The sequence below is a fragment of the Variovorax sp. IB41 genome (assembly GCF_016405905.1).
Classification (GTDB): domain Bacteria; phylum Pseudomonadota; class Gammaproteobacteria; order Burkholderiales; family Burkholderiaceae_C; genus Variovorax.
In genome coordinates this window covers 56,388-112,054 of record NZ_JAEFCB010000018.1, presented here as the reverse complement: position 1 = coordinate 112,054, position 55,667 = coordinate 56,388, and the positions used below count along the sequence as shown (strand labels likewise).

55 protein-coding genes (2 of these 55 cut by a window edge) are annotated in these 55,667 nt (G+C 68.3%); 24 read left to right on the top strand and 31 right to left on the bottom strand.

The genetic code is table 11. The features are described 5' to 3' along the window. The 3 genes in view from JC881_RS25675 to JC881_RS25665 are tightly spaced (at most 17 nt apart) and all read left to right on the top strand, a layout consistent with a single transcriptional unit that may run on beyond the window. Positions 1-196: the 3' end of an HAD family hydrolase gene (locus JC881_RS25675; RefSeq protein WP_198788535.1), read on the top strand. Its footprint begins 488 nt before the window's first position; the window shows 196 of its 684 coding nt (coding positions 489-684); its start codon lies beyond the left edge, outside the window; the stop codon is at positions 194-196. Then, the gene (gene pgm / locus JC881_RS25670) at positions 193-1,845 is read left to right on the top strand and encodes a phosphoglucomutase (alpha-D-glucose-1,6-bisphosphate-dependent) (protein ID WP_198788534.1); all 1,653 of its coding nucleotides are present in this window, start codon (positions 193-195) and stop codon (positions 1,843-1,845) included. Before JC881_RS25675 ends, pgm begins: the two co-directional genes overlap by 4 nt. Before the next feature lie 17 nt (positions 1,846-1,862). Continuing rightward, positions 1,863-2,261 (top strand): PPC domain-containing DNA-binding protein, encoded by a 399-nt coding sequence (locus JC881_RS25665; RefSeq protein ID WP_198788533.1) that lies wholly within the window; start codon positions 1,863-1,865, stop codon positions 2,259-2,261. Between the two features lie 17 nt (positions 2,262-2,278). On the opposite strand, the gene JC881_RS25660 is transcribed toward JC881_RS25665, so the two are convergent. Genes JC881_RS25660 through JC881_RS25650 form a run of 3 tightly spaced genes read right to left on the bottom strand, consistent with a single transcriptional unit; the run spans position 2,279 to position 5,372 of the window. Beyond that, on the bottom strand, positions 2,279-3,337 hold the full coding sequence (locus JC881_RS25660; protein ID WP_198788532.1) for an amino acid ABC transporter permease: 1,059 nt from the start codon (positions 3,335-3,337) through the stop codon (positions 2,279-2,281). Beyond that, positions 3,334-4,335 carry an amino acid ABC transporter permease gene (locus tag JC881_RS25655; RefSeq protein WP_198788531.1) on the bottom strand — a complete coding sequence of 334 codons (1,002 nt, stop codon included), beginning with the start codon at positions 4,333-4,335 and terminating at the stop codon, positions 3,334-3,336. The genes JC881_RS25660 and JC881_RS25655 overlap by 4 nt, the downstream gene beginning before the upstream one ends. Continuing rightward, positions 4,332-5,372, bottom strand: coding sequence for an amino acid ABC transporter substrate-binding protein (locus JC881_RS25650; RefSeq protein ID WP_198788530.1), 1,041 nt, complete (start codon positions 5,370-5,372; stop codon positions 4,332-4,334). The genes JC881_RS25655 and JC881_RS25650 overlap by 4 nt, the downstream gene beginning before the upstream one ends. Before the next feature lie 155 nt (positions 5,373-5,527). On the opposite strand from JC881_RS25650, the gene JC881_RS25645 reads away from it, so the two are divergent. Beyond that, positions 5,528-5,917 carry a DoxX family protein gene (locus JC881_RS25645; RefSeq protein ID WP_198788529.1) on the top strand — a complete coding sequence of 130 codons (390 nt, stop codon included), beginning with the start codon at positions 5,528-5,530 and terminating at the stop codon, positions 5,915-5,917. Between the two features lie 15 nt (positions 5,918-5,932). Here the strand turns inward: JC881_RS25645 and def are convergent, their stop codons facing one another. The 5 genes from def to smc form a co-directional block, all read right to left on the bottom strand. Further along, positions 5,933-6,472, bottom strand: a complete 540-nt coding sequence (gene def / locus JC881_RS25640; protein ID WP_198788528.1) for a peptide deformylase — start codon at positions 6,470-6,472, stop codon at positions 5,933-5,935. A gap of 32 nt (positions 6,473-6,504) precedes the next feature. Continuing rightward, positions 6,505-6,945 (bottom strand): hypothetical protein, encoded by a 441-nt coding sequence (locus JC881_RS25635; protein WP_198788527.1) that lies wholly within the window; start codon positions 6,943-6,945, stop codon positions 6,505-6,507. Positions 6,946-7,058: 113 nt separating this feature from the next. Then, on the bottom strand, positions 7,059-9,143 hold the full coding sequence (gene ligA, locus JC881_RS25630) for an NAD-dependent DNA ligase LigA (RefSeq protein ID WP_198788526.1): 2,085 nt from the start codon (positions 9,141-9,143) through the stop codon (positions 7,059-7,061). A gap of 25 nt (positions 9,144-9,168) precedes the next feature. Further along, positions 9,169-10,269 carry a cell division protein ZipA C-terminal FtsZ-binding domain-containing protein gene (locus JC881_RS25625; protein WP_198788525.1) on the bottom strand — a complete coding sequence of 367 codons (1,101 nt, stop codon included), beginning with the start codon at positions 10,267-10,269 and terminating at the stop codon, positions 9,169-9,171. Positions 10,270-10,282: 13 nt separating this feature from the next. Then, positions 10,283-13,798: a chromosome segregation protein SMC gene (gene smc, locus JC881_RS25620; RefSeq protein WP_198788524.1), complete on the bottom strand. Its 3,516-nt coding sequence runs from the start codon at positions 13,796-13,798 to the stop codon at positions 10,283-10,285. A gap of 114 nt (positions 13,799-13,912) precedes the next feature. On the opposite strand from smc, the gene JC881_RS25615 reads away from it, so the two are divergent. The 4 genes from JC881_RS25615 to JC881_RS25600 all read left to right on the top strand — a co-directional run bounded on the left by JC881_RS25615 (position 13,913) and on the right by JC881_RS25600 (position 17,113). Beyond that, positions 13,913-14,671 (top strand): hypothetical protein, encoded by a 759-nt coding sequence (locus JC881_RS25615; RefSeq protein ID WP_198788523.1) that lies wholly within the window; start codon positions 13,913-13,915, stop codon positions 14,669-14,671. A 67-nt stretch (positions 14,672-14,738) separates the two neighbouring features. Beyond that, positions 14,739-15,059, top strand: coding sequence for a helix-turn-helix domain-containing protein (locus JC881_RS25610; protein WP_198788522.1), 321 nt, complete (start codon positions 14,739-14,741; stop codon positions 15,057-15,059). Next, a complete protein-coding gene (locus tag JC881_RS25605; RefSeq protein ID WP_198788521.1) occupies positions 15,056-16,348 on the top strand; it encodes a type II toxin-antitoxin system HipA family toxin in 1,293 nt (430 codons plus the stop codon). Before JC881_RS25610 ends, JC881_RS25605 begins: the two co-directional genes overlap by 4 nt. Positions 16,349-16,420: 72 nt before the next feature. After that, positions 16,421-17,113, top strand: coding sequence for a mobilization protein (locus JC881_RS25600; RefSeq protein ID WP_093432960.1), 693 nt, complete (start codon positions 16,421-16,423; stop codon positions 17,111-17,113). Positions 17,114-17,129: 16 nt separating this feature from the next. Here JC881_RS25600 and fabG read toward each other — a convergent pair whose 3' ends face one another. The 10 genes from fabG to JC881_RS25550 are packed head-to-tail and all read right to left on the bottom strand — an operon-like array spanning position 17,130 to position 26,736. Continuing rightward, positions 17,130-17,861 (bottom strand): 3-oxoacyl-ACP reductase FabG, encoded by a 732-nt coding sequence (fabG, locus tag JC881_RS25595; protein ID WP_198788520.1) that lies wholly within the window; start codon positions 17,859-17,861, stop codon positions 17,130-17,132. Next, positions 17,858-18,328, bottom strand: a complete 471-nt coding sequence (locus JC881_RS25590) for a hydroxymyristoyl-ACP dehydratase (protein WP_198788519.1) — start codon at positions 18,326-18,328, stop codon at positions 17,858-17,860. The genes fabG and JC881_RS25590 overlap by 4 nt, the downstream gene beginning before the upstream one ends. Further along, positions 18,325-19,092, bottom strand: a complete 768-nt coding sequence (locus JC881_RS25585; protein WP_198788518.1) for a class I SAM-dependent methyltransferase — start codon at positions 19,090-19,092, stop codon at positions 18,325-18,327. The genes JC881_RS25590 and JC881_RS25585 overlap by 4 nt, the downstream gene beginning before the upstream one ends. 55 nt (positions 19,093-19,147) lie before the next feature. Further along, complete coding sequence (locus JC881_RS25580) at positions 19,148-19,987, bottom strand: polysaccharide deacetylase family protein (RefSeq protein WP_198788517.1); 840 nt, start codon at positions 19,985-19,987, stop codon at positions 19,148-19,150. After that, positions 19,987-22,398, bottom strand: a complete 2,412-nt coding sequence (locus JC881_RS25575) for an MMPL family transporter (RefSeq protein WP_198788516.1) — start codon at positions 22,396-22,398, stop codon at positions 19,987-19,989. Before JC881_RS25575 ends, JC881_RS25580 begins: the two co-directional genes overlap by 1 nt. Continuing rightward, a complete protein-coding gene (locus tag JC881_RS25570; RefSeq protein ID WP_198788553.1) occupies positions 22,395-23,036 on the bottom strand; it encodes a LolA-related protein in 642 nt (213 codons plus the stop codon). The genes JC881_RS25575 and JC881_RS25570 overlap by 4 nt, the downstream gene beginning before the upstream one ends. After that, a complete protein-coding gene (locus JC881_RS25565) occupies positions 23,026-24,048 on the bottom strand; it encodes an acyl-CoA synthetase (RefSeq protein WP_198788515.1) in 1,023 nt (340 codons plus the stop codon). Before JC881_RS25565 ends, JC881_RS25570 begins: the two co-directional genes overlap by 11 nt. After that, positions 24,045-25,760, bottom strand: a complete 1,716-nt coding sequence (locus JC881_RS25560; protein WP_198788514.1) for an AMP-binding protein — start codon at positions 25,758-25,760, stop codon at positions 24,045-24,047. Before JC881_RS25560 ends, JC881_RS25565 begins: the two co-directional genes overlap by 4 nt. Positions 25,761-25,776: 16 nt before the next feature. Further along, entirely contained in the window at positions 25,777-26,421 is a 645-nt protein-coding gene (locus tag JC881_RS25555) for a hypothetical protein (protein ID WP_198788513.1), read from the bottom strand. Between the two features lie 3 nt (positions 26,422-26,424). After that, the gene (locus JC881_RS25550; RefSeq protein ID WP_042578247.1) at positions 26,425-26,736 is read right to left on the bottom strand and encodes a phosphopantetheine-binding protein; all 312 of its coding nucleotides are present in this window, start codon (positions 26,734-26,736) and stop codon (positions 26,425-26,427) included. A gap of 364 nt (positions 26,737-27,100) precedes the next feature. Between JC881_RS25550 and JC881_RS25545 the strand changes: the two genes are divergently transcribed. Then, complete coding sequence (locus JC881_RS25545; protein ID WP_198788512.1) at positions 27,101-28,615, top strand: helicase HerA-like C-terminal domain-containing protein; 1,515 nt, start codon at positions 27,101-27,103, stop codon at positions 28,613-28,615. Positions 28,616-28,673: 58 nt separating this feature from the next. Further along, the gene (locus tag JC881_RS25540; RefSeq protein ID WP_198788511.1) at positions 28,674-29,381 is read left to right on the top strand and encodes a Crp/Fnr family transcriptional regulator; all 708 of its coding nucleotides are present in this window, start codon (positions 28,674-28,676) and stop codon (positions 29,379-29,381) included. 22 nt (positions 29,382-29,403) lie between these two features. On the opposite strand, the gene JC881_RS25535 is transcribed toward JC881_RS25540, so the two are convergent. The 3 genes from JC881_RS25535 to JC881_RS25525 form a co-directional block, all read right to left on the bottom strand. Further along, a complete protein-coding gene (locus JC881_RS25535) occupies positions 29,404-31,773 on the bottom strand; it encodes a DUF6351 family protein (RefSeq protein ID WP_198788510.1) in 2,370 nt (789 codons plus the stop codon). A gap of 124 nt (positions 31,774-31,897) precedes the next feature. Further along, a complete protein-coding gene (locus JC881_RS25530; protein ID WP_198788509.1) occupies positions 31,898-32,539 on the bottom strand; it encodes a DUF1109 domain-containing protein in 642 nt (213 codons plus the stop codon). Next, positions 32,536-33,126 (bottom strand): sigma-70 family RNA polymerase sigma factor, encoded by a 591-nt coding sequence (locus tag JC881_RS25525; protein WP_198788508.1) that lies wholly within the window; start codon positions 33,124-33,126, stop codon positions 32,536-32,538. Before JC881_RS25525 ends, JC881_RS25530 begins: the two co-directional genes overlap by 4 nt. A gap of 113 nt (positions 33,127-33,239) precedes the next feature. Between JC881_RS25525 and JC881_RS25520 the strand changes: the two genes are divergently transcribed. The 14 genes from JC881_RS25520 (at position 33,240) to JC881_RS25455 (ending at position 46,208) form a co-directional block, all read left to right on the top strand. Next, a complete protein-coding gene (locus tag JC881_RS25520) occupies positions 33,240-33,659 on the top strand; it encodes a hypothetical protein (RefSeq protein WP_198788507.1) in 420 nt (139 codons plus the stop codon). 25 nt (positions 33,660-33,684) lie between these two features. Continuing rightward, on the top strand, positions 33,685-34,152 hold the full coding sequence (locus JC881_RS25515; protein ID WP_198788506.1) for a DUF6152 family protein: 468 nt from the start codon (positions 33,685-33,687) through the stop codon (positions 34,150-34,152). Between the two features lie 94 nt (positions 34,153-34,246). Further along, positions 34,247-35,596 (top strand): GTP cyclohydrolase II, encoded by a 1,350-nt coding sequence (locus JC881_RS25510; RefSeq protein WP_198788505.1) that lies wholly within the window; start codon positions 34,247-34,249, stop codon positions 35,594-35,596. Further along, a complete protein-coding gene (locus JC881_RS25505; RefSeq protein WP_198788504.1) occupies positions 35,593-37,002 on the top strand; it encodes a URC4/urg3 family protein in 1,410 nt (469 codons plus the stop codon). Before JC881_RS25510 ends, JC881_RS25505 begins: the two co-directional genes overlap by 4 nt. A gap of 39 nt (positions 37,003-37,041) precedes the next feature. Continuing rightward, the gene (upp, locus tag JC881_RS25500) at positions 37,042-37,671 is read left to right on the top strand and encodes a uracil phosphoribosyltransferase (RefSeq protein ID WP_198788503.1); all 630 of its coding nucleotides are present in this window, start codon (positions 37,042-37,044) and stop codon (positions 37,669-37,671) included. Positions 37,672-37,853: 182 nt separating this feature from the next. After that, a complete protein-coding gene (locus JC881_RS25495) occupies positions 37,854-38,855 on the top strand; it encodes a BMP family protein (protein ID WP_198788502.1) in 1,002 nt (333 codons plus the stop codon). Between the two features lie 8 nt (positions 38,856-38,863). Then, on the top strand, positions 38,864-39,811 hold the full coding sequence (locus tag JC881_RS25490) for a 5'-methylthioadenosine/S-adenosylhomocysteine nucleosidase (RefSeq protein ID WP_198788552.1): 948 nt from the start codon (positions 38,864-38,866) through the stop codon (positions 39,809-39,811). A gap of 136 nt (positions 39,812-39,947) precedes the next feature. Next, positions 39,948-41,531 (top strand): ABC transporter ATP-binding protein, encoded by a 1,584-nt coding sequence (locus tag JC881_RS25485; protein ID WP_198788501.1) that lies wholly within the window; start codon positions 39,948-39,950, stop codon positions 41,529-41,531. After that, positions 41,531-42,595, top strand: a complete 1,065-nt coding sequence (locus tag JC881_RS25480; protein WP_198788500.1) for an ABC transporter permease — start codon at positions 41,531-41,533, stop codon at positions 42,593-42,595. Before JC881_RS25485 ends, JC881_RS25480 begins: the two co-directional genes overlap by 1 nt. Continuing rightward, positions 42,592-43,515, top strand: coding sequence for an ABC transporter permease (locus JC881_RS25475; RefSeq protein ID WP_198788499.1), 924 nt, complete (start codon positions 42,592-42,594; stop codon positions 43,513-43,515). The genes JC881_RS25480 and JC881_RS25475 overlap by 4 nt, the downstream gene beginning before the upstream one ends. 1 nt (position 43,516) lies before the next feature. Continuing rightward, positions 43,517-43,969, top strand: a complete 453-nt coding sequence (locus JC881_RS25470) for a hypothetical protein (protein ID WP_198788498.1) — start codon at positions 43,517-43,519, stop codon at positions 43,967-43,969. A gap of 23 nt (positions 43,970-43,992) precedes the next feature. Then, a complete protein-coding gene (locus JC881_RS25465) occupies positions 43,993-45,273 on the top strand; it encodes an amidohydrolase family protein (protein WP_198788497.1) in 1,281 nt (426 codons plus the stop codon). 4 nt (positions 45,274-45,277) lie between these two features. Then, positions 45,278-45,781 carry a GNAT family N-acetyltransferase gene (locus tag JC881_RS25460; protein WP_198788496.1) on the top strand — a complete coding sequence of 168 codons (504 nt, stop codon included), beginning with the start codon at positions 45,278-45,280 and terminating at the stop codon, positions 45,779-45,781. Between the two features lie 22 nt (positions 45,782-45,803). Beyond that, positions 45,804-46,208 carry a GFA family protein gene (locus JC881_RS25455; RefSeq protein ID WP_198788495.1) on the top strand — a complete coding sequence of 135 codons (405 nt, stop codon included), beginning with the start codon at positions 45,804-45,806 and terminating at the stop codon, positions 46,206-46,208. Here the strand turns inward: JC881_RS25455 and JC881_RS25450 are convergent. The 10 genes from JC881_RS25450 to tssG all read right to left on the bottom strand — a co-directional run. Further along, on the bottom strand, positions 46,177-46,749 hold the full coding sequence (locus JC881_RS25450) for a GNAT family N-acetyltransferase (RefSeq protein ID WP_198788494.1): 573 nt from the start codon (positions 46,747-46,749) through the stop codon (positions 46,177-46,179). The genes JC881_RS25455 and JC881_RS25450 overlap by 32 nt on opposite strands. A gap of 19 nt (positions 46,750-46,768) precedes the next feature. Continuing rightward, positions 46,769-47,206: a DUF3574 domain-containing protein gene (locus JC881_RS25445; protein ID WP_198788493.1), complete on the bottom strand. Its 438-nt coding sequence runs from the start codon at positions 47,204-47,206 to the stop codon at positions 46,769-46,771. A gap of 18 nt (positions 47,207-47,224) precedes the next feature. Further along, positions 47,225-47,962 (bottom strand): CatB-related O-acetyltransferase, encoded by a 738-nt coding sequence (locus JC881_RS25440; protein WP_198788492.1) that lies wholly within the window; start codon positions 47,960-47,962, stop codon positions 47,225-47,227. A gap of 24 nt (positions 47,963-47,986) precedes the next feature. Further along, a complete protein-coding gene (gene sbcB / locus JC881_RS25435) occupies positions 47,987-49,426 on the bottom strand; it encodes an exodeoxyribonuclease I (protein WP_198788491.1) in 1,440 nt (479 codons plus the stop codon). Next, positions 49,427-50,872 carry a cardiolipin synthase gene (gene cls / locus JC881_RS25430; RefSeq protein WP_198788490.1) on the bottom strand — a complete coding sequence of 482 codons (1,446 nt, stop codon included), beginning with the start codon at positions 50,870-50,872 and terminating at the stop codon, positions 49,427-49,429. 121 nt (positions 50,873-50,993) lie between these two features. Next, the gene (gene clpA, locus JC881_RS25425; RefSeq protein ID WP_198788489.1) at positions 50,994-53,315 is read right to left on the bottom strand and encodes an ATP-dependent Clp protease ATP-binding subunit ClpA; all 2,322 of its coding nucleotides are present in this window, start codon (positions 53,313-53,315) and stop codon (positions 50,994-50,996) included. Between the two features lie 67 nt (positions 53,316-53,382). After that, a complete protein-coding gene (gene clpS, locus JC881_RS25420; RefSeq protein WP_013541678.1) occupies positions 53,383-53,742 on the bottom strand; it encodes an ATP-dependent Clp protease adapter ClpS in 360 nt (119 codons plus the stop codon). 135 nt (positions 53,743-53,877) lie between these two features. Then, complete coding sequence (locus JC881_RS25415; protein ID WP_233102032.1) at positions 53,878-54,504, bottom strand: hypothetical protein; 627 nt, start codon at positions 54,502-54,504, stop codon at positions 53,878-53,880. Beyond that, entirely contained in the window at positions 54,504-55,493 is a 990-nt protein-coding gene (locus JC881_RS25410; RefSeq protein WP_198788487.1) for a type VI secretion system protein TssA, read from the bottom strand. The genes JC881_RS25415 and JC881_RS25410 overlap by 1 nt, the downstream gene beginning before the upstream one ends. Positions 55,494-55,511: 18 nt before the next feature. After that, positions 55,512-55,667 carry the 3' end of a type VI secretion system baseplate subunit TssG gene (gene tssG / locus JC881_RS25405; RefSeq protein ID WP_198788551.1) on the bottom strand. Its footprint extends 984 nt past the window's final position, so only the last 156 of its 1,140 coding nucleotides appear in the window; its start codon lies off the right edge, out of view; the stop codon is at positions 55,512-55,514.

Here is a 55,667-nt window from a genome sequence, read left to right as displayed (position 1 = left end):
CGTGATGGTCGACGACAAGCTGCGCCTGCTCTCCGCCATGAAGGCGATCTGGGGGCCGCGGCTCACCACCGTCTTCGTGCGGCAAGGCCACTACGCGCTCGATGCGCAGGCCATTGCCGCCTACGCGCCCGCCGACATCACCATCGAACGCATCGGCGACCTCATTCAACTCGACGACTGGCCACCCAAGAAATGAGTCAAAAAACCAATCCCCTCGCGGGCCAACCCGCGCCCCTCGAATTGCTGGTGAACGTGCCGCGCCTGATCTCGGCGTACTACACGGGCCGGCCCGATCCGTCGGTGCCCGCGCAGCGCGTGGCCTTCGGCACCTCGGGCCACCGCGGCTCGTCGTTCGACGACGCGTTCAACGAATGGCATGTGCTGGCGATCAGCCAGGCGATCTGCGACTACCGCAAGCAGAAGGGCATCGACGGCCCGCTGTTCCTCGGCATCGACACGCATGCCCTTTCCACGCCGGCCTTCAGCAGCGCGGTCGAAGTGCTGGCCGCCAACGGCGTCGAGCTGATGCTCTCGAAGGACGACGAGTACACGCCGACGCCGGCCGTCTCGCACGCGATCCTGGTCTACAACCGCGGCCGCACGACGGGCCTGGCCGACGGCATCGTCATCACGCCCTCGCACAACCCGCCCGAGAGCGGCGGCTTCAAGTACAACCCGCCCAACGGCGGCCCGGCAGGCACCGACATCACCTCCGCCGTCGAAGCGGCCGCCAACAAGATGCTGGCGAACCAGCTCCAAGGCGTGAAGCGCATGCCGCTCGCGCAGGCGCTGAAGGCCTCCACCACGCACCGGCACGACTACCTCAATACCTACGTCGAAGACCTCGCGCAGGTGCTCGACATGGACGCGATCCGCGGCGTGCAGATCGACCTGGGCGTCGACCCGCTCGGCGGCGCCGGCGTGCACTACTGGCCGGCCATTGCCGAGCGCTACAAGCTGCAGCGCCTCACGGTGCTGAACCAGGAGGTCGACCCGACCTTCCGCTTCATGTCGCTCGACTGGGACGGCCGCATCCGCATGGACCCGTCGTCGCCCGACGCGATGCACAAGCTGATCGCGCTGAAGGACCGCTTCGGCATCGCCTTCGCCTGCGACACCGACCACGACCGCCACGGCGTGGTCACGCGCAGCGCGGGCCTGATGCAGCCGAACAGCTACCTCGCGGTGATGATCGACTACCTCTACACGCACCGCCCGCAGTGGCCGGCGGCTGCGGCCGTCGGCAAGACGGTGGTGAGCAGCCAGATGATCGACCGCGTCACGGCGCGGCTCGGGCGCAAGCTCTACGAAGTGCCGGTGGGCTTCAAGTGGTTCGTCGACGGCCTGGTCGAAGGGTCGCTCGGCTTCGGCGGCGAGGAAAGCGCGGGCGCGACCTTTCTGCGCCATGACGGCTCGGCGTGGACCACCGACAAGGACGGCATGGTGCCCGCCCTGCTCTCGGCGGAGATCGCCGCGCGCACCGGGCGCGACCCGGGCGAGCGCTATGCAGAGCTGACGCAGGCGCTCGGACAGCCGGTGTCCGACCGCGTGGATGCGGCGGCCACGGTCGAGCAGAAGAAGAAGCTGTCGAACCTGTCGCCGCAGCAGGTCAGTTCGACCGAGCTGGCGGGCGACAAGATCGAGGCCGTGCTGAGCCATGCGCCCGGCAATGGCGCGGCCATCGGCGGCGTGAAGGTCGTCACCGCCAACGGCTGGTTCGCGGCACGCCCCTCGGGCACGGAGAACATCTACAAGGTGTACGGCGAGAGCTTCAAGGGTGCCGAGCACCTCGCGCGCATCCTCGAAGAGGCGCAGCAGCTGGTGGACAAGGCGCTGTCGAGCTGAAGGCAAAACAGCCGGCCATGGAAGCCCACGCTCTGCGATTGAATCCGGGTGATGACCTGCGCGGCGCGCTCGACGCGGCGCTGAAGCAGCGTGGCGCCGAAGCGGCTTTCGTGGTCTCTGGCATCGGCAGCCTCCTCGGCGCGCGCATCCGGTATGCCGGCGTGGAAAGCGCTGCAGTGCTCGAAGGCGATCTCGAAATCCTCACGCTGTCCGGCACGCTGTCGCCGGACGGCGCGCACCTGCACATCAGCGTGTCGGATGCGCAGGGACATGTGCGCGGCGGCCATGTCGCGCCGGGCTGCACGGTGCGCACCACCGCCGAAATCCTGATCGCCTGGCTGCCCGAATGGCGCTTCACCCGGGAGCACGATCCGGCGACCGGCTACCCCGAACTGGTGCCGCGCGCCAAGCCTTGACGCCGCGCCGGCGCCGCTCAGGTCGGCGCGCTCGCGAGCCTGCGCTCCAGCCACACGCTGTAGCGCGAGAGCCCGAAGCACAGCACCCAGTACACGGCCGCGATGAAGAGATAGCCCTCCAGGTAGAACGGCCGCCAGACCGGGTCGCCGCCGAGCGCGAGGCCCAGCGCGCCGGTCAGCTCGAAGAGGCCCACGACGGTGACGAGCGAGGTGTCCTTCAGCGTGCCGACCACGCTGTTGGTGAGCGCCGGCACGACCAGCCGCAGGGCCTGCGGCAGCACGATGTCGCGCTGCACCGGCCAGCGCCCGAAGCCCAGCGCCATCGCCACTTCGGTCTGCCCGCGCGGCACGGCCTGCAGGCCGCCGCGGATGATTTCGGCCAGATAGGCCGCCACGAACAGCGTGAGACCCGCGAGCACGCGCACCAGCACGTCGGGCTGCCAGCCCGCCGGCCACAGCAGCGGCAGCAGGAACGACGCCATGAACAGCACCGAGATCAGCGGCACGCCGCGCACCAGCTCGATGTAGCTCGCGCTCAGCGTGCGGACCACCGGCCAGCCCGAACGGCGGCCCAGCGCGAGCAGCAATGCGAGCGGAAAAGCCAGCGCCAGCCCCACGACCGCCAATCCGATGGTCAGTGGCAGGCCGCCCCAGCGGCTCGTCGGCACAGGGTTCAGGCCCAGGACGCCGCCGCGCATCAGCAGCACGAACAGCAGCAGCGCGACGACCCAGAGCGGCACCAGCCACCAGCGCCAGCTGCGCGGCCAGGCGCTCAGCACGGTGACGGCGGACAGCACGACCACCGCGATGGCAGGGCGCCATTGCTCTTCATAAGGAAAGCGCCCGAACAGCATCGGCCGCCACTTCTCGGCCACCACGCCCCAGCAGGCGCCGTGCTGCACCGCGCGGCAAGCCTCGGCGTCGGCGCGGAACACCGCGTGCACCACGGCCCAGTCGACGATGTGAAAGCCGATCCACGCGAGCACCGCGATCAGCAGCAGCGTCGCCAGCGCGCGCAGCGGCGAACCCCAGAGTTCGCGGCGCCAGGCGATCGGGCCTTGCGCGACATTCCTCATCGCCACCCCCGGAGGGCCACGCGCGCGTTGTAGCGGTTCATGCCGAAGGAGATCGCGAGCGACAGCAGCAGGTACACCGCCATGATGATCGCGATGCACTCGAAGGCGCGGCCGTTCGAGCCGATGGTGGTGTTGGCGACCGACACCAGTTCCGGATAGCCCACGGCCACCGCGAGCGACGAATTCTTCACGAGGCTGAGCAGCTGGTTGGTGAGCGAAGGCACGATCACCCGCAGCGCCTGCGGCAGGATCACGATGCGCAGCTGCTGCACCGACGACAGGCCCAACGCCTGCCCCGCCAGCACCTGCCCCTGCGAGACCGAGAGGATGCCGGCACGCACGATCTCCGCGACGAACGCGGCCGAATAGAACGACAGGCCCGCAACGATGGTCACGTACTCGGGGCTCAATGCCGCGCCGCCGCTCACGCCGAAATCGCCGCGCTCAGGCCACTCGAAATGCGTCGGCCACCAGCCGCCCTCGCCCGCCACGGGCCACGGCACGCTGAGTCCGCCCTTGCTGAGCCACACGCCCGGCAAGAGGCGCACCGGCTCGGTCGGGTCGGGCAGCAGGTTCGCCATCGCGAAGGCCAGCATCAGCAATTGCACCAGCAGCGGCACGTTGCGCAGCAGCTCGACATACGCGGTGCAGATGCCGCGCAGCAGCACATGCGGCGCGAGCCTTCCGATGCCGATCAATGTGCCGAGGACGACCGAGAAGATCGCAGCAGGAACCGCCGCCCGCACCGTGTTGATCAGGCCCGCGAGGAAGGCGCGCCAGAACGGCTGGCTGGCGTCGAAATCGAGCCAGCCCTCGCTGATCGAGAAGCCCGCGGGCTCGGTGAGAAAGTCGAAGCCGGAGCGAACGCCGCGCGCGCGCAGCACGTCGAGCGCGTGGTGCACCACCCAGAAGGCGCCGGCCACGACGGCCAGCACCAGCAGCGCCTGGACGGTCCAGGCCAGCCAGGCGCCGCGGCGCGAGGCGCCCTCACGACTCATCGCACGGGTGGTGCGTAGATGAGACCGCCCTTGCTCCACAGGTTGTTGGAGCCGCGCGGCAGCTTGAGCACCGACTTCGGTCCGACGTTGCGCTCGAACACCTCACCGTAGTTGCCCACGGCCTTGATCGCGCGGAACGACCAGTCCTTGTCCAGGCCCAGCAGCTTGCCCAGGTCTTCACCGGTGCCGACCAGGCGTTGCTGCGCCGGGTCCTTGCTGCTCGCCTTGAGCGCGTCGGCGTTGGCCTGCGTGACGCCGGCCTCCTCGGCCTCGATGAGCGCGTTGGGCACCCACTTGGCAATGGCGAACCATTCGTCGTCGCCGCGGCGCACCAGCGGCGCGAGCGGCTCCTTGGAGATCAGCTCGGGCAGGATGATGTAGTCGTCAGGGTTCGGCGCTTCCTTGTTGCGCAGGCCCGCGAGCGCCGAGGCGTCGGTCGTGAAGGCCTGGCAGCGGCCCGAGAAGAAGGCCTTGAACGAGGCCTCGAAGCTCTCGAAGACCACCGTCTTCACCGGGATGTTCTGCGCGCGGAAGTAGTCGGAGACGTTCTTCTCGTTGGTCGTGCCCGACTGCGTGCAGATGGTGGCGTTCTTCAATTGCTTGGCGCTCGTCACCTTCAGCTTTTTCGGCACCAGGAAACCCTGGCCGTCGTAGTAGGTGATGGTGGTGAAGTTGAAGCCGAGCGAGGCGTCGCGCGTGAGCGTCCAGGTGGTGTTGCGCGCGAGGATGTCGATTTCGCCAGCCTGCAGGGCCGAGAAGCGCTGCTGCGAATTGAGGGGCACGAAGTCGACCTTCTTCGCATCGCCGAGCACGGCCGCCGCAATGGCGCGGCAGGTGTCGACGTCCAGGCCCGACCAGTTGCCCTGGGTGTCCGGCGCGGAGAAGCCGGCCACGCCGTTGGTCACGCCGCACTTGACGGTGCCGCGCTGCTTGACCGCATCGAGCGTCTTGCCCGCGAAGGCCGGCGCTGCGGCGGCAAGGGCGACCAGGGAGGCGGCGGCGATCAGGGCCGGGCGAAATCGGTTCTGGTTTTTCATGGGTGCGTTTCTCCTCAACAGACAACGAAAGGCAGTGTACGGGGCGTCGCGCGGCCGCGCCAAAGAAGGGTCGGTTGGATGCATATGCCAAATCCAGCGGCAATACCGCAATACCATACGGCCCTTTATCAACTCTCCCGAACAGGAATCACACAATGTTCAAGTCCGACGACACCGGCAAGCTCGTTCTGCGCCTCGCGCTGGGCATCCTCATCCTGCTGCACGGCGTGGCCAAGATCACCAAGGGCGTCGACGGCATCGGCGGCATGCTGGCCTCGCACGGCCTGCCGGCCTTCCTGGCGTATGGGGTCTATGTCGGCGAGATCCTGGCGCCCGCGCTGCTGATCGTGGGCCTGTTCACGCGGCCGGCCGCGGTGATCGTGGCGATCAACATGCTGGTGGCGATCTGGCTGGTGCACCGCAAGGACCTGGGCGCGATCAACGGCCAGGGCGGCTGGGCGCTGGAACTGCAGGGCATGTTCCTGTTCGCGGCGATCTCGCTGGCCTTCACGGGCGGCGGCCGCTTCGGCCTGAGCAACAGGTAACGACAGCGCCTTCGCTCAGTCGTCGTCCGCTGCATCGAGGCCCGGGAACAGGATCTCGGTGTAGCCAAAGCGCGAGAAATCGCGCACCCGCATCGGGTAAAGCTTGCCCAGCAGGTGATCGACTTCATGCTGCACCACGCGCGCATGGAAACCGCTGGCGACCCGGTCGATCGGGTCGCCGTACGGATCGAAGCCGGTATAGCGGATGTTGGCGAAGCGCGGCACCACGCCGCGCAGGCCCGGCACCGAGAGACACCCTTCCCAGCCCTCTTCCTCGTCCTCGCCGATGGGCGTGATGACGGGATTCAGCAGCACGGTGCGGGGCACCGGCGGCGCGTCGGGATAGCGGGGGTTGACGATGTCGGTGCCGAAGATCACGAGCTGCTGGTCCACGCCGATCTGTGGGGCCGCGAGGCCGGCGCCGTTGACGGCATGCATGGTCTCGAACATGTCGCGCACCAGGAGGTGCAGTTCGTCGGTGTCGAAAGCGGCGACCGGCTGCGCGATGCGCAGCAGCCGGGGGTCGCCCATCTTGAGTATTTCGCGAATGGCCATCGCGCGATTATCGCGACAGGCTCAGACCATCGTCACGGGATGCCGCCGGGGTTGTTCTTCGAGTCCGGCGAGGTCCAAAGCCGCGCGCGACCCTGGGGCATCTGTTGCGGACGCGAGGGCGTGATGCCCGGAACGCCGCCACCGGCGGAGGGTGGGCGGGCACCACCACCCCAGTTGCCCGGCGGACGCCCGGCCGGATAGCCCGGTCGCACCGCGGGGTAGCCCGGACGCACAGCCGGATAGCCGGGCCGGCCGTAGTAAGGGCGACGGTCGTAATAGCGGCCACGCTCGTAATAGCCACCGCCCTGGATGTAGACCGGTGCTGGCGAAACGACGACGGGCGATGGATCGGAGTAGTACGGCTCCGAGTAGCCACCCGAGTAATACGGATCGCCCGGAACCCCAACGCAGCCCGTCAGCAGCGCGAGGCCGCCGAGGGCCATGCTGGCACCAAGAACGCGAATTTTTTGCATGAGGGGCTCCTTGTTGGCCTTCAGTTTTCTTTCAACGTCAGGTTGTAGACCCTGTTGACTGCGCTGCGATGAAGCTGCGTAACGGCCGGTAAAGAGGCGGCGGGTGCCGAAGCTCACTCCGTGACGCCGTTCTCCAGAATCTCCAGCATACGCGCCTCGTCGATCACGGTCACCCCGATTTCGCGGGCCTTGTCGAGCTTGCTGCCGGCCTCTTCGCCGGCCACGAGGTAGTGGGTCTTCTTGCTGACGGAACCGGCGACCTTTGCGCCGGCTGCCTCCAATTTATCCTTCGCCTCGTCGCGGCCCAGCGTAGGAAGGGTACCGGTGATCACGAAGGTCAGGCCCGCCAATGGCTTGGGCGCGCGGGCCGCAGGCTCGCCCTCTTCCCAGGTCAGGCCGCAGGCGCGCAGCTGTTCGACGACCTCTCGGTTGTGCGGCTGGTCGAAGAAGGTGCGCAGGCTCTGCGCCACCACCGGGCCGACGTCGTTGACCTCGAGCAGGTGCTCCTCGGTCGCATCCATGATGGCGTCCAGCTTGCCGAAATGCTTGGCCAGGTCCTTCGCGGTGCTCTCGCCCACATGCCGGATGCCCAGGCCGAAGAGAAAGCGCGGCAGCGTGGTTTTCTTGGACGCCTCGAGCGCGTCGACGAGGTTCTTGGCCGACTTCTCGGCCATGCGGTCCAGGCCTGCGAGCGTGGTGAATCCGAGCTTGTAGAGATCGGGCAAGGTGCGGATAAGGTTCGCGTCCACCAGCTGCTCGACCAGCTTGTCGCCCAGCCCGTCGACATCGACCGCGCGCCGTGCCGCGAAGTGCAGGATGGCCTCCTTGCGCTGCGCCGCGCAGAACAGGCCGCCGGTGCAGCGGTAGTCGACTTCTTCCTCTTCGCGCACGGCATCCGAGCCGCACACCGGGCACTGGTGCGGCATGGTGAAGACCGGGCCGCGTTCGCCCTCGGGCTTGGCAAGGCTCTCGGGCACCACGCCGACCACTTCGGGAATCACGTCGCCCGCGCGGCGCACGATGACGGTGTCGCCCACGCGCACGTCCTTGCGGCGGGCCTCGTCCTCGTTGTGCAGCGTGGCGTTGGTCACGGTCACGCCGCCGACGAACACCGGCGCGAGCTTGGCAACCGGCGTGAGCTTGCCGGTGCGGCCGACCTGGATCTCGATGCCGAGCACTTCGGTCAGCTGCTCCTGCGCTGGGTACTTGTGCGCCACGGCCCAGCGCGGCTCGCGCGAGACGAAGCCCAGTTGCCGCTGCAGCTCGACGCTGTCGACCTTGTAGACCACGCCATCGATGTCGTAGGGCAAGGCATCGCGCTGGCGGCCGATGTTCTCGTGGAATGCGATCAGCTCGATGGCGCCGGTGGCCCGCGCGGTCTGCGTGGCCACGGGAAAACCCCAGGCATGGAACTGCTGAAGCCAATCGAACTGCGTCGGGCAGTCGGGCCCGCCTTCCGCAGCCGGCGTGACTTCACCGAGGCCGTAGGCGAAGAAGCTCAGCGGCCGTGCCGCGGCAATCGCCGGGTCGAGTTGCCGAACAGCGCCTGCGGCCGCATTGCGCGGATTGACGAACACCTTCTCGTTCTTCTGGCCGGCGGCGATCTTCTCGCGCTGGCGCTCGTTGAGCGCATCGAAATCGGCGCGCTTCATGTAGACCTCGCCGCGCACCTCGACCACGGGCGGCGCCTTGCCGTTCAATCGCAGCGGAATCTCGCGCACCGTGCGGATGTTCTGCGTGACCTCTTCGCCGACTTCGCCATCGCCGCGCGTGGCGGCCTGCACCAGCACGCCGTTCTCGTAGCGCAGGTTCATGGCGAGGCCGTCGAACTTGAGCTCGCACACGTACGAGACCTGCGGCCCATCTTCGGGCAGGCCCAGTTCCTTGCGCACGCGCGCATCGAAGGCGCTCGCGCCGCCGGGCGTGATGTCGGTCTCGGTGCGGATCGACAGCATCGGCACCTTGTGGCGCACCTTGGTGAAGCCGTCCAGCACCTTGCCGCCCACGCGCTGCGTCGGCGAATCGGGCGTGCGAAGTTCGGGGAATTCCGTCTCCAGGGCCTGCAGGCGCTGGAACAGCTTGTCGTACTCGGCGTCGGGCACCGCGGGCGCGTCGAGCACGTAGTAGAGGTGGGCGTGCTTGTGAAGCTGTTCGCTCAGTGCGGCGGCTTCGCGTGCCGCTTCGTCGCGCGTCGTCATGTGGGTGTCTCCCGAAAAAACCGGATCAGCTGAAGAGTCGGCGGGCCAGCGGCGAGCCGGCCGCGAGGTCGCGCGCATCGAGCGTGTCGTAGAGCTGCTCGAGATCGCTGCCGATGACGTCCATCGTCTCATCGCGCAGCAGCTGGCCGTCGCTGTCGGTCACCACGCCGTCCATCTCGCGCGCTAGCGTGGCGGCGGCCTCACGCATGCGGCGGAACGGCTCTTCGGCGCGGTCGACCTGCGGCACGTCCAGGCTCAGGCTGAGCTCGCGGATGGCCGACTGCGCCGGGTCGTCGGCCAGCGCGGCCTGGGTGTCGAAGGCAAGACCGAGGATCGGCGGCAGGCCGACTTCGCCCGTTGGCAGCACCATGCGCCCCGGGATGATGCCGGCCACGAAACCGAGCCGCGCGGCATTCTGCTGCACGTAGCCCGGGCTCCAGGCCGCGTGCAGCGCGCGCAGCACGAAGCCCAGCTGCGCATCGTGCGCGCTCGCGAACTGGTCGAGCTCGCGGGCCCGCGCCACTTCGTCGAGCATCTCGGGAAATTCGGGCGAACCGTTGACCGCATCGGCAAAGGCCTGTGCCTTGACCACGAATTCGGAGTACTCGATCTCGTTGAGCGCGCCGGTGCGGTTGGCCAGCTGCACGCCGACCTGGAACGCGCTGTAGCGCTGTCCCGCGACCGGCGGCTCCCATTGGCCCGTGTGCTCGTTGAGCCCTTCGATCGCGACCGGCTTGCTGCCCGCGCGCCGCGTCGGCGGCATGGCCGCGATGGCCGCGTCGCCCGAGGCGAGGCCGTCCAGCGACACCGGCGCGATCACGTCGATCAGCGGATCGAGCCCGCCGCGCCGTTCGCCGGTGGCGACCGGAACGCCGCTGGGCGCCGGCAGGTCGGGGTCGAACAGGGGCTCGTGGCGGTCGTGCGCCAAGAGCTGGTTCGGGTCGACGTGCAGCATCGGCTCCATGCCGTCGGCCGACGACATCGAGCGCTCCACGTCGGCCAGCGCGGTGTCCACCGCGTCCGGCTGGCGCGGCGCGTTGCGGCGCGACATGAAGGTTTCGTAGCCGACGACGGCCGCGAGAACGAGGCCTCCGAGAATGGAGAGTGCGAGGGTGAGGTTGCTCATGCGCGCCGCCAGCTCAAGCGGCCTCGACCATGGAGGCCGCGGCCTCCATGTCCACCGCGACGATGCGCGAGACGCCCTGCTCCTGCATCGTGACGCCGATCAACTGCTCGGCCATTTCCATGGCGATCTTGTTGTGGCTGATGAAGAGGAACTGGGTTTCGCGGCTCATGGCGGTCACGAGTTTGGCATAGCGTTCGGTGTTCGCGTCGTCCAGCGGCGCGTCCACTTCGTCCAGCAGGCAGAACGGCGCCGGGTTGAGCTGGAAGATGGCAAACACCAGCGCAATGGCCGTGAGCGCCTTCTCGCCGCCCGAGAGCAGGTGGATGGTCTGGTTCTTCTTGCCGGGGGGCTGCGCGAGCACCTGCACGCCGGCGTCGAGAATTTCGTCGCCCGTCATCACCAGCCGCGCGTTGCCGCCGCCGAAGAGCTCAGGGAACATGCGGCTGAAGTGCTCGTTGACGATCTTGAACGTGCCACCGAGCAGGTCGCGCGTTTCGGCATCGATCTTGCGGATGGCGTCCTCCAGCGTGCCGATGGCTTCGTTCAGGTCGGCCGACTGGGCGTCCAGGAAGGTCTTGCGCTCGCTCGCGATCGCGAGTTCGTCGAGCGCGGCGAGGTTCACCGCGCCGAGGGCTACGACTTCGCGGTTGAGGCGGTCGATTTCGCTCTGCAGGCCGGTCAGGCGCACCTTGTCGGTCTCGATGGATTGCGCGATGGCTTCGAGGTCGGCGCCCGCGTCTTCCAGCAGTTGCTGGTACTGCTCGACACCCAGGCGCGCGGCCTGTTCCTTCAGCTGGAATTCGGTGATGCGCTGGCGCAGCGGATCAAGCTCGCGCTCCAGTTGCAGGCGGCGCTCGTCGCTGGCGCGCAGCTTGAGCGTGAGGTCGTCGTACTGGCTGCGCGAGGCGCCGAGCGCGGTTTCGCGTTCGAGCTTGAGCGACAGCGCATCCTGCAGGCCGGCCTGCGCAGCGGCATCGGACAAGCGGCCCAGCTCGGCGCGGGCGCGCTCGTCTTCGTCGGTGAGCGCGACGGTCTGCTGCGACGCGGTTTCGATCGCGCGATTCAGTTCGGCACGACGGGCTTCGAGCGTGCGCTGCGAGAAGGTGGCCTCCTGCGCCTGGCGCTCCAGGCTGCGGTGCTGCTCACGGCTGGCATTGAGCGCGCGGCCGGCTTCGATCACGCGCTCGTCGAGTTGCGCATGGCGCTCCTGGCTGTCGGCCAGTTGCATGTCGAGCTCTTCGAAGCGGCCTTCGGCGGCGATGCGCTTTTCTTGCAGTTCTTCGAGTTGCGCGTCGACTTCGCCGAGGTCGGAGGCCAGTTGCTGGCTGCGCGCGCGCGTCTGCTCGGCGAGCTGGGTCATGCGCAGGGTTTCGACCTGCAGTTCGTGGGCGCGCGACTGGGTGTCGGCCGCTTCGCGGCGCGCCGTCACCAGGCGCTGCGCGGCGTCGCCATAGGCGGCTTCGGCGCGGATCAGCGCGGTGCGCGCCTCTTCGTTGATGAGCGTCTGGGCGCGCAGCTGGCGCTCCAGGTTTTCCATTTCCTGCTGGCGGGCCAGGAGGCCGGCCTGCTCGGAATCGGGCGCGTAGAAATTGACGCTGTGCGAGGACACGGCATGGCCGCTCTGCACATAGATGACTTCGCCCGGCTGCAGCGTGGCGCGCTGCGCCAGTGCTTCTTCAAAACTCGATGCGGTGTAGCAGCCGTGGAGCCAGTCGTTCAGCAAGGCTTGCTGGCCGGCATCGTTCAGCCGCAGCAGGCTCGACAGCCGCGGCAACGCCGCCGCGCCCTGCGGCGCACCGGCCGACGGCGGGCTGTAGAACGCCAGCTTGGCCGGCGGCGCGTCGTTGCCGAAGGCGCGGACCATGTCGAGCCGGCTGACTTCGAGCGCACCCAGGCGCTCGCGCAGGGCCGCTTCGAGCGCGCTTTCCCAGCCTTGCTCGATGTGGATGCGGCTCCACAGGCCCTGCAGGCCATCGAGGCCGTGCTTGGCGAGCCAGGGGGCCAGCTTGCCGTCGGTCTTGACCTTTTCCTGCAGCGCGCGCAGCGCCTCGAGCCGCGCCGAGAACTCCGCGTGGCGCGCACCTTCGGTGTTGACGGCTTGCTGCTTCGTGCGGCGGTCGTCGTCCAGTTGCGGCACGGCCTCCTGCAGTTCGTGCAGGCGGGCTTCGGCTTCGCTGGCGGTTTCCTGCGCGGCGGCCAGTTGCTCCTGCATGTCCAGGAGGCGCGCCTCGTCGGGCGCGGCCAGCGCGTTCTGGTCGGCGCGCAGGCGTTCGCTGCGCTGCGTGAGCTGGCGGCTCTGGTCTTCGATGTTGCGCTGGTCGGCCGCGAGCACCTGGATCTGCTGCTGCACCTGCGAGACGGTCGTGCGCTGGCTGTTGGCTTCGTCCTGGGCGCGCTGCACGGCCTCTTCGAGCTCGGGCATGCGCGCGTCGTGTTCCTCGAGCTGGGCGGCCAGCAGGATCGCCTGCTCTTCGGCATCGACGCCCTTGCCGGCCAGGGTTTCGATCTCGGTCTCGGCCTCTTCGCGGCGCGTGCCCCACTGGCCCATCTGCTCGCGCAGTTGGACCAGCCGCTGCTCGACGCGCTGGCGACCTTCGACCACGAAGCGGATCTCGCCTTCGAGCCGGCCGACTTCGGCACTGGCCTCGTAGAGCTTGCCCTGCGCCTGGTTGACCTGGTCGCCGGCCGCGTAATGGGCCTGGCGCACGGTTTCGAGTTCGGCTTCGATGTGGCGCAGATCTGCGGTGCGCGATTCGAGGTCGTTGATCGCCTTTTCCGAATCGGACTTGATCTTGGCCTGGTCCGCATCGCTCTCGCTGCGCTTCAGGAACCACAGCTGGTGCTGCTTCTTGGTGGCCTCGCCCTGCAGTGTGTTGTAGCGCGCGGCCACCTCGGCCTGCTTCTCGAGCTTCTCGAGATTGGCGTTGAGTTCGCGAAGAATGTCTTCGACGCGCACGAGGTTTTCGCGCGTGTCGCCCAGGCGGTTTTCGGTCTCGCGGCGGCGTTCCTTGTACTTGGAAACACCGGCGGCTTCTTCGAGGAACAGGCGCAGTTCCTCGGGTTTGGATTCGATGATCCGGCTGATCGTGCCCTGGCCGATGATGGCGTAGGCGCGGGGCCCGAGACCGGTGCCCAGGAACACGTCCTGCACGTCGCGGCGGCGCACCGGCTGGTTGTTGATGTAGTAGCTGCTGGTGCCGTCGCGCGTGAGCACGCGCCGCACGGCGATTTCGCCGAACTGGTTCCACTGGCCGCCGGCACGGTGGTCGGCGTTGTCGAACACCAGTTCGACGCTCGAGCGGCTGGCCTGCTTGCGGGTGGTCGTGCCGTTGAAGATCACGTCCTGCATCGACTCGCCGCGCAGCTCGGAAGCGCGCGATTCGCCGAGCACCCAGCGCACCGCATCCATGATGTTCGACTTGCCGCAGCCGTTGGGCCCGACCACGCCGACCAGTTGGCCCGGCAGCAGGAAATTGGTGGGTTCGGCGAACGACTTGAAGCCCGAGAGCTTGATGGAATTAAGACGCACGACTTGTCGGCCTGCCTTGACGTTAACGCCAAGGTATTGATTTGTAAGGAAAATTGCACGGGCTCGCTGCTCGAAGCGAGCCGCCGCCCCAGTCTTGGATGATAACGTCAGGGCATGAGTGTTTCTCCGGTTTTACCCCTTGCGGCGCGACGCACCTGCCTTCTGGCCGGCGCCGCCTCCTTGCTCGGCTTGGCGGGCTGTTCATCGGTCCGGTCGACCGAGCGTGCAGAACCCTATGCCAACCAGGAATGGCTGCAGTCCAGCGCCAACCGCATCGCCAATCTGTCGCTGCGCGACAACCTGCAGTCGATTCGGCGCGTGCAGTCCACCCTCTACAAACGCAACCCGCGGGAATGGCGCAAGTCGGCGGCGAGCATCGACGAAGCCAGCCAGCGGGCGTGGGACGCGGTGCTCAAAGGCGCAGATCTTCCCGAGCTGCGCGGCGCCACCGGCATCGAGGCCATCCGCCTGGCCTTCGAGACCGGGCCGCAGCCCTACCAGGGCGATCGCGTCGCGGCGCTGGTGGTCGGCTGGGCCTCGATGCTCAAGCAGGCCAACGGCGGCACCTGGGAGCAGACCATGATCGACGGCGTCGATGCCGAGAACAGCTACCGGGCCGCGCGCAATTTCGAGATCTCGCTCTGGCTGATCTCCTCCAAGACCGGCCCCGACGGCCAGCCGCTGCTGCTGGCCACCGAAATCAGCGAGCGCGGCCGCAACCTCGTGGCCGACCGAGAGCTGTCGAAGGTGGTGGCCCGGCTCGACCTGCTGGCCGCGCAGGCCGACGAAAAATACCGCCGCGCGGCGCTCGATTTCGGGCAGAACTGGGTCATGGGCGTGGTCATGCCCCTTTTCACGCTGGTGCCGAAATAAGCCCGCCGGGCAGCATGAGACCAGGGAAATATATTTCCCCAAATGCCAATTGCGGTAATATATTTCCGTGACGAAACAGGAACTCATCACCACCCTGGCCGCGCGGCGCGACGCCGCGGGCCTCTCGACCGCCGAGATTGCGCTGCGTTCGGGGCTCACCGAGCGATCGGTGCGCAATGCCCTGAGCCTTCAAGGCAATCCACAGATGTCGTCGCTGCTCGCGCTGGTCGATGCGCTCGGGCTGGAACTGCAACTGGCGCCCAAGGGCTTCGGCGAAACCGCGGCCACCGATCCCGGCTACCGCCCCGTCACCACCCGCGTGGGCCATGCGGTCGCACAGGCCCCGGCCTCGCCGCCGTACACCAACAACAAGCGCCGCTCGCCATGAACGTCAAGATCCTGGAGATCTCGCTCGGCACGCGGCGCTTCGGCAAGCTCTTCCAGTACGCCGACCTGTGCCGCTTCGTGGCGGAGCCCGAACTGATCGCCGCGCCGCCACCAGAGGTGATGTCGCTCTCGATGGTGGCGAGCGACGCTGCCACGCAGGCCGCCCTCTGGAGCGACGTGAAGAACCCGCTCTTCAATGCCCAGGGCGGACAGCTCCCGCGCTTCTTCCAGAACCTGCTGCCCGAGGGCGTTCTGCGCAGCCACATCGCGCAGTTGCGCGGTTGCCGCGAGAACGATCACTTCGAGCTGCTCGCGGCCTGCGGCGGCGACTTGCCCGGCGCGGTGAGCGCCAAACCGGTGTCGGTGGACCGCGGCACGCTGCAACGGCTCATCACGCAGGACCAGGACGCGCTCGAGATGTCGGTGGTCGAGCTGCCGATGCCGCAGGGCATCTCGGTGTCGGGCGTGCAGCCCAAGCTCGGCCTGCGCCGCCAGGGCGGGCGCTACGTGGCACGCACGCGGGCCGGCGCAAGCACGCGCGTGATCGCCAAGCTGCCGGTGGCCGGACGGCCGCACATGCCGCAGCTCGAAATGCTCTCGCTGCAGATGGCGGGCGCCGCGGGCGTCCAGGTGTGCGACGCCGAACTCGCGCCGCTCTCCGCCATCAAGGCCGAACACAGCTATGCGCTGCCCGACGAGCCCGACTTCCTCGCCGTCATCCGCTTCGACCGCGACGGCGCGCGCCGCATCCACTTCGAGGACTTCGCGCAGGTGCTCGCCGTGGACCCGATGCACAAGTACAGCGCGAGCTACCTGGACATGGCGCTCGCGATGCAGGCCTTTCCGTCATTGGGCGAAGACGCGGTGCTCGAACTCATTCGGCGCCTCGCGGTGAACGACCTGCTCGGCAACCCCGACGCTCACCTGAAGAACTTCGGTGTGCTGTATGCCGACGGCATCGCGCCGCGGCTGGCGCCGGCCTACGACATCGTCGCGTACGCGGCGATCCAGGGCGTCGACGGCCATGCGCTTCCTCTGCTGCCGACGAACACCGCAGCCCCAAGGCGCACCGCCCTCTTCACCCCCGCCAACGTGCGCGCCTTCTGCTTCTCGACCGGCCTGCACGAACCGCTGGTGCGGCGCGTGGTCACCGACACCGCACGCCTCGCGCGCAGCCTCTGGCCCGAGATGATCGACGCCTCGACGCTGCCCGCACCATGGAAAAAACGGCTGCAGCAGCGCTTGCAGGCACACCCCTTGCTGCAAGCCATGGCCAAGCGCGGCAAATAGGTCCATCGAAAAACACGCCCCTAGAATGATTCAGCCCTTCACCCCTCAACCCATTCGAGGCAGCAGCAACTCATGAGCTCCATCAATTTCATCGGCGGCGAAAAAGGCGGTGTCGGCAAGTCGGTCACGGCGCGCGTGCTGGCGCAGTACTTCATCGACCGCAGCCGCCCTTTCACCGGCTTCGACACCGACCGTTCGCACAGTTCGTTCACCCGCTTCTACGAAGGCTTCGCCTCGCCCGTGGTGGTCGACAGCTACGAGGGCCTGGACACGGTCGTGAACGGCTTCGAGAGCAACCCGAAGCAAAGCGTGATCGTCGACCTCGCCGCCCAGACGCTGGCGCCGCTGTCGCGCTGGATCAAGGAGTCGGACCTCTTCGACGTGTTCGCCGAGATCGGCGTGACCGTCAATTTCTGGCACGTGCTGGACGACGGCAAAGACTCCACCGACCTGCTCGGCACGCTGATCGACACCTTCGGCAACCGCCCGAACTACATCGTGGTGCAGAACTACGGCCGCGGCAGCGATTTCGGGATGCTGCTGGCGTCGCAGTCGCTCTCCAAGGCGAATGCAAACGGCGCGCGAGTCATCGCGCTGCCGCGCCTGCACGAAGCCAGCATGCGCAAGATCGATGCGCAGAACACGAGTTTCTGGAAGGCCGTGAACGACCGCGAAGGCGTGCATGCGCTGGGCCTCCTGGAACGCCAGCGCGTGAAGTCGTGGCTGGCGACGGCCTACGCGGCGTTCGACACGCTGCCGCTGTAACGCCCCGGCAGCGGCTTCAGATCATCCCGCCGTTGATCGAGATCACCTGCCCGGTGATGTAGCCGGCTTCGTCGCTCGCCAGGAACGAGGCCAGCGCGGCCACTTCCTGCGGCGTTCCCGCCCGCTTGACCGGCACCATCTGGTTGATGACCGCCGGATCGAACACCGCATCGGCCATCGGCGACGCGATGATCCCCGGCGCGATCGCGTTGACCGTGACACCGCGCGACGCCACTTCGAGCGACAGCGCCTTGGTCGCGCTGTTGAGCGCGCCCTTGGCCGCAGCGTAGTTCACCTGCCCCCGGTTGCCCGTGATCGCGGACACCGACGAGATGTTCAGGATGCGGCCCCAGCGCGTGCGCATCATCGGCAGCAGCAATGGCTGCGTCACACGGAAAAACCCGTTGAGCGACACGTCGATCACCTTGTGCCATTGATCGGCGCGCATGCCCGGCAGCACCGCGTCGTCGTGCACGCCAGCGTTGTTGACCAGGATCTGGACCGCGCCGCCTTCGAGGATGCGCGCGCACGCCGCAGCCGAGGCCTCGTCGCTGCGCAGGTCGAACACGTGGCATTCGGCCTTGCCGCCCGCCGCCGTGATCGAAGCTGCCAGTTGCTCGACCGCTTCCGGCCGCGAATTGGCGTGCAGCAGCACCGTCGCACCGTCGCGCGCAAACCGTTCGGCCATGGCAGCGCCGAGTGCGCCGCTGGCGCCCGTGATCAGCGCGCGTTTTCCTTCGAGACTCATGAGGCGGTGCTTTCTGTTGCGAGCGGCGTGTTCAGGACCACCACGGCCCGGCCCTCGGCCAGCGCGCGGCCGTCGTCGGCGTTGACCGCGAATTCGTAGAGGATCTGCTTGTCGTCGCCCGACAGGCGCCGGGCCTGCACGTGCAGTTCACCTTCGATGTCATCGAGCCGCGTGACGGCCAGCCGCACATTGCGCGCGCTCGCCAAAAAACCGGCCGATGGCGTGCTGCCCTCCGCGGCCAGCAGCCCGCCGTGAAGCGCCATGGCCTGCGCCGCGTATTCGATGGCGTTCGGCGCCAGCAATCCGCCGGCCGTGCGCAGCGGGTTGTCCGCCAGCCGGTGCGTCGTCGTGCTGCAGCGGATCACGTCCGCATCCCAATCGTCGAGCCGCTCCAGCAGGCACATGCTGCCGCTGTGCGGAATGCGCGCGGCGATGCCCGCGCGGTCGAGCGTCTGCGGCGCCGTCAAGCGGCGGTCTCCAGGTCGGCCACCAAGAGCACGTTGGCGAAGGGCGTGCCTTGGCTCATCGGAATGCTCTGCACGCGGAAACCCAGGCGCTGCAGCACTGCCATCCATTCGGCGAGCGGCCGGCCCCAGGTCGGTGAGACCTTGTGGCCGCGTATGCGCGTCACCGTCCGATCGACCCACTGGCTGATCGCAAAACCGCGTCGGCTCGACGCATCGCCCACGCGCAGCAGCAGCCGCGCCTTCGGGTTGCCGCCGCGCCGGAGCGCATCGCGCACGCGCGTCAGCACGCCCTCTTGCGCTTCGAGGTCCACGTAGTGCAGCACGTCGAGGATCACGACCAGGTCGCAGTCGGGCAAGGCGGCCGAGCACATGTCGGCGCACACCAGGCGCGGCGTCGGCTGCAGATGGCCCACTGACGCCTCGGCCCGCGCCACGTCCTTGGGCATCAGTTCGATGCCGGTGTAGTCCGCGGCGGCCGGCGTGGCCGGCCATGCAGCGGGCCAGCGCCCTTGCTGCTGCATCGTGCTCATCGAGGCCAGCAGGCTCACGAAAAGGCCCTGCCCGCAGCCGATGTCGACCACGCGCCGGTGCTGCGCATCGATCAGCCCGCGTTCGAGCAGCCCGCGAAAGACCGGGTCGCGCCCGAGCTTGCCGCGCGCGAACTGCCAGGCGAAGGTGCCGCCCTTCTTGTACGGAACGGTGGCGGCTTCGTGCAGTTCGCGCCACGCGTTGTCCGTGGATGACGACGACATCACGGCGCTCATCGAGTGGCCTCCGCGCTGCGCGCTGCGGCATGCGCCTTGGGAGCGGCCCGGCGGCTCATGGCTTGAGCCCTTCGGGCAGGGTCACGGCGCGCAATCCATCGGCGCGCAGGCGTTCGAGCAACAAGGGCAGTACCTCCAGCAAAACGGGTTTTCCTTCGGCGGTGCGCGCGGCGTTGCCGTCGTGCAGCAACAGGATGTCGCGGGCCTGCAGGTTGCGGGCGAGGCGCGCCATCACCTTGGCGGGGTCGCCTTCGCGCGTGTCGAAACCGCGCCGCGTCCAGCTCACGAGCGAGAGGCCCAGGCGGTGCAGCACCGGTTCGAGAAAGGGGTTGCGCAGCCCGGCAGGCGCGCGAAAACAGGTCGGGCGCTGGCCGGTGACGTCGGTGAGGATGTCCTGCGCCCGCGCGATTTCGCTCGCGAAACCGCGCGGCCCGAGGAACGAGAAATTGTGCCGGTGGCGCGCCGTGTGGTTCTGGACGCTGTGGCCGCGCGCCACGATCTCGCGCGCCAGTTCCGGATGTGCCAGCACGCGCTCGGCGATGCAGAAGAAGGTGGCGCGCTGGCCGTGCGCGTCCAGCAGGTCCAGCACGCGGGGCGTGACTTCGGGCTCCGGTCCGTCGTCGATGGTGATTGCCACTTCGCGGCGCGCTGCCGCCGCTTCGGGCAGCTGCGTGACGTTGGGGCCCAGCAGGTTGCTGCGGGGCGTGAGCCCGGCGCCGGTGATCAGCGCGTGGTTGAGCACGATCGCGCCGACAGCCCAAGGCCATGCGCCCGGCACCAGCACGCCCGCCCCGATGGCCGCCACATGCCAGGCCGCGCTGGCGCGCATGGCCGGCGGCCAGGGCCAGGACTCGGGGGTGGCGGTTGCGGAAGACATCGCGGCGGATTTTCCCATCAGGTGCGCCGTGCGGACGAAGCGGGCGTCGGTGCCACGTGCCGGGCGAACGCCGCCGACAGCAGCAGCGCGAGCAATGCCCCCGGCGCCACCACGCGACCGATCGACGACAGCGCGGGGATGTCCGATATCGCGATCAGGCCAAACGACACCACGGTCGTGAGATTGGCCAGCATCAGCGAAGCCAGCGTGTCTTCGTCCGCCCGCCCCGTTGTGCGCAGTTGGTCGAAGAAAAGCGCGTAGTTCGAGCCCACCGCCACGATCAGCAACAGCCCCACCAAATGCAGGATGCCGAGCGCGGCCTGCGCGAGCGCCATGCCGCCCAGCGTGAGCATCACCGCGAACACCAGCGGCTGGCACACCGCCAGCAGCCGGCGCCACGAGCGCAGGTAGATGCCCAGCAGCACCACCACCGCCAGCGCGCCGAGCAGCACCTGCACGAAGGCCTCGTGCAGATAGCGCTGATACAGGCTCGCGAGTTCGCGGCCGACGTCGACCACCTGCACGTCGGTGGTGCCCGCGAGCGCGGCTTCGAGCCGGGCCTGGTCGAACCCCGGACCGGGGTGCAGCACCAGCAGCGTCGCCCATCCGCCGCCCGGGCGCTGGTACATGAGCGTGTTCAGCACGGAGCCGAGCGGGCCGCCGGCCAGGTCGGCGCGCTGCACGGGCGCGAGCTTGCGCGCCGCCTCGACATCGGCCAGGAACGGCCCGAGCCGCGAGGCCGGCAGCGGCAGGCCCTTGGTGGCTTCGGCCAGGCTGGCTTGCAGCGTGGCAGCGTCAGGCAGGCTCGCGATACGCGCGCTCTGCGCGGCCGCGCTCGGCAGCACGCGCGTGACGGCCTCGTAGCCGCCGAGTTCGGCCGTGTCGACCAGCGCATCGAGCTTGGCCGCCGCCGCTTCGGTGTTGCGCAGCGCCGCCTGCTCGTCGTCGCCATAGGCCACCACCAGCACGCCGCCATCGCTCGCGCCGATATCGTTGCGCAGCATCTCGTCCAGCTGCTGGGCCGACTTGGGCACCGGGCTCATCGCGCCCAGGTCGGCGCGCCACAAGTGTCCGCCCTGCCACAGCACCAGCCCGAGCGCGGCCACACCGAGCGCGGCCAGCGGCCAGCGCAGGCGCGGCAGGCCGCGCACCAGCATGCCGGCGACCTGCGCCATGTACCTGCGCATGCCCATGCCGGTCGCGCCATCGGGCGCGAGCATCGGCAGCACGTAGCGCGTGGCCAGCGCGGCGGCGACGAGGCCGGCGATGGAGAACACGCCCAGCTGCGCCAGCCCCGGAAAGCCCGAGAACACCAGCGCCGCAAAGCCGCACACCGAGGTCAGCAGCCCGAGCCGCACGGTGGGCCAGTTGAGATCACGCCAGCGCCGCCAGCCGGTGCCGGCCACGGCCGCCCCGCGCGCCTGGATCAGGTAATAGATGGCGTAGTCCACCGTCTCGCCGATCAGCGTGCTGCCGAACCCCAGCGTGAGGCCGTGCACCGACCCGAACACCAGGCTCACGCTCGCCGTGCCGATCACCACGCCCGTCGCCACCGGCAGGAAGGCGATGAGCAGCGCGCGCGGCGAGGCGAAGGCCAGCAGCAGCAACACGCCCATCACGATGCCACCGACGATCGCGAGATGGATGGCTTCGGTCTTGATCTTGTCGCGGCTCATCACCGAGAACACCGGCGGGCCGCTCAGCAGCAGCTTCGGTTTCGCTTCACCCATTTCGCGCGTGGCGGCGTCGAAGGCCGCATGCACCTTCGCGATGGCCACGGCCTGCGCGTCCAGGTCGCTGCCGGCGGCGCGCGTGGTCGCAATCATCAGCGCGCGCGGCGCGGTGCGCGACATCCACACGCCGTCTTCGCTGCGCGGCGCGCTCGCGGGCACCAGTTCCATGGCGATGCGCTGCGTCTCGCCGGTCGGGTCGCGGTCGAGGAAGGGCTTGATCACGTTGCCGGCCGGCGTGCCGAGCATCGACAGCGTCTCGTTGATCGCGTCGCGCAGGCCCCCGGCGGTGAACTGCCCGGGCGTGACGCTGGGCGACAGCTGGTAGCGGTGCTGGAACACCCAGGTGCCCGCCTCGCTCCAGTCGCCCACGTCGCCGTTCTGGATCAGGTCGAAGAGCTGGCTCTCGCGCATGGTCTTGCCCACCGCGCGCGACACCGTGGCGCGCTGCTCGGCGCTGCCGCCTTCGAAGCCCAGCATCAGCGTGCGCGAAGCGACGCCGCTTTGCAGTTGCTCGATCAGCACGCGCTGGCGCAGGTCCGGGCTCTTGGGCAGGAACGCCGAGAGATCGGCGCCGATCTGCGTGCGCGCGATGACGAACGCGCCGCACAGCAGCACCAGCAGCCACGCGAGCAGCACGACCGCCCTGCGCCGCCAGCTCGGCGGGCCGCCCGCCTGCGGCGCCGTCGCGGCAGTCACGGTGTGGTGCGTCCGGCCGCGCCGGACGGGGCCGCGCCGGGGGGCGCCGTGGCGGCGGGCGCAGGCGCGGGCGCGTTCGGCGAGATGTTCATGACCGAGCGGTCACCGCCGACGAACTCCATCTCCAGCCCCAGCACGTCGCTCGCGCGGCCGCTGATGCGGATGCTGCGCACCTGCGCGGCCAGCCGGCTGTCCATGGGCGCAAGGTCGAGCGTCCACTTGGCGGGCGCGCCCGTCACGGTGCTCTTGAAGTAGCGCTGCAGCGTCGCGCCGTCGCCGGTCAGCGTGCCGCGCATGGCTTCGACCAGGCCGAGCAGCTCGGGCATGCTGTCCAGCGCCAGCGTGCGGTTGCGGCCGCCGCGCGAGAGCGTGAGCGTGTTGCCGTCGACGGCCATGGTCTCGATGCGTGGCGACAGCGTGCGGCGCACCAGCTTGTCGGGCGCGTCGAAGCTCAGCGTGCCGCTCGCATCGAGCGGGCCTTCCAGGCCGTGCACGAAGCGCTGCTCGGTGAAGCGGGCCTCGCCGCTCTTCTGCTTGGCCAGCAGGCCCATCAGCTCGGGCAGGTCGAACGCCCACGCCGGCGCGGCGCAGAAAGCCACCGCGAGTACGAACACCCTGCAAAGCCGGTCAAGCCGCATCTTCGAGCCAGAAATCATGAAAGTTGAACCAGTTGTACGGATAAGCGCGGCACAGCGCCTCCAGGCGTGCGACGTAGGCCTCGACGGCGGCGCGGATGCGCCGCTCGCGGTCCGCGGCATCGGCGGCCGGCTCGGCGAAGTCGGCCAGCGGATCGAACCGGACATCGTAGCGGGCGCCGCCGCCATAGAGGCCGGCCATGAAGAACACCTTGCGACGCAGCAGCGCCGCGAGCCGGAACGGCCCGTCGTTGAAGGTGGCGGGCTGCCCGAGGAACGGCAGCACGATGTTGTTGCCGCGGTGATGCGAGGGCTGCTCCTCGCTGCCCGGCAGGGTGCGGTCGGCCAGCATGCCGCCCAGGCCCCCGCCGTCGAGCCAGTCGCGCAGGTCGAGCATCGAGTGCGGCCGCCCGAGCGCGATCACGTGCGGCCGCATTTCGGGCAGCGCGATGGCGTTGAGGATGGCGGTGATGCGCTGCGCGTTGTCCGGGTACATCAACATCGCGAGCCGCAGGTCGTGCTGCTGCGTGCGGTGCTTGCAGGCGCCCATGACCTCGAAGCTGCCCACGTGCGCGCCGAGCAGGAAAGCGCCCCGCCCTTCGATCGCTTCGGTCTCCAGCGGCACGTTGCCTTCGACCGTCAGCTTGAAAAGGTCCATGCGCCCGCGCAGGAAATAAACGCGGTCCAGCACCGTGGACGAAAACGCGTGCAGCAGCCGGTAGCCGTCGATCCAGCCGGCGTGCGGACCGATGGCCCGGAACAGGTAGCGCTTGATCTGCCGGCGCGGCGCGGGCGCGAACAACAGGAAATACAGGCTGATCGGCGGCAGCAACAGCCGCGTGACATGGCGCCCGCACACCAGCGCCATGAAGCAGATGAAGCGCAGCGCGAGCATGTTGCTGCGCTCGGGCGCCTGGGCCCAGCCGCCCCTCTGCCCAGCCTGCCCAGCCTGCCCGGTGTGCCCGGTCTGGGCCGCCTCGTTGACGGCGCGCGTCTCGGCGTCGGTGTGCTTCATCGGGCTGACTCTTGCACGGCCGTCCAGCGGCCGCTGACAGCCACCACGCCGTCGCAACGCACGTCGAAACGCACGCCGCGGCCGGTGCCGGCTTCCGGATGCAGTTCGATGGCGAGCGTGCTGCCGGGCCGCACGGGCGCGAGAAACTTCGCCGCCGCGAGCGTCGGCGACGTGCCCAGCCGCGCGACCAGCGCCGGCACGCGCTGGATGGCTTCCATCACCTCGGCCAGCACCAGCGCGCCGGGCAGCAGCGGCTGGCCGGGGAAATGGCCGGCGAAAGTGGGATGGTCGGCAGGCACCGTGTGCGCGATCTGCACCGGCGTGTCGTCTTCCGCGAGTTGCGCCAGCGCGAATTCGCGCAGCGCCCGCACCGTGAGCTTGCCCGTGCCTTCGCGCGGAAAAGACTTCACCTGCACCACGCGCCGCGGCACGAACACCGGCTCCAGGCGCTGGCGCAGCGCGCCGATGATCGCGCCCGCTGTCAGCGTCGGCGCGACCACGAAGGCCACCGGCCGCACCACGCCGTCGGCCACCTCGTCGGGCAGCCAGAAGGCGCCGTCGTCGACGCCGGCAATGCTGTTCAGGTGGAAGTTCAGGTGGGCCAGCGAGCTGCGCCGGCCGGCCACGTGAATGAGGTCGTTCGCGCGGCCGAACAGGCGAAAGCGCCGGTCGTCCAGCAACTCGAGCACATCGGCCATGGGCGTGGGCTCGGGCAGGAAGTCCCCCTCGAAGATGAAGCGCTCGGGCCCGTCGGCCTCGCCCGGCTCCGCATGCACGCGGATCTGGCCGAAGTTTTCCCAGATTTCACTCTCGGTCGTGCGGCGCGTGGCGACCTGGCCCGACTCGGTGCTGCCGTAGATTTCGAGCAGCACCGCGCCCATGGCCTGCTCGGCCTGCAGCGCGAGCTGCGGCGAGAGCGGCGCGGTGGCCGAGAGGATCAGGTCCACCGGCGGCAGTTCGATGCCCGACAGCAGCAGCGTCTTCAGGTGGAACGGAGTGGTCACCAGCGCGCGCGGCCGCGGCACCGAGGCCAGCGTCTGCGCCACGTCGGCCGGAAAGAACGGCCGGCCGCTTTCGAAAGCAGCACCGCCCAGCATCGCCAGCAGCACCGACGATTCGAGCCCGTAGCTGTGCTGCACCGGCACGGTCGCGACCAGCGTCAGGCCTTCGAGCGTGGGGCGCTCCAGCACGCGGCAGAGCCGCTCGACGGCCACGGCCACGTCGCCCACCAGCGTGCGCCAGGTCTTGGCATGCGGCTGCGGCGCGCCGGTGGAGCCCGAGGTGAGCAGGCTGGCCGCGTGCATCGCGCCGTCGAACGCGGGCACGGTCGCGCTCGCATCGCCTTCGAGGCTGGAGCGGTCTTCGATCAGCACGCGCTGCATGCCGGGCGTCTGCAGCTTGGTGTCGTCGGTGAGTGCGAAAAGGCGGGTGCCGTGGCTCTCGACCAGGCGCGCCAGCGTGTCGGGCCGCGCATCGGGCGGCAGGAGGCTCGCATGGCCGCGCACCAGCGCGGCGCCCAGGCTCACGGCGAAGGCATAGCGATCGACGCACAGGTTGACCGCGGGCCCCTCGGCCGGCAGCACCGGCGCGAAACGGGCCACGTCGGCCAGGAACTGGCGGGTGCTCACGGGCACGCCGGCACGCCACGCGAGGGGGGCGTCGGGGTCGCGGTCCGCGAGCAGGGGCAGCAGGAAGTGGGTGTCTGTCGTCACGCGGGCTGCGCCTGTGTCACCGGGGGCCGGCGCCGTTGTCGATCGTCGAGGCGCCGTAGAAGGCGCGCACCGCATCGACCAGGCGCGTGCGCTCGAACTCGGGGTGCAGCCTGTAGCGGACCAGGTGCTCGCCCACGAAAAGAAGCGCCACCGACACCGGCGACAGCACATTGGCCAGCAGCGACCAGGCCGAGAACGGCAGCGTCAGGTAGACCACGATCGAGGACACGACCACCACCGCGAAGTACGCGGTCCAGACCTGCGTGAGATGCGTCGTGTAGGACAGCATGTGTCCCTTGAGCGGATGCACGCGCTGCGCGAACTGCGTGATCAGCGGCAGCCCGCGGCCGCGCAGCGTGGAGCCGAACCAGCCGCACAGCGCGCCGTTGATGCCCACGTGCTGCAGCACATAGAGACGGTTCGGATCGCCCGCTTCACCCAGGAAGACGAGCGCGAAGCCGCCGATGCCCAGCGCCAGCGCCGCGGCAAAGCCCCAGCGGCCGAACCAGCTGGCCGCAAAGCCCATGGCCGCCAGCCACAGCGGGCCGAGCAGCACCACCACCGCCCATGGCTCGGTGGCGTGGAACAAGGTCATCCAGTGAGAGAGGCCGGCATAGGCCACTCCCACCAGCAGCAGGAGCGCCAGTCGCCATCGTGACATGGGTCAGGAAGCGCTGCGATGCTGGGCGACGTGGGTCGCGAGCGTGCGCAGCGACTGGAAGATTTGCTGGTTGCGCTCGTCGTCCGAGCGCAGCTGGAAGCCGTAGCGCCGCGAGACTTCGAGCGCGACTTCGAGGATGTCGATGGAATCGAGACCCAGGCCTTCACCGTACAACGGATCGGTGGGAACGATGTCCTCGGGTGCAACCTCGAGATTGAGGGCGTTCACGAGCAGTACGGCGAGTTCTTTTTCGATCGGCGACTGTTCTGACGCATCGCCAGTGGCGGGAATGGGGGGCTGAGCAGTCGATGACAAAAAAACCTCCTGAAAACTTTTTCCTGAACCTTCGTGCGGCCGTGGATTATAGGAGTGCGGCTTGGGGCCTGTTCACCCTGTGCAAGGGGGTCGCGTTGCTTCGCAAAGGGGCTGGCTGCAAGGCGCCCGCGCGCAGCAAGGCTCGTGCCTTGCAAGTGCGGGCAACGCCGCAGACATCCCCTTTGCGAAGCAACCCGCAGGGAAGCTCGCCACAGCCCGCCCCTCGGCGTTGCGTTCCTTGTGCGTGCGGACGCACGCACGGCGTCACGCGCCTTGATGGGCGGGCTGTGGCGAGCTTCGCGACCCCCTTGCACAGGGTGGACAGGCCCTAGACTACCCGCTTCGATACGACCCGGAGCCTCTCATGGCAGACCCCCTTCTGATCGCCCGCCACGACAGCATCGAGTGCGCCCTCCTCCCCAGCCTCGCCAACCGCCATGGCCTGATCACCGGCGCCACCGGCACCGGCAAGACGGTCACCCTGCAGACCATCGCCGAGAAGCTCTCCAGCATCGGCGTGCCGGTGTTCATGGCCGACGTCAAGGGCGACCTGACCGGCATCAGCCAGAAAGGTGCCGTCGGCGAGAAGCTGGCGGCCACGCTGAAGGAACGCGGCATCGACGTGCCCGAGCCCTCCGCCTGCCCCGTCACGCTCTGGGACGTGTTCGGCGACCAGGGCCACCCGGTGCGGGCCACCGTCTCCGACATGGGCCCGCTCCTCCTGGCCCGCATGCTCGACCTGAACGAAACCCAGGCCGGCGTGCTGAACCTGGTGTTCAAGATCGCCGACGACAACGGCATGCTGCTGCTGGACCTGAAGGACCTGCGCGCGATGCTGCAGTACGTGGGCGAGAACGCCAGCCAGTTCACCACGCAGTACGGCAACATCAGCGCCGCCAGCGTGGGCGCCATCCAGCGCGGCCTGCTGCAGATCGAGACCCAGGGCGGCGACAAGTTCTTCGGCGAGCCGATGCTCAACATCGCCGACTTCATGCAGACCGTGGGCGGCAAGGGCGTGGTCAACGTGCTGGCGGCCGACAAGCTGATGAATTCGCCGCGCCTGTACGCGACCTTTCTCCTGTGGATGCTGTCGGAGCTGTTCGAGCAACTGCCCGAAATCGGCGACCCCGACCAACCGAAACTCGCCTTCTTCTTCGACGAGGCCCACCTGCTCTTCAACGAGGCGCCCAAGGCGCTGGTGGAGCGCATCGAACTGGTGGTGCGGCTCGTGCGCTCCAAGGGCGTGGGTGTGTACTTCGTCACCCAAAACCCGCTGGACATTCCCGACACGGTGCTGGCCCAGTTGGGCAACCGCGTGCAGCACGCGCTGCGCGCCTTCACCCCGCGCGACCAGAAGGCTGTGAAGGCGGCCGCCAGCACCATGCGCCAGAAGCCGGGCCTGGACATCGAGACCGCCATCACCGAACTGGCGGTCGGCGAGGCGCTCGTGAGCTTTCTGGACGAAAAGGGCCGCCCGAGCGTGACCGAGCGCGTGTTCGTGCTGCCGCCGGGCAGCCAGCTCGGCCCGATCACGCCCGAGCAGCGCAAGGCGCTGATCGCCAATTCGCTCGTCGCCGGCGTGTACGAGAAGACGGTGGACCGCGAATCGGCCTACGAAAAGCTCAAGGGCCGCGCCGAGTCCGCGCCCGACGCGCCCGCGGCCAAGGCGCAGGTGGGCAAGGCGGCCGAAGAGTCAGGCTCGGGCATGGGCGGCATGCTCAACGACATGATCTTCGGCAGCACCGGCCCGCGCGGCGGCAAGCGCGACGGCCTGGTGCAGACCATGGCCAAGTCGGCGGTGCGCACCATGGGCACCTCGGTGGGCAAGGAGATTCTGCGCGGCGTGCTCGGCGGGATCTTCGGCAGCAAGAAGCGCTGAGGCCGGCAACACACGCACGCAACGCCACGCACGCAACGTCAAGTAAGCGACGCACTGCATGTCCACCAGCAAGCTGCCGGACAGCGAAGTCAACCAGTTCTGGGAGCGCTGCATCTGGCCGCGCGTGCTCACGCAAAGCGAGCGCGAGGTGGTCTACAAGGCGCTGTTCACCCGCGAGCACGGCCCCGGCGAATTCGTCTGCCAGCGCAACGAGATCGCCGACAGCTGGATCGGCGTGATCCGCGGTTTCTTGCGCGTGCAGGACACCTCGGCCGATGGCAAGCCGGTGATGTTCACCGGCGTGGCCACCGGCGGCTGGATCGGCGAAGGCTCGCTGCTCAAGGTCGAGCAGCGCAAGTACGAGATCGCCGCCACGCGCCCGACCACCACGCTGCACCTGCCGCGCGACACCTTCGCGTGGCTGCTGGACCGCAGCGTGCCCTTCAACCACTTCATGCTGTCGCACCTGAACGAGCGGCTGAGCCAGTTCATCGCCACGGTGAAGTTCGACCGGCTGCTGGAGCCCACCGCCCGCGTGGCGCGCGGCATCGCGAGCCTGTTCCATCCGGTGCTCTATCCGAACACCGATGCCACGCTGCAGATCAGCCAGGAAGAAATCGGCTGGATGGTGGGCGTGTCGCGCCAGCGGGTGAACGCGGCGCTGCACGAACTCGAAGCGGTGCAGCTCATCAAGACGGGCTACGGCTACATCAACGTGCTCGACAGGCAGCGCCTGTCGAGGTTTCCGAACAACCAGCCGGGCTGAAGCTCAGCTGAGGCGGCGTGGCTTAGAACGCCATGGACACAGGCGCGGCCGGCAGGTCCTGCCCGCCGGGGCCGTTGCGGAAGGTGGTCGGCGTCCACGGCACCTGCCCCACGCCCGGCTTGCTCCAGTTGCACACGCCATCGGGGAACGTCGCCTGCAGGCGAACCTGCTGGCCGCCCGTGAAGCGGATGCCGGCGTAGTCGGCCGATGCGAAATCGATCGGCTTCAACTGGCACTTGAACACGTCTTCCGACAGCGGACCGCCCGACACGATGCGCACCGACTCGTAGGGCCTGACCGGGCACGCGGAGGTGGTGAAGCCGACGTCCACCAGTTCGGCATTGGTCATGCCCGCGGTCGCGAGGCAAAGATCGACCGCGTCGGAAGGCTTGTTCTTCACGACCTTCTTTTCCTTCGCGTCGCTCGAGGTGTCGGCCTCCATCGCGCTCAGCCAGCGGTCCATCATGAGGAAGGCCTGCTTGGTCAGCGCCACGCCGGTGCCGGCCGCGCTCGCGAGCACCACGTGGTTGTCGTGCCCGCCGTTGCCCGCATCGAGGCGCGCGCGCTGCTCGAAGGTGCGCCAGGCCATGTGGATGTCGGCGCCCAGCTCGGGACGCAGATCGATGATCGGCACCTTGGCGAGGTTCTTCGCGTAGCTCACGAGGCCGCTGCGGTAGAGCGCGGTCATCGCGCTGGTCTGCGCACGGGCGCGCACCGCGGGAATGACGGCCTTGTCGCCCGACCAGACCATGTCCGCATCCCAGCTGCCGATGCCTTCGTTGAGCGCGACGAACTCCTCGGGCGTGATCGCGCCGGAGCGCAGCGCTTTCAGCCCGTACTGCACACCCGCGTTGTCGTAGGGCAGGTTCGGCACGGTGTTGCCGTTCAGCTCGGTGGTGCCCAGGATCGCGGTCATCACGTCGTGGATCGTGCAGCGCACGCCGTTGGGCCGCAGCACCGGGTCGTACACAAGGGCGGCCGGAAAGCCCGGGCCGCAGTTGGGGGCCTGCACCGGGTTCTGCGGCGCGAGGAACGAATAGACCCACATGGTGCAGTAGTCGGCCGTCGGATGGCCCTCGATGGCCGCCCGCGCCGCCAGCGACAGGCCCGCGCCCGGACCGGTGCCGTAGTAGCGCCAGAGGTTGCCGCAGTCGCGCGTCTCGATCCAGGTGGTGACCGCGTCCGGGTAGCTGTAGCCGGTCTGCAGGCCATCGAGCAGGCCCGGCATCACCGAGGCCGGCACGGTCTGCATCATCGAGCCGCCCGAGCCGCCGTCGGACATGGTGAAGCGGATCTCGCCGTAGGTGTCGACGATGTGCTCCTTGACCATCATGATGTTCTCGGTCGCCAGGAACTCGTTGTTGTTGTCGTTGTGGTTCGTCAACTGCGAATTGACGGTCATGAAGCCGGCGCGCAGCGCGTTGTCGTCGAAGAGCGCCGTGCCCGGGTTCTGCTGGAAGCGGTTGCCCGAGGCGGAGGCGCCCATCTTCCAGAGCACCTTGCCGTTCCAGCCCTTCTGCGGCTCCCACGGCGTCCAGGGCTTGGCGGGGTCGAAGTACACCGCCACCTGGTACTCGCTGCGGCCCATGGTGCCCAGCTCCACGCGCAGCAGGGCCTTCACGGTGTCGCCGCGGTCGGTGGTGAAGTTGGCGATGTCGGCGTCCTTCGGGCGCTTGGCGGGGTCGTACTGCACGAAGCAGGCGTAGGGGCCGAAGGGCTGCTGGCCGCAGTCGGTGCCTTCCTTGGCCTTGGGCTGGTAGTAGTAGGTGTAGACGGTCGGCGCATTGCAGTCGGCATCGACGGGGTCGGCGTCCAGGCCGCTCACCTGCGTGGTCACGCTCGCCGAGAGGCCGGTGCCGGGCACCGTGACCGTCGCGACCGAACCCGCCTTCGTCGCGCAGATCCACGGCTGCACGGGCGTGCCCGCGAAGATGTTGCCGCCGCGGGCGAAGTTCTCGATGGCGAGCTTCGCGCCGGTCTTCGTGGACTTGAGCGTGGCGGTCAGCGTGTTGCTGCCCACGCGAAGCCCGGTCACAGTGCCGAGCACGCGGCCGTTGGCGCGCAGGGCGAAGGCGGAAGAGATGTCCTTGCCGTCCAGGTCCACCGCGAGGTCGAGCGCGCTCTTGCCCTCGGGCAGCGTGATTTCGACATAGGCATCGCCGTCGCTGATCATGTCGGCGCGGTTCGACAGCGTGCGGATCTTCAGCTCGCCGGTGGCCTGCACCGGCGGCCCGTCGCCGGGCGGCGGGTTGGTCGTGGGCGGTGCGTTGCCCGATGGCGGCACGATCGGCGCGAAGCCGCTGCCGCCGCCCCCGTCGCCGCCGCAGTTGATGAGGGAAGCCAACACACACAGGCCCAATATCCTGAGCCCCGCCCGGTAGATGTCTCGCATCGTGTCTCCTTCGTTATTTGAGGAAAAAGCGACGCGATTCCACTACTTTCGTTTTCCGCGGACTGTTATGGGAACGACATTTCAGCCCCGACTAGGGTTTGTCCCACGCGGGGACACCAGGGGCCTACCAGCGCAGCAGGCGGGGCCCGAGCGCAGCACCGACCAGCACCGGCACCGCGATCCCGCTCACGTACCAGACCGCCAGGAACGGCGCGGTGAGTTCCATGCAATGCAGCGCATACACCGCAGCGCCGACGCCGCCCGCAAGCGCCCCCGCCGCGGCACCCGCGAGCGCGGGTTGCGTGGGCGCGAGCCCCTTGAGCGCCACCAGCGTGGCCGCGAAAACCGGCAGCGCCATCAGCCCGATGCTGGCCGCGCAGATGCGCCACGACTGCCCCATGAGCGAGGGCATCTGGTCCTCGGCCGGCATGGTGAACCAGGCAACGACGGCCAGCGTCCAGATGCCCAGCACCGGCAGCATCGCGCCGGCCCAGGCATGCCGCACCGCGACGCCCGGCCGCGCGAGCCGTTGCACCATCACGAACCCGGCCGCCGCGATGCACAGCGGAAACAGCACCTTGACCCAGAACATCGGCCAGAACATGGCCTGGACCAGGTCGCGCCGCAGCCCGTATTCGGCGAACAAAATGACGAAGGACAACGGCACGCCCGCCAGCAGCGCCAGGCCCAGGCGCCGGCTCGTCGCGCGGCGCGGCGCGGCGACAGGGCCGTTCGCGAGCATCGCGACCAGGTCGTCGGTCTTCATGCGGCGGCACTCCAGGTGTGGCCGAAGCGCGCGGCCAGGGCTTTCAGCCCGCGGTGGATGCCCACCTTCACCGCCGACTCCGACATGCCCGTGAGGCTTGCGGTCTCGGCGACCGAGAGGCCTTCGATCTTCACGTGCACGATGGGCAGGCGCTGGCGCTCGGGCAGCGTCTGGAGCAGGCCGCCCAGGTCGCGCTTCGCGTCGCTCGCCTCGGTGGCCGACTCGGCGAACACCGCGAGGTCGTCGTCCAGCGGGTCATGCAAATCTTCGCGGACGGACTTGGCGCGCAGCAGGTCGATCATCTTGTAGCGCGCGATGGCGTGCACCCAGGCCGTCAGCGGCTGGTCGCTCTGGTAGGTGTGGCGCTGGTTGTGCATGGCGAGCAGGCATTCCTGGACGAGGTCTTCCACTTCATCGGGCCAGCCAAAGAGGCGCTTGCCCAGAAAGGCGCGCAGATGCGCGCTGAGTTTCTGCAGGAATTCGCGGTAGGCCTTCGCGTCGCCATCCAGGCCCCGAAGGAACAGGCTCCGCAGCGCCGCTTCCGCGTCGCTCATCTGCATCCTGCTACCTTCAGTGGTTCGTGCCATCGGGCTGGCTGGTTACAGCCTGGTCGAAAAATAGTGCGTTCGATTGTGCCGTGACACGGAAAGTGCCAGCGCCCGCAAGCCCTTCGCCCCGCACCTTGGGCTAAGCTGCGCCGATGTTCAGCGGACTCGTCTCGCACCCCTGGGCCTATCCGGCGCTGGAGGTGGCGCACATCGTGGGCATCGCGCTGCTGTTCGGCGGGCTCTTCGTGTTCGAGCTGCGCGCGCTGGGCATGGGGCGCGAGCTGCCCGCGCCGCTGCTGGCGCGCCTGACGCTGCGCCCCGCCCTCGCCGGCTTCGGCCTGTGCGCGGTCACCGGGCTCACGATGTTCTCCGGCCAGCCCGACGAGCTGCTGGCCAACACCGCGTTTCGCATCAAGATGCTTTTGGTCGCGCTGGCCGGCGCCAACGCGGCGCTCTTTCACTTTCGCAGCGGCGTCGCGGCGCTGGACCGGTTCGCCCGGGTGCAATGCCTTCTCTCCTTGGGGTTTTGGCTCGCTGTCATCATCTGCGGGCGCTGGATCGCCTACCTCTGAACCGCCTCACATGAAGGAGACCGAGATGATGCAAAGACGCCTCTTCGTTGCCACCTCGATGGGCCTCGCGTTGCCCGCCTGGGCCCACCATGGATGGAGCAGCTTCGACCAGGAGCGCCCGCTGTACCTGGAGGGGCGCGCGACCAAGGTCATGTGGCGCAACCCGCATGGCGAGCTAGAGCTCGAGCTCTCCGACAACCCCGCGCTCCCCGCCGACCTGAAGCAACGCGCATTGCCGAAACAGTCGACGTCCGTCGACGGCCCCGCGCTCCTGGCCAAGGCGCAATTGCCGACGCGGCGCGACCGCAAATGGCAAGTCGAGCTCGCACCCCTCACGCGCCTTGCGGCCTGGGGCGTGGAAGAGATCAAGCCCGGCACCCAGGTGGGCGTGCTCGGCTTCACCTTCACCGGCGAGAAAGGCGATGCGGTGCTGCGCGCCGAATACCTGTTCGTCGGCGGCAAGACCTACGGCCTGCGCTCATCGCCGGCCTGAGCGCGACGCGCCGTTGGATGACAGTGGGGCATGGTCCGCCCCGGCTTGCCAGCCGCACGCGTGATCGGTACATTGCATTTTTTGAGGGCCTGCAATGTCCGTAGATAGCACCGAGATCCCTTCCGCACTCCCGGCTGGCACCGCGTCTCTTTCGCCCCTTTTGCCCCTTTCGCCTGTGCAGCCCGTCCCGCCGCTGCACCCCTCCTCCTCGACCGGCCACATCCGCCTGACCTCGCATGCCGGCGGCTTCGGCGCGCTGCCGATCCAGTGGGGCGCGGCCACCGCCACCGAGCGCGGCCCCGTCGTCGGCACCACCACCAAGCGCGCGCACCGCAACGTCATCGGCACGCACAGCGGCTCGTACAGCGTGTACCGCGCGCTCGCGGTGGCCTCGGGCGCCCTGAAGCGCGAGCACAAGGCCGACCTCACCAACACCTCGCCCACCGACGTGATCGGCCCCTATCCGCAGTGGGGCGAGCCGGGCCGCATCGTCTCGCTCGACCCGTGGGGGGCGCTCGTGGCCGATGCGTTTTCCACCGAACTGGCCGCGGGCTACGACATCCGCCCGACCATCGCGATCACGAAGGCCCACGTGATCCTGCCGGAGGTGATCGAGGCGCTGCAGAGCGGGCGCCTGAAGGCCGACGGCCACTTCCTCACGGCGGGCGGCGCCGCGATGGTGACCAAGGCGGCCATCGAACCCGTGTGGTATCTCCCCGAGGTGGCGCGCCGCTTCGGTTGCTCCGAAACCGACCTGCGCCGCACGCTCTTCGAGGAGACCGGCGGCATGTACCCCGAGCTGGTCACGCGTTCCGACCTGGAAGTGTTCTTGCCACCCATCGGCGGGCAGACGCTCTACATCTTCGGCAACCCGCGCGACCTGGCCAACCCCGAGGTGGAGCTCACCGCGCGCATCCACGACGAGTGCAACGGCTCGGACGTTTTCGGCTCCGACATCTGCACCTGCCGCCCCTACCTCACGCACGCGATCGAGGAATGCATCCAGGGTGCGCAGCGCGGCGGCGTGGGGCTCATCGCGTACTCGCGCAAGGAAGGCCGGGCGCTGGGCGAGGTGACCAAGTTCCTGGTCTACAACGCCCGCAAGCGGCAGGTGGGCGGCGACACGGCCGACCAGTACTTCGCGCGCACCGAGTGCGTGGCCGGGGTGCAGGACATGCGCTTCCAGGAGCTGATGCCCGACGTCTTTCACTGGCTGGGCATCAGGAAGATCCATCGGCTCGTGTCGATGAGCAACATGAAGTTCGACGCGATCACCGGCTCGGGCATCGAGATCGGCGAGCGCGTGAACATTCCCGATGAATTGATCCCGGCGGACGCCCGCGTCGAGATGGACGCCAAGATGGCCGCCGGCTACTTCACGCCCGGCCCGGTGCCGGACGCCGAGGAACTGAAAAAGGCCAAGGGCCGCGGACTCACCGAATGACGACCAGCAACAACACCGACCCCCACATGCCCGTCGACGGTTCCGGCAGCCTGCCGGCCGGCGGCGCGGGCAAGGTCGACCCCTCGATCGAATTCACCGCGGACACCGCTCACCCGGCCGGCGCGGCCTCGCTGCTGCGCACCACCGCCGCCATCCGCCAGCGCGCGGGCGCCCTGCTGGCGCGGGCGCGGCGCGGCGAATCGCAGTGGTTCCGCATCGGCAGCGACGACGCGCTCGAAGACGCGGCGCGCACCGTGGCCGAGGTCACGCGCGAGCGCTATCCGTGGGACACCATCCCGTACCACAGCCGTTGGCGCCACTTCGAGGCCGGCGGCACCGATCGCCTGAAGCAGCTCGACCAGCTGTTGGGCAAAGGCATCGACGCCCGGCAACGCGCCCGCGCACACATCGACCTCGTGCTGGTGAGCGTGCTGCTCGATGCCGGCGCCGGCCCCGACTGGCACTACACCGAACCCGCCACCGGCGAGCGCTACACGCGCTCCGAAGGCCTGGGCGTGGCGAGCTTCCATGCGTTCACGAGCGGGCTCTTTTCGTCCGACCCCGACCATCCGCTGCAGGCCGACGCGGCCGGCCTCAAGGGCCTCGTGACCGACCGGCTGGGCGATGCCTTCCAGGTGAGCGACGTCAATCCGCTGGTGGGTCTTTCGGGCCGCGCCACGCTGCTGCGCCGGCTCGGCGAGGCGATGAGCGAGCAGCCCGAGACCTTCGGCAACGACGGCCGGCCCGGCCGCCTGTTCGATGCGCTGGTCGGCCCTTATGGCCCCGCCGCGCCGCCCACGGCCGAGATCACCGCGCACCAGATCCTCTCGCTGCTGCTGGAGACGCTCTCGCGCATCTGGCCCTCGGCCAATGCGGTGGACAGCATCGCCATCGACGGCAGCGACAGCGCCGGCGGTATCGGCTCGGGCGACCCGGCGCTCGCGCTGGGCGACTGCTGGCGGCACAGCGCGGTGCGCGGGCCGGGGCTCACCAATGGCTGGATGCCCTTTCACAAGCTCTCGCAGTGGCTCACCTATTCGCTGCTCGAACCCTTCGAATGGGCGGGCGTGAAGGTGCGCCACCTCGATGCGCTCACCGCGCTCCCCGAATACCGCAACGGCGGGCTCCTGATCGACAGCGGCGTGATCGTGCCGAAGGACGCGGCTTTTCTCACCCGCCGCTGGAAGGCCAGTGACGAGTTCATCGTCGAATGGCGCGCGCTCACCGTGGCGCTGCTGGACGAGGTCGCGCCGCGCGTGCGCAAGGTGCTCGACCGCTCCGAGGAGGAGCTGCCGCTGGCCTGCGTGCTCGAAGGCGGCACCTGGGCGGCGGGCCGGGCATTGGCACAGCGCTTGCGAGACGGAGCGCCACCGCTCCTGATCGAGAGCGACGGCACCGTCTTTTAGACTCGCGGGTTCACTTTTGCAACGCCAGAAAAAATTCCAATGAGCAACGTCCACCTCGTCGACCACCCCCTCGTCCAGCACAAGCTCACGCTGATGCGCCGCAAGGACGCCTCCACCAACAGCTTTCGCCGGCTCCTCAATGAAATCAGCATGCTCATGGCGTACGAGGTCACGCGCGACATGCCGATGCAGGACATCGAGGTCGAAACCCCGCTGGAGACCATGCAGGCCAAGGTCATCGACGGCAAGAAGCTGGTGCTGGTGTCGATCCTGCGTGCCGGCACCGGCATCCTGGACGGCATGCTGACGGTGGTGCCGGGCGCCCGCGTCGGCCACATCGGCCTGTACCGCGACCCCAAGACGCTCACGGCCGTCGAGTACTACTTCAAGATGCCCGGCGAGATGGAGAACCGCGACGTGATCGTGGTCGACCCGATGCTGGCGACCGGCAACTCGGCGGTGGCCGCGGTCGAGCGGCTGAAGGAGCTGAACCCGAAGTCGATCAAGTTCGTGTGCCTGCTCACCTGCCCCGAAGGCGTGGTGACGATGCAGAAGGCGCACCCGGATGTGCCGATCTACACCGCGGCGATCGACCGCGAGCTGAACAGCCACGGCTACATCCTGCCGGGCCTGGGCGACGCGGGCGACCGCATCTTCGGCACGAAATAGGCTCGCCCCCAGGCTTCGCGCACTTCGTGTCGCTTCGCCAACCCCCTACCGGGGGCAACACCTGAGGCCCGGCGAAGCCGGTTCCTCGGTGTTTACTGGAAGGGGCCCGCCCGCTGCGGAGGCCGGTTGGCGGGCATGGGGATTGCAGGGCTGGTTCTTTCATTTCAATCGAGGAGAAGACCGTGACAGCACGCCGTCAGTTGATCATTCGTTCCGTCGCCATCGCCGCAGCCCTCGCGGCCGGGGCGCCGGGCATCGCGTTTGCGCAGGCCAAGCTCAAGGTGGCGGCGGTTTACACCGTGCCGTTCGAGCAGCAATGGGTGGGGCGCATCCACAAGGCGCTCAAGGCCGCCGAGGCGCGCGGGGAGATCGAATACAAGGCCACCGAGAACGTGAGCAACGCCGACTACGAGCGCGTGATGCGCGAGTACGCGACCGGGGGCAACCAGCTGATCCTGGGCGAGGTGTTCGGCGTGGAAGCGGCGGCGCGCAAGGTCGCGAAGGACTTTCCGAAGGTCGCATTCCTCATGGGCTCGTCGCTCAAGCCCCAGGCGCCGAACTTCAGCGTGTTCGACAACTACATCCAGGAGCCCGCGTACCTGAGCGGCATGGTGGCCGGCGGCATGACCAAGAGCAACCGCATCGGCATGGTCGGGGGCTTTCCGATTCCCGAGGTCAACCGGCTGATGAACGCCTTCATGGCGGGCGCCAAGGAAACGAATCCGAAGGTGGAATTCAGCGTGAGCTTCATCAACAGCTGGTTCGACCCGCCCAAGGCCAAGGAAGCGGCCTTCGCGATGATCGACAAGGGCGCCGACGTGATGTACGCCGAGCGCTTCGGCGTCTCCGATGCCGCCAAGGAAAAGGGCAAGCTCGCCATCGGCAACGTGATCGACACGCAGAGCCAGTACCCCGACACGGTGGTCGCCTCGGCCCTGTGGAACTTCGAGCCTTCGGCCGATCGCGCGATCAAGCTCGTGAAGGAAGGCAAGTTCGCGGCCGAAGACTACGGCGTCTATTCGCAGATGAAGCACAAGGGCTCGGAGCTCGCGCCGCTCGGCACTTTCGAAAAGAAGGTGCCGGCCGACGTCGTCGCGAAGGTGAAGGCCAGGCAGGCGGACATTCTCTCGGGCAAGTTCACCGTGAAGGTGGACGACTCCCAGCCGAAGTCGACCGCTAAATGAGCAAGCCGATGACGATGCGCTGGCGCACTCTTCTCGCGGCCGGCGTGCTGGCCCTCGGCGCCACGGGCTGCGTCGGTGTCTACAAGGGCACCGGCGCGAGCATCAACAGCAGCACGCGGCTGGACGACACGCCGCGCATCGCGGTGATCTCCGCTTTCGAGCCCGAGCTCAAGCTGCTGCTCGCGCGCCTGCAGGGGCCCGCCAGGCACAGCGTGAACGGCGTCGAGTTCACCACCGGCACGCTGGAAGGCAAGCCGGTCGTGCTGTTCCTCTCGGGCATCAGCATGACGAACGCGACGATGAACACGCAGCTCGTGCTCAACCGCTTTCGCGTCTCGAGCATCGTGTTCAGCGGCATCGCGGGCGGCGTGAACCCGTCGCTGCACGTGGGCGACGTGACGGTGCCCGCGCAATGGGGCCAGTACCTCGAAGTGCTGATGGCGCGCGAAACCGCGCCCGGCAAATACACCGCGCCGCCCTTCATCAAGGACGCCACGTTCCCCAACTTCGGCATGGTGCATCCGCGCCCGGTCGAGGTCCGCTCGGCCGCGAAGCCGGAGATCGAGCGCAAGTTCTGGTTCGAAGTCGATCCGAAGATGCTCGAGGTGGCCCGCAGCATCCGCACCGTCGACCTGGCCAACTGCAGCGCCGGCAAGTGCCTCACGCGCAAGCCCCAGCTGGTGATCGGCGGCAACGGCGTCTCGGGCCAGGCCTTCATGGACAACATGGCCTTCCGCCAGTACACCTTCAAGACCTTCCAGGCCAACGTGCTCGACATGGAAACCGCGGCCGTGGGCATGGTGGCCTACAGCAACGGCGTGCCCTATATCGCCTTCCGCTCGCTCAGCGACCTGGCGGGCGGCGGCGGCGGCGAGAACGAGATGGGCACCTTCATGGGCATCGCTGCGGACAACTCGGCCAAGGTGATGCTGGCGTTCCTGGCTGCGTGGAAGTGAACCCGCCTTGGCTCCCTCCCCCGCTGGGGGAGGGTTGGGGTGGGGACAAGCGGCCTTTGATTGATCACGGTGGCGTGGCGAACGCCGCTTGCCCCCATCCCAGCCTTCCCCCAAAGGGGGAAGGAGCAAGACTTTCATGACCGCCACGACCGTTCTTCGTCTTCAAGGCATCACCAAGCGCTTCGGCACCCTCGTCGCAAACGACGCCATCTCCCTGGACCTGCAGGCCGGCGAAGTGCTCGCGCTGCTCGGCGAGAACGGCGCGGGCAAGTCCACGCTGATGTCGATCCTGTTCGGCCACTACGTCGCCGACGAGGGCGGCATCGAGGTGTTCGGCGCGCCGCTGCCGCCGGGCAACCCCAAGGCCGCGCTCGCCGCGGGCGTGGGCATGGTGCACCAGCACTTCACGCTGGCCGACAACCTCACCGTGCTCGACAACGTGATGATGGGCACCGAGCCGCTGTGGCGCCTGGTGTCGCGCCGTGCCGCGGCGCGCGCCAAGCTGCTGGATGTGGCGCAGCGCTTCGGCCTGCCCGTGCAGCCCGACGCGAAGATCGGCAGCCTCTCGGTCGGCGAACGCCAGCGCGTGGAAATTCTCAAGGCGCTGTACCGGGGGGCGCGCATCCTGATCCTGGACGAGCCGACCGCCGTGCTCACGCCGCAGGAGAGCGAGGCGCTCTTCGCCACGCTCGCGCAGATGGTGGCGCAGGGGCTCTCGGTGATCTTCATCAGCCACAAGCTGGGCGAGGTGCTGCGCGTGTCGCAGCGCATCGCGGTGCTGCGCGGCGGCAAGCTGGTGGCCGAGGCGCGCACCGCCGACACCACGCAGGCGCAGCTCGCGCTGTGGATGGTCGGGCATGCGGTCGAGGCGCCGCAGCGGCGGCCCGCCAGGACGGTGGGCGATGCGGTCTGCGTGCTCGACCATGTGAGCACCGCTGCGGCTAAAGACGGCGGTCAGGACCGGCTGCGCGAGGTGTCGCTGACGCTGCGCGCGGGCGAAATCACCGCCATCGCGGGCGTCTCGGGCAACGGGCAGGTGGCGCTCGCGGAACTGCTCTGCGGCACGCGCCGCGCCGTCGCCGGCACCGCGCAGTTGATGGGCCGCGCGCTGCCGCCCTCGCCCGCCCGGCTGGTGCAGCGCGGCGTGGCGCGCATTCCCGAAGACCGGCATGCGGTCGGCGTGGTGGGCGACCTGCCGGTGTGGGAGAACGCGGTGTCCGAGCGGTTGCGCAGCCCGGTGTTCTCGCGCTGGTCGGTGTTCGTGCGGCGTGCGGCGGCGCGGCTGCATGCGCGGCGCATTGAAAAAGCATTCGACGTGCGCGGCGCGGGCCTGATGTCGCCGGCGCGTTCGCTCTCCGGCGGGAACATGCAGAAGCTGATCCTGGGACGCGCATTGCTCGCGCCCGAACAGGTGGAAGAAACCAAAGGAAGCGACAACAAGAAATACCCGAACCGCGCCCCGCGCCTGATCGTCGCGCACCAGCCGACCTGGGGCCTGGACATCGGCGCGGTCGCCTACGTGCAGCAGCAGCTCATCGCCGCGCGCGATGCCGGCGCGGCGGTGCTGGTGATTTCGGACGACCTCGACGAAGTGCTCACGCTCGGCGACCGCGTGGCCGTGATGCACGGCGGCCACCTCGGCGAAGCGCGCCCGGCCGCGGCGTGGACGCGCGAAGCCATCGGCCTCGCAATGGCCGGCGCCACGAAAGGCGCGCCATGATGCGGCTCGAACGACGCCACGAAACCTCGCGCGCCGCACTGGTGCTGGCGCCCATCGGCGCGGTCGTGTTCACCATGGCGGTGAGCGCGCTGCTCGTGCTGTGGGCCGGCGCGCCGGTCGGCCGCACCTACGCGCTGCTGCTGCAGGGCGGCTTCGGCTCGGTGTTCGCTTGGAGCGAGACGCTCACGCGCGCGATCCCGCTGATCCTCACCGGCCTGGCCGCGACGGTCGCCTTCAAGGCGCGGCTCTTCAATATCGGCGCAGAGGGGCAGCTGTTCGCGGGCGCCCTCGCCGCGGTGGCCGTGGGGGGCATGCACGGCGGCACGGGCTTCGAGCTGTCGACCTGGGTGCTCTTCCCGCTGATGATGCTGGCCGCCGCCGTGGCCGGCGCCCTGCTGCTGCTGGGTCCCGCGCTCATGAAGAACAAGCTCGGCGTGGACGAGGTGGTGACGACGCTCCTGATCAACTTCATCGTGCTGCTCGGCGTCTCCGCGCTGCTCGACGGGCCGATGAAGGACCCGACCGCCATGGGCTGGCCGCAGAGCGTGTCGCTGCAGTCCGATCTCGAACTGGGCAAGCTCATCGCCCAGACGCGCGTGCACACCGGGCTGCTGTGGGCCGTGTCGCTCGCGGTGATCGTGTGGGCGATCTTCAAGTACACGGTGCTGGGTTTCGACATCCGCGCAGTGGGCGCCAATGCGCGCGCCGCCGCGTTCGCGGGCGTGCCGGTCACGCGCACCGTGGTGATGGTGGCCCTGCTCTCGGGCGCGCTGGCCGGGCTGGCGGGCGCCATCGAGGTGGCGGGCCGCACGAGCTACGTCACGCTGGACATGTCGCCGGGCTACGGCTACACCGGCATCGTGATCGCGATGCTCGCCGGGCTGCACCCGCTGGGCGTGATCGCCGCGGGCGTGTTCGTGGCCGGCGTGCTGGTCGGCGCCGACACCATGAGCCGCGCGGTGGGCGTGCCGACCTACATTGCGGACGTGCTCGTCGCGGCCTCGCTGATCGCAGTGCTGGTGGCGACGCTGCTCACGCAGTACCGCGTGCGGATGACGAAATGACCGACCTCCTGGACATCCTCGCCAACCCCGCCTTCTGGGTCGCGGTGCTGCGCATCGCCACGCCGCTCATCCTCGGCACGCTGGGCGTGCTGCTGTGCGAGCGCGCGGGCGTGCTCAACCTGGGCATCGAAGGGATCATGGTCGCGGGCGCGTTCACCGGATGGCTCGCGGTGTATGCCGGTGCGCCGCTGTGGGTCGGCGTCGGCGTGGCAGCGCTCACGGGCATGGTGTTCGGGTTGCTGCACGCGTTCCTGACCGTGGGGCTTGCGCTCTCGCAGCACGTCTCGGGCCTGGGCATCACGCTGCTGGCGACGGCGCTCAGCTACTTCGGCTACCGCGTGAGCTTTCCGAAGGTGAACACGCCGCCGACCATCACGCCCTTCGCGCCGATGGAGTGGCTCCCCGTGCCCATCCTCAACGCGCAGACCGCGCTCACGCTGTTCGCGCTGCTGCTCGTGCCCGTGGTCGGCTGGGTGCTGTACCGCACGCCGCTCGGCCTGGCGCTGCGCATGGTCGGCGAGAACCCGCAGGCGGCCGAGAGCCAGGGCGTGTCGGTCGCGGCCACGCGCACCGGTGCCATCGTCGCGGGCTCGGCGCTGATGGGCGTGGCGGGCTCGTTCCTCACGCTCTCGGCCTTCAACGCCTTCTTCTTCAACATGGTGAACGGCCGCGGCTGGATCTGCGTGGCGCTGGTGGTGTTCGCCTCGTGGCGGCCGGGCAAGGCCCTCCTGGGCGCGCTGCTGTTCGCGTTCTTCGACGCGCTGCAACTGCGGCTGCAACAATCGGGCGACGCCGTGCTGCCCTACCAGCTCTACCTGATGCTGCCGTACCTGCTGTCGATCCTCGCGCTGGTGCTGGTGGCGCGCAAGGCCAGCTATCCGCAGGCGCTGATGAAGCCGTACCGCAAAGGGGAACGTTGAGATGATGAAGACGACTGCTGCACTCCTGCTCGCCGCACCGCTCCTATTCGGCGGCACCGTCGCGCAGGCCCTCGGCAGCGACTACAGCTACGACACCTTCAAGACGCCCGACTCCGTGAGCTGGGTGCAGCTGTGCGGCACCTGGGGGAAGGACCACCAGGGCACCTACCGCGTGGTCCATGCGGACCAGTACGCGCAGTCATTCCTCTACGTGCAGTGGATGACCCGCGATGCCAACGGCGGCCTGCACGCCGAGCACACGGTGGCCATCGCCGAACTCGACAACGACCACGCGGAAATCGCGCTCACCGACATCACCTGCCGCGCCACGCCGCGCGGCATCGTGGTGACGGCCAAGGCCGACTCGGGGCACGACGACAAGCTGCGGCGGGTGACGATCGAGGTGGGGCCTGCGGCGGGGCAGTACCGGTATCGGGCGCAGCGCACGCGCTGAAAGACAGTCCAGGAACTCACACGATGCTCGACCTCCTCATCACCAACGCCACCCTCCCCGACGGCCGCACCGGCATGTCGATCGCCGTGCAGGACGGCCGCATCGCCGAGGTCACCGAAGGCCTGGATGCGCCGGCGCACGAGAAGCTCGATGCGCAAGGCCTGCTGCTCGCGCCGCATTTCGTCGACCCGCACTTCCACATGGACGCCACGCTGAGCTACGGCCTGCCGCGCGTCAACGAGAGCGGCACGCTGCTCGAAGGCATCGCGCTGTGGGGCGAGCTCAAGCCGCTGCTCACCGCCGATGCGCTGATCGAGCGCGCGCTGGCCTACTGCGACTGGGCCGTGGCCAAGGGCCTGCTCGCGATCCGCACGCATGTGGACACCAGCGATCCCAGCCTGCTCGCCGTCGATGCGCTGCTCGAGGTCAAACGCCAGGTCGCGCCCTACATCGACCTGCAACTGGTCGCCTTCCCGCAGGACGGCGTGCTGCGCTCGCAGGGCGGAGTCGAGAACCTCGTGCGGGCGCTCGACAAGGGCGTGGACGTGGTCGGCGGCATTCCGCATTTCGAGCGCACCATGGCCGACGGTGCCGCCAGCGTGAAGCTGCTGTGCGAGCTGGCCGCCGAGCGCGGCAAGCTGGTGGACATGCACTGCGACGAGTCCGACGATCCGCTCTCGCGCCACATCGAGACGCTGGCCTTCGAGGCGCAGCGCCTGGGCCTGCAGGGCCGCGTGACGGGCTCGCACTGCACCTCGATGCATTCAATGGACAACTACTACGTGAGCAAGCTCTTGCCGCTGGTCGCGCAGAGCGGCGTGGCGGTCATCGCCAACCCGCTCATCAACATCACGCTGCAGGGCCGCCACGACACGTACCCGAAGCGCCGCGGCATGACGCGCGTGCCCGAGCTCATGGCGGCCGGCGTGAACGTCGCCTTCGGCCACGACTGCGTGATGGACCCCTGGTACGGCATGGGCTCGGGCGACATGCTCGAAGTGGCGCACATGGGCCTGCACGTGGCGCAGATGACGAGCCAGGCCGGCATCCGCCAATGCTTCGAGGCGGTGACGTCGAATGCGGCGCGTGTGATGCATCTGGAGAACTACGGCATCGCGGCCGGCTGCGACGCGAGCTTCGTGCTGCTGCAGGCGTGCGATGCGGTCGAGGCGATCCGGCTGCGTGCGACGCGGCTCAAGGTGTTCCGCAAGGGCAAGCTGCTGGCGGAAACGCCGGCGGCCACGGCGACGCTGCATCTGCCGGGGCGGACGCAGGCGACCAGCTGGATGAATCCCAAGGCCTGAGTCCATGCAGGGCTTCGCTTTCCGGCCGATGCAGGCGTCCGACCTGCCGCTGCTGCGCGAATGGCTGGGCCGGCTGCACGTGACCGAGTGGTGGGGCCCCGCGCCTTCGCAGGCGGAGGTCGATGAAGACTACGCGCCGATGCTGTCGCCGGAATCGACCGACCGTGCCTACATCGCCCTGCTGGACGGCACGCCGATCGGCTACATCCAGTCCTACGTCGTCATGGGTTCGGGCAACGGCTGGTGGGAGGACGAGCGCGATCCGGGCGCGCGCGGCATCGACCAGTTCCTCGCGCATGCCCACCAGTTGAACCGCGGCCTCGGCAGTGCCATGGTCCGCGCATTCGTGGACCAGCTGTTCGAGGACCCGGCAGTGACGAAGGTGCAGACAGACCCTTCACCGACCAATCACCGCGCGATCCGCAGCTACCTGCGCGCCGGTTTTCATGAACAGGGCGAAGTGGCCACGCCCGATGGCCCGGCCCTGCTGATGGTGCGAACCCGATGAATCATCCCTGGAGACAAACGACATGAAAGTCCACGGCAGCTGCCATTGCGGCCAGATCACCTACGAGGCCGACGTCGATCCCGACAAGGTCAGCCTGTGCAACTGCGCCGATTGCCAGGTGCTCTCCGGAACGGCCTATCGCGTCTCCGCGCCCGTACCGGCCGAAAACTTCCACCTGCTGACTGGCGAGCCCAAGGTCTACGTCAAGACCGCCGAAAGCGGAACGCGCCGCCGCCAGAGTTTCTGCGCGCACTGCGGAACGCCGATCGCTTCGAGCCCCGACATCGATCCGCCGCCCGCCTACTCGCTGCGCATCGGCAGCATCGCGGAGCGCGACCGGTTGCCGCCGCAGAGGCAACAGTGGTGCCGGTCGGCGCTCGGCTGGTCGCAGGACCTCAGCGGGCTGCCGGCCCAGCCGACCCAGTAGCCAGGGCCGATCCGCCACCTTCGAGGTCGCACCACATGTGCACCTTGGCCAGCAGCGCGCCATCGAGCGCAATGGCCATCGGCTCGATGCCGAAGACCTGGAAGCCGCAGTTTTCGTAGAGCGTCTGCGCGGGCGCATTGCCCTCGGTCACCGTGAGCTGCACCAGCCGCAACCCGCCGTGTGCGCGTGCATGGTCGAGCACCGCCTGCACGAGCCGGCGGCCGAAGCCCGCGCGGCGCGCCGACGCCATCACCGACATGCCGAACAGCGTGGCCTTGTGGCGCGCGCGCTCGCGGTCCTCGAAGCTCAGGCCCGCGGCACCGACCAGCGCGCCCGCGTCGTCGAATGCACCGAAGACCACGCTCGGCGCATCCGCCTCGGCGCCCAGGCGCTTCTCCCACCAACTCAACGGCAGGCTTTCGCGCTCACCGACCGTGGAGGTGAAGGCACTGGGATGCGTGGCGTAGGCATCGAGCATCACGGCGCGGTAAGCGGCGGCATCCGCGGCTGTCAGGCGACGGACGATGTTGCTGTCCTTCACGGTGTTTTCTTGAAGATCTTCAAAAGCGGACACAGACGGATTGCCTTTCCTGCAGCACCGCTTCCTGGCCGAAATTCTTGCGGTACGTGTCGATGATGTTGGCGATGGCGGCGTCGTCCTTCGCGTTACGCGGATGCAGCAGCACGACGAGCTTGGAAGGCTCGCGCACCACGCCGCCCGAGGCACCGCGCCACTGGCCGACGGCGTCGAGCACCGTGAGGCCTTGCGGGAACGCGGGGGTCACGGTGGTGTCGAGGAAGCCGCTCCACTGCGCGTCCGACACTTGCCCACCCGCCGGTATGGCACGGCCGAAGAAGAGCGTGTCGCGTTCGAAGGCATCGAAGCCGGGGCCGCAAGCGCCGCCGGCCGTCGATGCGGAAGGCATGGCGCCGCAGCCTGCGAGCGCGCCGATCACGACGGCGGCGAATGCCAATCGGGCACGGGAAATATTTGTCATCGCGTTCGCCCTCACCGATCAACCCGGTCGAAAGAGCAGCGGCGCGGGCGCCCCTTCTTTTTCCGGCGTACCGAAATCGAGCAGGCGCCACCCCGGCTCCCACCGCTGCACGCGCCCCTCGGCGATGGCGGCTTCGAGCACGGTCTGGGCTTCTTCCGGATGCTGCCAGTCGAGCGCCAGGGCGCGCAGGTCCCAGTCCCACCACGGGCAGGCCCGGATGCGTTCGATGAGCGCATCCGGAAAGCGCTGGCGGATCACGCGCGCCGGCACGCCGCCGACGATGGTGAACGGCGCCACGTCCTTGGTCACGATGGCCCCGGCGCCGATCACCGCGCCATCGCCGATGGTCACGCCGCCGCGGATGCTCACGCGCGACCCGATCCACACGTCATGCCCGATGTTCACGCTCGAATGCGACCAGAACCCGCCGACGGATTGATGCCGGTAAGGCTCGGGAAAATTCGGCGCGAAGCTCAGCATGTGCGTGGTGAACCAGTCGGACGGGTGGTCCGACAGCACCTGCACGCCGTCGCCGATCGAACAGTAGCGCCCCACATGCACCGCGTTGAGCGCAGCGCCCGGCGAGAGCGTGGTGTACGCGCCCAGCGACCCGCCGATGACGCGCACCGCATGCCAGATGCGCACCGGCGTCTCGAAGCGGAACGGTATCGACAGCTGGACACACGCCGAAAGGAACAACCCGTGTTCCTCCAGGCCCGTGGAAAGCTCGGGGGTGATGGTGAGGTTCTTGTCCATGGGCGGGTGTGCGTGCGTGAATGTTCAGGCTTCGGGCGCGATGGCTTCGGCGTATTCGTAGAGCGCGCCGAGGATTTCCTCGCCGCGCTCGTCGGCCGTTTCGGAGAGCGCATCGACTTCGCTGAACAGCTGCTCGATGGTGCGCGCCCCGCCCTCGCCATGGAACAGGCGCGCCACGCGCAGCGCCTCCCAGCGCTCGGTTTCTTCGGGCGCGAGCGATTCGGGCCAGTTGCGCGCGCGGTAGCGGAAGACGATTTCCTCGAGGCGACTGTCGTCGAAGCCGGTGCGGTCTTTCGCGAGCTCGCCGGCCGAGAGGCCGCGCAGCTGGTTCAGGCGCCGGCGGTCGGCGTTGCCGACGAAACCGCCGTAAAGGTCTTCATCGACGTCGGGCGTGGCCTCCTTCGGCCGTGCGTACACCTGCGACCAGATCGCGCTCATGTCGGGCAGGTCGCGCGCGATGGCGGCGTGGCGCATGGCAGTGTCCAGGTCCACGCCCCAACGCTCGGCCATCGGCGGCGCGAGCGTGCGCAGGTTGCCGACCACCATCGGCGACTTGTTCAGGTGGATGCCCTTCACGGGCAGGCGCACCACGCCTTCGGGCAGGTCGGCCGTGCGGGTAAAGAGGCGCAGGCGCAGCGTCTCGACATCGAGGTCGCGCAACTCGCTCGGGTCGTGGGCGAGGTCCCAGGCGAGCAGTTCGTTCTTGTTGGTGGGGTGGCTCGCGAGCGGCCACATCACGGCGATGCAGCCGCGCTCGACCGGGAACATGCCCGAGACGTGCAGGAAGGGCTTGGCGGTCTCGCGCATCGCAGGCAGGCCGAGCTCGCTCGCCACGCGGTCCTTCCTGTGCAGGCCGAAAGCGAAGTCGAAGAGCTTGGGCTGCCGATCGCGGATGAGCCGGGCCAGCGCGATGGTCGCGCGCACGTCGGAGAGCGCATCGTGCGCCGACTCGTGCAGCAGGCCGTTCGCGCGCGCGAGGTCTTCGAGCTTGAAGCTGGGCTTGCCGTCTTCCTTCTTCGGCCACTCGATGCCCTCGGGGCGCAGCGCGTAGGTCAGGCGCACGACGTCGAGCAAGTCCCACCGGCCGCAGTCGTTCTGCCACTCGCGTGCATAGGGGTCGATCAGGTTGCGCCAGAACATGAAGCGCGTGACCTCGTCGTCGAAGCGGATCGTGTTGTAGCCCACGCCGATGGTGGCGGGTTGCGAGAAGGCGCGTTCGATCTGCGCGGCGAAGTCGTGCTCGGGAATGCCGCGTTCCAGGCACACCTGCGGCGTGATGCCGGTGATGAGGCAGGCCTCGGGGCTGGGCAGGTAGTCCGGCGCGGGCTTGCAATAGATCATCAGCGGCTCGCCGACTTCGTTCAGCTCGGCATCGGTGCGGATGGCGGCGAACTGCGAGGGGCGGTCGCGACGCGGCACTGCGCCGAAGGTTTCGTAGTCGTGCCAGAGAAAGGTGTGGTTCATTCAGAGCAGGGGTGAAAACAAGCGCGCAATGGAATCGCCGAGGCGACGCCAGAAATTCTGGGGCCGGGTGGCGCGCACCGCGCCGGAGCTGTGCAGATCGGTCTCGAACTGCGCCGCCAGCGGGCGGGCCAACTCGGGGCCGTAGACCACCGCGCAAACCTCGAAGTTGAGCCGGAAGCTGCGGTTGTCGAAATTCGCGGTGCCGATCATCGCGCAATGCTCGTCGACCACCAAGGTCTTGGAGTGCAGCATGCGCGCCTTGTATTCCCAGACCTTGACGCCGGCAGCGATCAGCTCGTCGAAGTACGAGCGCGCGGCGGCGCTCACGATGGCCGAGTCGCTGCGGCGCGGCACCAGGAGGCGCACATCGACGCCGCGCAGCGCGGCGCTGGTGAGCGCCATGAGCGCGGGCTCGCCGGGCACGAAGTACGGCGTGGTGAGCCAGGCGCGGTGCGTGGCCGAATGGATCGCCTCGACGTGCATGCGGTGGATGGGCTCGAGCATGTTGTCGGGGCCGCTCGTCACGATCTGCACGGGGATGTCGCCCGCATCGAGCTGCGGCAGCATCGCGGCCATCGTGTCGTCCATGCCGCGCGGGTCTTCGCCGGTGGCGTAGGTCCAGTCTTCGAGGAACGTCGTTTGCAGCCAGCGCACCGCGCTGCCCTCGATACGCAAATGCACGTCGTGGTACGCGTCGGGGTTGGTGCGCTTGTCTTCCTCGTCGGTGATGTTCACGCCGCCCGTGAAGCCCACGCGGCCGTCGCACACCACGATCTTGCGGTGGGTGCGGTAGTTGGTCACCGGGCGCAGGCGCCGGCCGATCTTCGTGTCATGGAAGAGCGCGACCTTCACGCCCGCCTCGTGCAGCGGCGCCATGAACTTGCGGCCGATGCGCTTGGAGCCGAGCGCGTCGAGCAGGAGGCGCACGACGACGCCCTCCTTCGCGCGCTCGACCAGGAGGTCGCGCAGCGCGGTGCCGATCTTGTCGGGCTCGAAGATGTAGTACTCGAGGTGAATGTGGTCCTTCGCCGTGCGCACGGCCTCGAAGATGGCATCGAAGGTGCGCGCACCGCCCGAGAGCAGTTCCACGTCGGACGCGCTCGACACCGGCAACCCGCACGACGCGGTGCCCAGCCGCGCCATCTGCTGCAACGCCGGTGGCGCGTTCTGCGCCGCGTCGCGCAGGCGGGCGAGATCAGCCTGCGCGGATGCCCCGGCGCGGCTGCGCAGCCGCTTGATGCGTTGCTTGCGCAGGCGCTGCGGTCCGAGGAAGTAATAGATGACGAAGCCCGCGAACGGCAGCAGCGCGAGCGACAGGATCCAGCTCATCGTGGAGACCGGCGCGCGCTTCTGCATCACGATCCAGATCGACAGCACGGCGATGTAGCCGCTCCACGCGAGGGAGAGGCCGGTTTTCCATTCGGGGCTGAGGACGGGGAGGATCAAGGGGGCGAAGAAAGAAAAGCTGCGAGGTTTTCGGCGGGCCCAAAGAAAAAGGCCGGCAGCGCGATGCTACCGGCCTTTGGCGGCGGTTCCGCGGACTCATCGACCGCGGAATGCCCTGTTCTTAACCAGTAGCCGCTTCCTCAGCCTCGGGCTTGGACTTGCCTTCCTTCTTCGACAGCGGCTGGATGTCCAGCAGCACTTCATCCTTGTCGTCGAGGTCGACTTCCAGGCGCCCGCCGTCGGTCAGGCGACCGAACAGCAGTTCGTCGGCCAGTGCACGACGGATCGTGTCCTGGATCAGGCGCTGCATCGGACGCGCGCCCATCAGCGGATCGAAGCCCTTCTTGGCCAGGTGCTTGCGCAGCTTGTCGCTGAAGGTGACTTCCACCTTCTTCTCGGCCAGTTGCGTTTCCAGCTGCAGCAGGAACTTGTCGACCACGCGCAGGATGATGTTCTCGTCGAGCGCCTTGAAGTTGACGATGGCGTCCAGCCGGTTGCGGAACTCGGGCGAGAACAGGCGCTTGATGTCGCCCATTTCGTCGCCCGCCTGGCGCGGGTTGGTGAAGCCAATGGTCGCCTTGTTCATGGTCTCGGCGCCCGCGTTCGTCGTCATGATGATGATGACGTTGCGGAAGTCGGCCTTGCGTCCGTTGTTGTCGGTCAGCGTGCCATGGTCCATCACCTGCAGCAGCACGTTGAAGATGTCCGGATGCGCCTTCTCGATTTCGTCGAGCAGCAGCACCGAATGCGGCTTCTTCGTGACGGCCTCGGTCAGGAGACCGCCCTGGTCGAAACCGACGTAGCCCGGAGGCGCGCCGATCAGGCGGCTCACCGCGTGACGCTCCATGTACTCCGACATGTCGAAGCGGATCAGCTCGATGCCCATGATGTAGGCAAGCTGCTTGGCCGCTTCGGTCTTGCCGACGCCCGTGGGACCCGAGAACAGGAACGAGCCGATCGGCTTGTCGCCCTTGCCCAGGCCCGAACGCGCCATCTTGACCGCGGAGGCCAGCACTTCGAGTGCCTTGTCCTGGCCGAACACCACGCTCTTCAGGTCGCGCTCGATCGTCTGCAGCTTGCTGCGGTCGTCGTTGCTGACGTTGGCCGGGGGAATGCGCGCGATCTTCGCCACGATTTCCTCGACCTCGGTCTTGCTGATGGTCTTCTTGCGCTTGCTCGGCGGCAGGATGCGCTGGGCGGCACCGGCTTCGTCGATGACGTCGATCGCCTTGTCGGGCAGGTGACGGTCATTGATGTACTTGGCGCTGAGCTCGGCGGCGGCCTGCAGGGCTGCCACCGCGTACTTCACGCCATGGTGTTCCTCGAAGCGCGACTTCAGGCCCTTGAGGATATCGACGGTTTCCTGCACCGACGGCTCGACCACGTCGACCTTCTGGAAACGACGCGACAGGGCCGCATCCTTCTCGAAGATGCCGCGGTATTCGGTGAACGTGGTCGCGCCGATGCACTTGAGCTGGCCGCTCGAGAGCGCGGGCTTGAGCAGGTTCGACGCATCGAGCGTGCCGCCCGAGGCTGCGCCCGCGCCGATCAGCGTGTGGATTTCGTCAATGAAGAGCACCGCGTTCGGCTTGTCCTTGAGCGACTTGAGCACGCCCTTCAGGCGCTGCTCGAAATCGCCGCGGTACTTGGTGCCGGCCAGCAATGCGCCCATGTCGAGCGAATAGACCTGCGCCTCGGCGAGGATCTCGGGCACGTCGCCCTGGGTGATGCGCCATGCGAGACCTTCCGCGATCGCGGTCTTGCCCACGCCGGCCTCGCCCACGAGCAGCGGGTTGTTCTTGCGCCGGCGGCACAGGATCTGGATGACGCGCTCGACCTCGTATTCGCGGCCGATCAGCGGATCGATCTTGCCGTCCTTGGCGAGCTGGTTGAGGTTCTGGGTGAACTGCTCGAGCGGCGATGCCTTCTCGTTGCGCTCGCCGCCGCCCTCTTCGCCTTCACCTTGAGGCGCTTCGCCGCTGCCCTTGACGGCTTCCGGCGGATCGCTCTTCTTGATGCCGTGGGCAATGAAATTGACCACATCCAGACGGGTCACGCCCTGCTGGTGCAGGTAGTAGACCGCGTGCGAGTCCTTCTCGCCGAAGATCGCGACCAGCACGTTGGCGCCGGTGACTTCCTTCTTGCCGTTGCCGGTGGACTGCACATGCATGATGGCGCGCTGGATCACGCGCTGGAAACCCAGCGTGGGCTGGGTGTCTACATCGTCGGTACCCGCCACTTGCGGCGTGTTGTCCTTGATGAAGTTGGTGAGCGACGCCCGAAGGTCGTCGACGTTCGCCGAGCAGGCGCGCAGAACCTCTGCGGCGCTCGGGTTGTCCAGCAAAGCGAGCAGCAGATGCTCCACGGTGATGAACTCGTGGCGCTGCTGCCGGGCCTCGACGAAGGCCATGTGCAAGCTGACTTCCAGTTCCTGGGCAATCATGTGATTTCCTTTTGCCTTGCTGTAAATAAGTTCTCAGATGGGTTGGAGCTTGCGCAATTCAACAGGTTCACGCAACTGGCTCACTGACACATTGCAGCGGGTGCCCAGCCTGCTGCGCGGCCTCCATGACCTGATTCACTTTAGTGGCTGCCATGTCGCGGGAATAAACCCCACAGACGCCGCGGCCATCCAGGTGAATCTTCAACATGATCTGCGTCGCGGTTTCGCGGTCTTTGCTGAAGTACTCCTGCAGCACCACGATCACGAACTCCATGGGGGTGTAGTCATCGTTCAGCATGACCACCTGGTACATCTGGGGCGGCGCAGTTTTCTGCGGCCGGCGCTCCAGAACGACCGAATCTCCGTCATCCCCGGCCGGTTTTTGGGCCGGGGGGGTAGGGGGAGTCTTGGGAATTCTCGTTGCCATGAAAAAGATTCTATAGAGCGTGCAAGCACCGTGCCGACGCAGGAAGACTTGGTGACGTGTATTCGACAAATCAAGTGCCTTGCGTCGCATGCGCCAGCGCAAACAGCGAAATAAATCGGTGAATTGCCGCCGCGCTCAGATATTTCGGAGGATTGGCTTATTTGGCGCCGACATTTTTCTACGCTGCGGCCGGACGGGCGCTGGCAGGTCGGGAGGCAATGCGTCGATTTCCTCGTCGCTGAGCTCTCGCTCGGGCACTTCCGGGGACTGAATGAGCGCTGGAGGCACCCGAAGCGTTTCCATCGCTTCGTGAGAATCAGCTGCGGCCGCGGCTGCTGCCGCGGCTGGCAACGGTGCGAGCGTCGGCTTTTCCGCCTGAGCGATATCGGCAGGCTGCGCACTTTCGCGCGGCATCGGCGCGCTCAAGCCCGACAGCAGCGTTCGCCACTCGGCCTGCCTTTGGGTTTCCTGCTCCGATTGCCAACGCTGCTGTTCGCGCAGCAACGCCTTGTGGCGCTCCGTGTGCTGCCGGCCGAGAAGCTCCAGTTCGATCCGCGCCGCGCGCTGAACCCATTGCGGCACGCACAACAAGGCGTGGTGCAAGTCCCACTGGGCCTGCGCCCTGGCCACCTCGAATGCCTGTCGCTGCGCCTTCAATTGCGCCCGAGCAGCCTGCGAGAACGCCCACGCGCCGAGCCCGGCCCCGAGCAGTCCCAGGACGAAACAGGCAGACAGGAAGCCCATCTCCATTTCATTTCCCATCAAGGGCGCCCTTCGGCGGAGTCCCATTTCCGCAACAGATCGAGTGGAATGGCGTCGGCCACCTGCGCGAACCGCTTGCCGACCATGTGTTCGGCTTGCCTCAGCAGTACCGCCACCGGGCTGCTGGGTTCGTGGTTTTCAAACCACTCGCGGGCATTGCGAATGGATTGAAGAACGTCGTCGCGCGAGGTGGCGCCGGGAAGGTGGGGACGCGTTGCACGCTCGTGATGCTCGACAGGCTCGGCCTCGGGCGCGGCTTCGACAACCTCGTCGAAAGGTTTCAGGAGATCGATCAGTGCCTGCAGCGACGGTGCATCCTGACCCAGGCGATGCACCGCCCAGGCCGCGATCTGCCGGGCAGCCCGTGACGCCTGCGACAGCATCTCCACCGGCACATGGGCGCTCCCGTTCGAGGCGAGCCGCAACTGCGCAAGCTGCTGCGCGACGGATTCGGGACTAGGCGCATCGGCCGGACGCGGCACCGAACGGGCGCGTTCGATTTCGCGCACCGTCAGGTGCCTTGCGGCATTGGCCGCGACGACGATCTCGCGCACGTCGCCCAACAAGCCGTCAGGGTCCGCCAGCGCCGCCAGGGCATTGGCGCGCACCGCCGGATCGCGCTCTCCTTCCACCGTGATCTGTGGATGCACCGCGTCGGGCCAGCGCTCCAGCACCGCGGACAGCGCGGTCAGCGACTGCGCAAGCCCCGTGGCCTGGGCCAGCCGCGTGCGAGCCCGGCACAGCCAGACGAACAGGTTGATGTCCCGGGTCCGCAGCAGCAGGCGGCGGCAGTCGCGTTCGATCTCGGCCCAGTTGGGCGCCTCCGGCGTTCCGACAAATTGCCCGTACTGCGCCTCGCTGCGCGGAGACATGCGCGAGAGCAACACGGCGTATTCCGCGTCGTACTCGAGGCTCGGACCGCAGGGCTCCCGGGCGCTCAATGGCGCGAACTCGGTGGCCGGCACGATGGGGGTAGCAGCGTAGGTCATGGATTTCCGGTGAACGTGTCAATGAAAGGTCCGGGCATCGCCGTCGCGATAGCGCGAGCCGATGTACTGCTCCGGCTCGAACACCATCCCGACGGTGAAGTCGGCCGCGTGCGCCGCCGTTCGTGACGCAGTTCGTGACGCGGCTCGCGCCGCGGCCTGCCCCGCCCCCCTGCC

What these genes read in the sequence shown, in the direction of transcription:
- JC881_RS25585 (WP_198788518.1), bottom strand. Translation starts at nt 19,092, where the DNA reads ATGAGCGCCGTGATGTCGTCGTCATCCACGGACAACGCGTGGCGCGAA.
- JC881_RS25605 (WP_198788521.1), top strand. Translation starts at nt 15,056, where the DNA reads ATGAACGTCAAGATCCTGGAGATCTCGCTCGGCACGCGGCGCTTCGGC.
- JC881_RS25490 (WP_198788552.1), top strand. Translation starts at nt 38,864, where the DNA reads ATGACGATGCGCTGGCGCACTCTTCTCGCGGCCGGCGTGCTGGCCCTC.
- JC881_RS25645 (WP_198788529.1), top strand. Translation starts at nt 5,528, where the DNA reads ATGTTCAAGTCCGACGACACCGGCAAGCTCGTTCTGCGCCTCGCGCTG.
- JC881_RS25460 (WP_198788496.1), top strand. Translation starts at nt 45,278, where the DNA reads ATGCAGGGCTTCGCTTTCCGGCCGATGCAGGCGTCCGACCTGCCGCTG.
- JC881_RS25510 (WP_198788505.1), top strand. Translation starts at nt 34,247, where the DNA reads ATGTCCGTAGATAGCACCGAGATCCCTTCCGCACTCCCGGCTGGCACC.
- JC881_RS25525 (WP_198788508.1), bottom strand. Translation starts at nt 33,126, where the DNA reads ATGGCACGAACCACTGAAGGTAGCAGGATGCAGATGAGCGACGCGGAA.
- JC881_RS25660 (WP_198788532.1), bottom strand. Translation starts at nt 3,337, where the DNA reads ATGAGGAATGTCGCGCAAGGCCCGATCGCCTGGCGCCGCGAACTCTGG.
- JC881_RS25515 (WP_198788506.1), top strand. Translation starts at nt 33,685, where the DNA reads ATGATGCAAAGACGCCTCTTCGTTGCCACCTCGATGGGCCTCGCGTTG.
- def (WP_198788528.1), bottom strand. Translation starts at nt 6,472, where the DNA reads ATGGCCATTCGCGAAATACTCAAGATGGGCGACCCCCGGCTGCTGCGC.
- sbcB (WP_198788491.1), bottom strand. Translation starts at nt 49,426, where the DNA reads ATGAACCACACCTTTCTCTGGCACGACTACGAAACCTTCGGCGCAGTG.
- JC881_RS25650 (WP_198788530.1), bottom strand. Translation starts at nt 5,372, where the DNA reads ATGAAAAACCAGAACCGATTTCGCCCGGCCCTGATCGCCGCCGCCTCC.
- JC881_RS25545 (WP_198788512.1), top strand. Translation starts at nt 27,101, where the DNA reads ATGGCAGACCCCCTTCTGATCGCCCGCCACGACAGCATCGAGTGCGCC.
- JC881_RS25470 (WP_198788498.1), top strand. Translation starts at nt 43,517, where the DNA reads ATGATGAAGACGACTGCTGCACTCCTGCTCGCCGCACCGCTCCTATTC.
- JC881_RS25635 (WP_198788527.1), bottom strand. Translation starts at nt 6,945, where the DNA reads ATGCAAAAAATTCGCGTTCTTGGTGCCAGCATGGCCCTCGGCGGCCTC.
- fabG (WP_198788520.1), bottom strand. Translation starts at nt 17,861, where the DNA reads ATGAGTCTCGAAGGAAAACGCGCGCTGATCACGGGCGCCAGCGGCGCA.
- JC881_RS25565 (WP_198788515.1), bottom strand. Translation starts at nt 24,048, where the DNA reads ATGAAGCACACCGACGCCGAGACGCGCGCCGTCAACGAGGCGGCCCAG.
- upp (WP_198788503.1), top strand. Translation starts at nt 37,042, where the DNA reads ATGAGCAACGTCCACCTCGTCGACCACCCCCTCGTCCAGCACAAGCTC.
- JC881_RS25600 (WP_093432960.1), top strand. Translation starts at nt 16,421, where the DNA reads ATGAGCTCCATCAATTTCATCGGCGGCGAAAAAGGCGGTGTCGGCAAG.
- JC881_RS25615 (WP_198788523.1), top strand. Translation starts at nt 13,913, where the DNA reads ATGAGTGTTTCTCCGGTTTTACCCCTTGCGGCGCGACGCACCTGCCTT.
- JC881_RS25440 (WP_198788492.1), bottom strand. Translation starts at nt 47,962, where the DNA reads ATGGACAAGAACCTCACCATCACCCCCGAGCTTTCCACGGGCCTGGAG.
- JC881_RS25415 (WP_233102032.1), bottom strand. Translation starts at nt 54,504, where the DNA reads ATGGGAAATGAAATGGAGATGGGCTTCCTGTCTGCCTGTTTCGTCCTG.
- JC881_RS25480 (WP_198788500.1), top strand. Translation starts at nt 41,531, where the DNA reads ATGCGGCTCGAACGACGCCACGAAACCTCGCGCGCCGCACTGGTGCTG.
- clpS (WP_013541678.1), bottom strand. Translation starts at nt 53,742, where the DNA reads ATGGCAACGAGAATTCCCAAGACTCCCCCTACCCCCCCGGCCCAAAAA.
- JC881_RS25445 (WP_198788493.1), bottom strand. Translation starts at nt 47,206, where the DNA reads ATGACAAATATTTCCCGTGCCCGATTGGCATTCGCCGCCGTCGTGATC.
- pgm (WP_198788534.1), top strand. Translation starts at nt 193, where the DNA reads ATGAGTCAAAAAACCAATCCCCTCGCGGGCCAACCCGCGCCCCTCGAA.
- JC881_RS25530 (WP_198788509.1), bottom strand. Translation starts at nt 32,539, where the DNA reads ATGAAGACCGACGACCTGGTCGCGATGCTCGCGAACGGCCCTGTCGCC.
- JC881_RS25485 (WP_198788501.1), top strand. Translation starts at nt 39,948, where the DNA reads ATGACCGCCACGACCGTTCTTCGTCTTCAAGGCATCACCAAGCGCTTC.
- JC881_RS25655 (WP_198788531.1), bottom strand. Translation starts at nt 4,335, where the DNA reads ATGAGTCGTGAGGGCGCCTCGCGCCGCGGCGCCTGGCTGGCCTGGACC.
- ligA (WP_198788526.1), bottom strand. Translation starts at nt 9,143, where the DNA reads ATGACGACGCGCGACGAAGCGGCACGCGAAGCCGCCGCACTGAGCGAA.
- JC881_RS25455 (WP_198788495.1), top strand. Translation starts at nt 45,804, where the DNA reads ATGAAAGTCCACGGCAGCTGCCATTGCGGCCAGATCACCTACGAGGCC.
- JC881_RS25535 (WP_198788510.1), bottom strand. Translation starts at nt 31,773, where the DNA reads ATGCGAGACATCTACCGGGCGGGGCTCAGGATATTGGGCCTGTGTGTG.
- JC881_RS25580 (WP_198788517.1), bottom strand. Translation starts at nt 19,987, where the DNA reads ATGGGAAAATCCGCCGCGATGTCTTCCGCAACCGCCACCCCCGAGTCC.
- JC881_RS25465 (WP_198788497.1), top strand. Translation starts at nt 43,993, where the DNA reads ATGCTCGACCTCCTCATCACCAACGCCACCCTCCCCGACGGCCGCACC.
- JC881_RS25555 (WP_198788513.1), bottom strand. Translation starts at nt 26,421, where the DNA reads ATGTCACGATGGCGACTGGCGCTCCTGCTGCTGGTGGGAGTGGCCTAT.
- JC881_RS25540 (WP_198788511.1), top strand. Translation starts at nt 28,674, where the DNA reads ATGTCCACCAGCAAGCTGCCGGACAGCGAAGTCAACCAGTTCTGGGAG.
- JC881_RS25665 (WP_198788533.1), top strand. Translation starts at nt 1,863, where the DNA reads ATGGAAGCCCACGCTCTGCGATTGAATCCGGGTGATGACCTGCGCGGC.
- JC881_RS25520 (WP_198788507.1), top strand. Translation starts at nt 33,240, where the DNA reads ATGTTCAGCGGACTCGTCTCGCACCCCTGGGCCTATCCGGCGCTGGAG.
- JC881_RS25505 (WP_198788504.1), top strand. Translation starts at nt 35,593, where the DNA reads ATGACGACCAGCAACAACACCGACCCCCACATGCCCGTCGACGGTTCC.
- JC881_RS25410 (WP_198788487.1), bottom strand. Translation starts at nt 55,493, where the DNA reads ATGACCTACGCTGCTACCCCCATCGTGCCGGCCACCGAGTTCGCGCCA.
- clpA (WP_198788489.1), bottom strand. Translation starts at nt 53,315, where the DNA reads ATGATTGCCCAGGAACTGGAAGTCAGCTTGCACATGGCCTTCGTCGAG.
- JC881_RS25475 (WP_198788499.1), top strand. Translation starts at nt 42,592, where the DNA reads ATGACCGACCTCCTGGACATCCTCGCCAACCCCGCCTTCTGGGTCGCG.
- JC881_RS25570 (WP_198788553.1), bottom strand. Translation starts at nt 23,036, where the DNA reads ATGCGGCTTGACCGGCTTTGCAGGGTGTTCGTACTCGCGGTGGCTTTC.
- JC881_RS25625 (WP_198788525.1), bottom strand. Translation starts at nt 10,269, where the DNA reads ATGAGCAACCTCACCCTCGCACTCTCCATTCTCGGAGGCCTCGTTCTC.